This window comes from Teichococcus aestuarii, assembly GCF_042651065.1.
Classification (GTDB): domain Bacteria; phylum Pseudomonadota; class Alphaproteobacteria; order Acetobacterales; family Acetobacteraceae; genus Pseudoroseomonas; species Pseudoroseomonas aestuarii.
In genome coordinates this window covers 1-54,930 of sequence record NZ_JBHSCH010000002.1, presented here as the reverse complement: position 1 = coordinate 54,930, position 54,930 = coordinate 1, and the positions used below count along the sequence as shown (strand labels likewise).

The window sequence follows — 54,930 nt, the reverse complement described above, 5'->3', positions numbered from 1 at the left end:
TCGGCGCGCGGGGTGAAGCCCACCTTGTCCGCGCGCCCCGCCCACACCGCCTCGAAGGTGAGGATGGGGATGATGAGGTTCTCGGCCATGGTCTGCTCCATCACCGTCTCCAGCAGGGCGCGGCGCTGGCCTTCGTCGAGGGTGCGGCGGGCGCGCTGGATCAGCCCGTCCAGCGCCGGGTTGCCGATGCCGGAGTAGTTGATGGCGCCGAGGCCGAGTTCCTTGTTCGGGGTATGCACCTGGCTGGTGAGGAAGTAGCTGCTCTCGCCCGTCAGGCTGCCCCAGCCGGCGGCGTGCAGCGGCCACTCGCGTCGCGCGCGGGCGGGGAAGAAGGTGGCACGCGGCTGGGCGTTGAGATCGACGCGGATGCCGGCGCGCTGCAATTGCTGCGCGGCCGCCTCGCAGATCTTGCTGTCGTTGACGAAGCGGTCGTTCGGGCAGGCGAGGCTGGTCTGGAAGCCGTTGGGGTAGCCGGCCTCGCGCAGCAGGGCGCGGGCGCGCTCCAGGTCGAAGCGGGCGGGGGCGATCTTGCCCGAATGGCCGAAGAAGCTCTCCGGCACCGCCTGGTTGGCGACGCGCGCGCGCCCCTCCATCAGCCGCTCGACGATGGCCGTGCGGTTGAGGGCGAGGGAGACGGCTTCGCGCACCTTCGGGTCCTTCCACGGGTTCTTCGCCAGCGGCTGCCCCTGCGCGTCCCGCACGCCGGGCAGCGGCTCCTTCTCCAGCTCGGGGAACAGCATGTAGACATAGGCGGAGGGGCCGCTGAACACGCGCAGCCGCCGCGCGCCCTCGGTCTTCTCCAGCCGCGCCACGTCCTGCAGCGGCACGGCGTTGATGAAGTCCACATCGCCGGCCAGCAGGGCGCCGACGCGCGCGCCATCGCTCGGGATGGGGCGGAAGGTGACGCGCGACCAGGCGGGCGCCGTGCCGTGATAGGAGGCGTTGCGCTCCAGCACCAGCGGCTGCCCCGGCTGCCAGGAGGCCAGGCGATAGGGCCCGGTGCCGATCGCCGCCGCGCCGCTGTTGAACTCGCCCGTGCTGCGCACCCCCTTGGCCGAGGAGAGGATGAAGATGTTGGAGAGGTTGACCGGCAGCAGCGGCACCGGCCCGTCGGTGAGGAAGCGCACCGTGCGGGCATCGACCACCTGCACCTCGCGGATGCCCTGGATGTAGGTGGCGTAGCTGTTCGGGTTGCCCTGCACGCGCGTCACGCGCTCGATGGTGAAGCGCACATCCTCGGCGGTCAGCGTGCTGCCGTCGTGGAAGGTGACGCCCTCGCGCAGGCGGAACTCCCAGGTGGTGTCGTCCACCGCCTTCCAGGATTCCGCCAGCGACGGGCGGAGCTGGAGCGACGGATCGCGCGAGAGCAGCGTGTCGTAGATGTTGCGCAGCGCCGAGGTGTTGGTGCCGAGCAGGTTGAACTGCGGGTCCATCGTGCCCGGCTCGCCCTGCATGCCGATGGTCAGGCTCTGCGCCGCGCCCTGGGCCGCCGCTTCCTGGGTGGCGGCGAGGCCGAGCACGGCGGCGGCGGCGAGAAGGGCGGGCAGGGGACGGGGCGTGCGGGTGTGGCGCATGGGGCAGCCTTTGCGGCAGGGAAGGCCAATATCGGGCGCGCAACGCGGCGGCCTGTCAATCGGTGCGTAACCGTCTTGACGCGGCGCGCCATCCTGCGACCCTCCGCGCCATGCGCATCCATGTCCAGAACCCCGCCGACGAGACCGTCTTCCCCATCACGCCGCAGCAATGGGACGCGGCCATCGCGCGCGCGCCCGACATGGCGGATCTCCAGGTGAGCTTCGCCTCGGACGATGCCGGCTTCGCCGCCGCCATGGCCGATGCCGAGGCCATCGTCACCTGGACGAAGGTGGTGCACCAGCGCTTCCCGAAGGGTGCGCTGCCCGGCGTGGCGCCGAAGCTGCGCACCATCTTCTGCACCTCGGCCGGGCTGGACCGCCTCGCGCCCTTCGACTGGCTGCCGGAGCAGGTGACGCTGCTGAACAACCGCGGCACCCATGCCGCCAAGGCGGGCGAGTTCGGCATCATGGCGCTGCTGATGCTGGCCAACCATGTGCCGTGGTTCGCGCACGACGCGCGCCAGGGGCAGTGGGCGCCGCGCTTCGCCTCCGTCCTGGCGGGGCGCACCGTCTGCGTGGTGGGCCTCGGCTCGCTCGGCGGCGCGGTCGCCGCGCGGGCGAAGCAGTTCGGCATGCATGTCATCGGCGTGCGCAGCAGCGCCACCCCGCACGAGTCGTGCGACGAGGTGGTGGCGCAGAGCGATATCGATTCCGTGCTGCCGCGCGCCGAGTTCCTGCTGCTTGCCTGCCCGCTGACGCCGCAGACGCGCGGCATGATCGACGCCCGCCGCCTCGCCCTGCTGCCGCGCGGTGGCAAGGTGGTGAATATCGGCCGCGGCGCGCTGTGGGACCAGGACGCGGTGTGCGACCTGCTGGGGAGCGGCCATCTCGGCGGCGCCGTGACCGACGTGGCGGTGCCCGAGCCGCTGCCGCCCGAGAGCCGGCTGTGGCGCACGCCGGGCCTCTTCGTCACGCCGCACATGTCGTCCGACGACCCGGCCACCTACAACGACCGCAGCCTGGACATCTTCTTCGAGAATCTGCGGGCGGCGCGCGCCGGCCAGCCCATGCCCAACCGGGTGGTCCCGGACCGGGGCTACTGAGGGGCGGGTGGAACCGGGGCCCGCGCGCGGGCCCCGGGCTGGCGGTGGCCTATTTCGGCACCGCCGAGCGCGCGATGGGGGCGATGAACTGCGGCTCGGTGTCCCAGGGGAACAGGATCCAGGTGTCCTGGCTCACCTCGGTGATGTAGGTGTCCACCAGCGGGTTGCCCGCCGGCTTGGCATAGACGGTGGCGAAGTGGGCCTTGGGCAGCAGGCCGCGCACCACGCGCAGCGTGGTGCCGGTGTCCACCAGGTCGTCCAGCACCAGCCAGCCCTCGCCATCGCCGGCGGCGACGGGCGGCTTGGCCACCTGCGGCTCGCCGCGCACCTCCTCGTCATAGGTGATGATGGAGACGCTCTCGATCATCCGGCAGTCCAGCTCGCGCGCCACGATGGCGGCGGGGATCAGCCCGCCGCGCGTGATGGCGACGATGCCCTTCCACGGGCCCTTCTCGACCAGCCGCCAGGCCAGGGCCTTGCTGTCTCGGTGAAGCTGGTCCCAGCTGACGGTGTAGTAGCGCGGCGCCATGGTTCAGAACATCCTGCCGCCATTCGGGACGGCGAAATCGGGTCGGAGCAGCACCACCGCGCCCTCCGGGTCCGGCAGGCCCAGGGTCAGGACCTGGCTCTCGAACCCGGCGATGCGGCGGGGCGGGAAGTTCACCACGCAGAGCACCTGGCGGCCGATCAGCTTGTCCGGCGTGTAGTGCACGGTGATCTGCGCCGAGGAGCGGCGGATGCCGAGTTCCGGGCCCAGGTCGATCTCCAGCCGGAAGGCCGGCTTGCGCGCCCCCTCCAGGGGCTGCGCATCGACCACGGTGCCGACACGGATGTCGAGGCGGTCGAAATCTTCGATCGTCGCGGTGGCTTCCATCTCCATCCGATAGCGCAGCGGGGGCGGCGGTGGAAGTGGCCGCATTTACGCGGCGCGCCAGCCGTGCCAGCGTCAGCGCCCCGCGAGAGGCCGCCGAGGCCCGGCCGATGGAATGCTGCGCCGCAAAAGGCGCGCCGCCCATCCCCGGGCGCCGGCGGCCTCTCCCCCTGCCCATCGACGTTTTCGCTTCCGTAAGGACCATCATGCGCGACTTCCACGCCCCCGGCCGCAGCCCCGTCTTGGCCACGCATGGCATGGCCGCCACCTCCATGCCGGCGGCCACCCTCACCGCCATCGACATCCTGCGCCAGGGCGGCAACGCGCTGGACGCGGCCATCGCCGCCTGCGCCGTGCTGGCGGTGATCGAGCCGCAATCCACCGGCATCGGCGGCGACAATTTCTGCCTCTACGCGCCCGCCGGCACGGGGCAGGTGATCGCCATGAACGGCTCCGGCCGGGCGCCGGCCGGCGCCACGCCGGAGAAGCTGCGCGCCGATGGCCTCACCGCCATGTCCGCCACCTCGGCCCATTCGGTGACGGTGCCGGGCGCCATCTCGGCCTGGGAGAAGCTGAACAAGGCGCATGGCAAGCTCAGCCTGGCGCAGATCCTGGCGCCCGCCATCCGGATCGCCGAGGAAGGCCACCCCGTGCATGCCCGCGTGGCGAGCGACTGGGAATCGGCGGCGCCCAAGCTGGGCAAGCAGGCGGCCGCCGCGCGCCGCTTCCTGAAGGACGGCAAGCCCTACGCCATCGGCGACCGCTTCGCCCAGCCGGAGCTGGCCCGCACGCTGCGCGCCATCGGCGAGCGCGGCGCCAAGGCCTTCTATGAGGGCGAGATCGCGGCCGACATGGTGGCGACGCTGCGCGCCGCCGGCGGCACCCACACCGAGGCCGACTTCGCCGCCGGGCTGGACGTGGCCGAGTTCGTCACGCCGATCCAGACGCGCTGGAAGGGCCTCGACATCTTCCAGTGCCCGCCGAACGGCTCCGGACTGCTGGTGCTGCAGATGCTGGGCGTGCTCGGCCAGTGCGAGACGCCGGAGCAGGGGCCGCTCTCCACCGAGCGGCTGCACCGCCACATCGAGGCGGCGCGCCTCGCCTACCGCGACCGCGACGGCTTCCTGGCCGATCCCTCGCAGGTCGAGGTGCCGGTGGCGAAGCTCACCAGCGACGACTACACCCGCAAGCTGCGCGCCCTGATCCGCGACGACGCGGCGATGCCCGAGCTGCCGCCCGCCGGCATGGCCGAGATGCTGCCGAAGCACCGCGACACGGTGTATCTCTGCGTCGTCGACGCCGACGGCAACGCCTGCTCCTTCATCAACTCGCTGTTCGAGAGCTTCGGCTCCGGCCTGCTGGCCGAGAAGAGCGGCGTGATGCTGCACAACCGCGGCTTCGGCTTCCGCCTGGAGGAAGGCCACCCGAACTGCATCGCGCCGAACAAGCGGCCGATGCACACCATCATCCCCGGCATGGTGATGCAGGATGGCCGCGCCATCATGCCCTATGGCGTGATGGGCGGGCACTTCCAGCCGATGGGGCAGACGCTGTTCCTGTCCAACCATTTCGAGTTCGGCCTCGACGTGCAGGCGGCGCTCGATCTGCCGCGCCTCTTCCCCTACCAGGGCAAGGTGCAGGTGGAACGCGGCGTCCCGGCCGCGGTGATCGACCGGCTGAACCGGCTGGGCCACAGCTGCGAGCTGATCGACAAGCCGCATGGCGGCGGCCAGGCGATCCTGATCGACCATGCGCGCGGCGTGCTGATCGGCGGCTCCGACCCCCGCAAGGATGGCTGCGCGCTCGGCTATTGAGGGAATGGCTGCGCGGCGGGCCGCCGCGCAGCCCCTTGCCTGGACCGGATGAAAAGGAGCCTGCCGCGTGACTGAACCGTGTGACCTGCCCGCCGTGACCGCCCGCCGCCTGATCGGCGAGAAGAAGCTCTCGCCTGTTGAGCTGCTGGATTCCTGCCTCGCGCGCATCGGCGCCGTGAACCACGCCGTGAACGCCATGACGGCCATGGACGAGGAGCGCGCCCGCGCGGCCGCGAAGCAGGCCGAGCAGGCGGTGATGCAGGGCGCGGCGCTCGGCGCGCTGCACGGCCTGCCGCTCGGCATCAAGGACCTCGACGAGACGGAAGGGCTGCGCACCACCTTCGGCAGCCCGATCTTCAAGGATCACGTGCCCGCCAGGGATTCCTCCATGGTGGCCGACCTGCGCGAGGCGGGCGGCATCGTGCTTGGCAAGACCAACACGCCGGAATTCGGCGCCGGCGCCAACACGCGCAACGCCGTCTATGGCGCGACGGGCAATCCCTTCGACCCGACGCGCTCGGCGGCCGGCTCCTCGGGCGGCTCCGGCGTGGCGCTGGCCTGCTCGATGGTGCCGCTGGCCAGCGGCTCGGACACCGGCGGGTCCTTGCGCAACCCGGCGGCCTTCAACGGCATCGTCGGCTTCCGCCCCAGCCCCGGCCTGGTGCCGGCGGAGCGCCGCCTGCTCGGCTGGTCCAACCTGCCGGTGCTGGGCCCGATGGCGCGCGACATGGGCGACCTCGCCCTGATGCTCTCCGTCATGGCCGCCGACCACGCGCTCGACCCGCTGGCCTACACCCTGCCCGATATCGACGTACGCCGTGGCATGCCGCTGCACGAGGCGGTGGACCTCTCCACCCTGCACGTGGCCGCCACGCCGGATTTCGGCTTCGCGCCGACCGAGAAGCACATCCGCGCCGTCTTTGCCGAGCGGATGAAGGCGCTCTCGCCCTTCTTCGCCAGCGTCGAGGAGAAGACGCCGAACTGTGACGGCGCCGACGAGACCTTCGCCATCCTGCGCGCGCTGAACTTCCTGGCCGCGCATGAGGAGAAGGTGCGGGTGCGGCCGCAGGATGTCGGCCCCAATGTGCGCGCCAATGTCGAGGAGGGGCTGCGCTACAGCGCCAATGACGTGGCCCGTGCCTCGGTGGCGCAGACGAAGATGTACCGCGCGTGGCAGGGCTTCTTCGAGAGCGGCGTGGACGTCATCATCACCCCCGCCATCACCCTCTCGCCGCGCCCGTGGAGCGAGCTTTACCCGTCCGAGATCGACGGCCAGCCGACGAAGAACTACTTCCACTGGCTGGCCATGGCCTATGCGGTGACGCTGGTGGGCCACCCGGCCATCAGCATCCCGCTCGGCGTGGACCATGCGGGCATGCCCTTCGGCCTGCAGATCGTCGGCCCGCGCGGCGGCGACGCGCTGGTGATCGCGGTGGCCGCCGCCATCGAGGCGGCGACGGCGGGCGACGCGGCGCTCGCCCGCCCGGTGCCGGACCTCGCGAAGCTGAAGGCCGCGCGGCCGATCAGCGAGATGCCGGGCTTCCTCAGCTTCGACTGAGGCGGCGAAAGCCGGGGGAGGGCGGCCTCCCCCGGCGGCGCGTCAGCGCCCGTTCGCCTTCCGCCATTCGGCGAAGGCGGCGAGGTTGCTCTCGTCGGTCGGCGGGTAGAGGCCGAGGATGCTCTGGCCGCCGCGCACCTTCTCCGTGACGAAATCCTCGAAGGCCGTCATCTCGGTGGCCTCGGTGGCGATCTCGTCGGCGAGATGCGCGGGGATGACGATGACGCCGTCATTGTCGCCGACGATGACATCGCCCGGGAACACGGGCGCGTCGCCGCAGCCGATCGGCACATTGATGTCGATGGCCTGGTGCAGCGTCAGGTTGGTGGGCGCCGAGGGGCGGGCGTGGAAGGACGGCATGTCGAGCGTGGCGATCTCCGCGCTGTCGCGGAAGCCGCCATCGGTGACGACGCCGGCCACGCCGCGCTGCTGCAGCCGCGTCACCAGGATGCCGCCGGCCGAGGCGGCGCGCGGGTCCTTGCGGCTGTCCATCACCATCACCGCGCCGGGGGGGCATTCCTCCACCGCCTTGCGCTGCGGGTGGGCGCGGTCGCGGAACACGTCGAGCTTGTTGAGGTCCTCGCGCGCCGGCATGTAGCGCAGCGTGAAGGCCTCCCCCACCATGCTCTCCGCCATCGGGCGCAGCGGCTGCACGCCCTGGATCATCTGGCTGCGGAAGCCGCGCTTGAACAGCGCGGTGGCCAGGGTGGCGGTGCTGACCTGCTTCAGCTTGTCGCGGGTCTCGGGGCTCAGGGCCATGGGCGTTTCGCCTTCGCTCAGTAGATGACGGGTTCGGGGACGGGGGCGCCGAATTCGGTGCCCAGGAAGTCGAAGTCGCAGCCCTCGTCGGCCTGGCGGATGTGCTTGGTGAACATCCAGCCATAGCCGCGCTCGTAGCGCGCCGCGGGCTGCACCCAGGCGGCGCGCCGGCGCTCCAGCTCCGCCTCGGAGACCAGCATGTTGAGGCTGCGCGCCTGCACGTCCATCTCGATGATGTCGCCCGTCTGCAGCAGCGCCAGCGGGCCGCCGACGAAGCTCTCGGGCGAGACGTGCAGGATGCAGGCGCCGTAGCTGGTGCCGGACATGCGCGCATCCGACATGCGCAGCATGTCGCGCAGCCCCATCTTCAGCAGCTTCTTGGGCATCGGCAGCATGCCCCATTCCGGCATGCCGGGGCCGCCTTGCGGGCCGGCGTTGCGCAGCACCAGCACGCTGTCCGGCGTGAAGGGATAATCCTCGTCCTCCACGGCCTTCTTCATCGAGGGGTAGTCGTCGAACACCACGGCGGGGCCGGAGTGCTTCAGGAACTTCTGGTCCATGGCGGCGGGCTTGATGACGCAGCCGGAGGGGGCGAGGTTGCCCTTCAGCACCGCGAGCGACCCCTCGCCATAGATCGGGTTGGAGAGGGGGCGGATCACGTCGTCATTGTAGACCTTGGCGTCGGCGATGTTCTCGCCCATGGTCCGGCCGGTGACGGTGAGGCAGTCCAGGTGCAGGTGCTCGCGGATGTTGCCCATCAGCGCGCAGATGCCGCCGGCGTAGAAGAAATCCTCCATCAGGTAGGTGCTGCCCGAGGGGCGCACATTGCCGATGACGGGCACCTTGCGGCTGTAGCGCTCGAAATCGTCGAGGCCGATATCCTGCCCCGCGCGCCGCGCCATGGCGATGAGGTGGATGATGGCGTTGGTCGAGCAGCCCATGGCCATCGCCACGGCGATGGCGTTCTCGAAGGCCGGGCGCGTCTGGATCTTCTGCGGCGTCAGATCCTCCCACACCATCTCGACGATGCGGCGGCCGCAGGCGGAGGCCATGCGGATGTGGTTGGCATCCGCCGCCGGGATGGAGGAGGCACCGGGCAGGCACATGCCGGCCGCTTCCGCGATCGCCGTCATGGTGCTGGCCGTGCCCATGGTCATGCAGGTGCCGTAGCTGCGGGCGATACCCTGCTCGACGCCGAGCCAGTCCTTGTCGGTGATCTTGCCGGCGCGCAGCTCGTCCCAGTACTTCCAGGAATCCGAGCCGGAGCCGAGCACCTTGCCCGCCCAGTTGCCGCGCAGCATGGGGCCGGCGGGCAGGTAGATGGCCGGCACGTTGGCGCTGGTGGCGCCGAGCATCAGGCCCGGCGTCGTCTTGTCGCAGCCGCCCATCAGCACTACGCCATCGACGGGGTGGCTGCGGATCAGCTCCTCCGCCTCCATCGCCAGCAGGTTGCGGTAGAGCATGGAGGTGGGCTTGAGGTAGCTCTCGTCCAGCGAGATCGCCGGCAGTTCGACGGGGAAGCCGCCCGCCTGCAGCACGCCGCGCTTCACGTCATCGACGCGCTGCTTGAAGTGCGCGTGGCAGGGATTGAGGTCCGACCAGGTGTTGAGGATGGCGATGATCGGCTTGCCGGTCCATTCCTCCGGCGCGTAGCCCATCTGCATGGCGCGGGAGCGGTGGCCGAAGGAGCGGAGGTCGGCGGGGCCGAACCAGCGGCGGCTGCGCAGCTCCTCGGGCGACTTGACGCGGGGCAGGGGGGAACTGCTCGGGGATTCGCTCATGGCGGCAGGGCTTCCGGGTCAGACAGGGTCGAGGGGAGCGCGGCCGGCGGCGATGGCGGCCACGTTGTCGAGGGCGCGCAGGCCCATCGCGTCGCGCGTCTCCAGCGTGGCGCTGGCGACATGCGGCGTGAGGAACACGTTGGGCAGGGCGGCGAAGCGCGTGTCGTAGTCGGGCTCGCGGCGGAACACGTCGAGCCCGGCGGCGAAGAGATGGCCGGAGGTGAGCGCCGCAAGCAGCGCGTCCTCGTCCACCAGCGAGCCGCGCGCGGTGTTGACGAAGACGGCGCCGCGCGGCAGGGCGGCGAAGGCGGCCTCGTCCATCAGCACGCCATTCGCCGCGCCGCCCGGCAGGTGCAGCGAGAGGATCTGGCAGTGCGGCAGCATCTCGGGCACCGAGGCGAAGTATTCCGCGCCCTGCTCCAGATCGGGGGAGAGGCGGCTGCGGTTGTGGTAGAGGATGCGCATGCCGAAGCCGCGCGCGCGCTGCGCCACGGCCCGCCCGATGCGCCCCATGCCGACGATGCCGAGCACCTTGCCGGAGGGCCGCACGCCCAGCATGTCCGGCAGGCCGAGCCCCTTGCGCCAGCCCGCGCGCATCAGCGCCTCGTATTCATGCGCGCGGCGGCAGGCGGCGAGGATGAGCAGGAAGGCGAGGTCGGCGGTGCAGTCGGTCAGCACGTCCGGCGTGTTGGTCACCAGGATGCCGCGGGCGCGGGCAGCCTCGGCGTCCATGTGGTCGTAGCCGACGCTGCTGTTGGCGATCAGCTTCACATGGCCCGGCAGCCGGGCGATGGCGGCGGCATCCAGCTTCACCTTGGGGCCGATCAGGATGGCCTCTGCCCGGTGCGCGGCGGCGGCGTCGATCGCCTCCTCCGTGCTCATGTCGTGCTCCGCCAGCAGGGCGTCGAACTCGCGGCGGGCGCGGTCTGTGGCGGCCGGGGTCAGGCGGCGCGCCACCAGGAGGCGGGGCAAGGCTCGGGGCAAGGCTGGGGCCATGGAACGTTTCCCTGATCCGGCCGTCGCGACAGGGCGGCCTTGCCATCCTCGATACCGGACATCACCTTGTCCGGCAAGCAGCCGATATTTCGGATTTCGCGTGCCGGGCTTATAAGGTTCCCACCATGTCCGTCATCCAGCCGCCTGCCGCCCTTCCCCTGCAGCCCTTCGGCCGCCCTCCTTCGGCGGGCGCCTTCGCCTATGCCAGCCTGCGCGAGGCCATCCTGACCCTGGCGTTGCCGCCGGGGGCGGTGCTCTCCCGCGCGGCGCTGGCGGCGCAGCTCGGCCTCAGCCAGACGCCGGTGCGCGAGGCGCTGATGCGGCTGGAGGCGGAGGGGCTGGTGGAGGTGGTGCCGAGCGCCTCCACCCGCGTGGCGCCGATCGACCTGACCAGCGCGCGCCAGGCACAGTTCCTGCGGCGCGCCGTGGAGCTGGAGATGGTGCAGGCGCTCGCCGCCGCGCCCCCGGCCACGCTGGGCGAGGTGCTGGCCGGGCACCTCGCGCGGCAGGCGGAGCTGGTGGCGCGGGAGGATCATGCCGGCCTTACCGCCGCCGACGACGCCTTCCACGAGGCGCTCCACGAGGCGGCCGGCATCTCTCCGCTCTGGGCCATGGTGCGCAGCCGCAGCGGGCATCTCGACCGGCTGCGCCGCCTGCACCTGCCCGCGCCCGGCAAGGCCGAGACCATCCTGCGCGAGCATGAGGCGATCGCCGGCGCCATCCTGGCCGGGGACGGCGCCGGCGCCGCCATGGCGCTGCGGCGCCATCTGGCGGACACGCTGGGCCGGGTGGAGACGCTGCGCGCCGCCCAGCCCGGCCATTTCACCGGCGCCTGAGGCGCCGCCTCAGCCGAGAAAGGCCAGGGCCACGCCGCAGGCTTCCTCGGCCGGCACCAGGATGCGGCCCGGCTTCTCCAGCATCGGCACCCCGCCGGACTGGAGCGCCGCCCGCGCCGCGTCCAGCCCGGTTCCCCCCGTGCGGAAGCTCAGCGCCACCATGCGCTCGCCGCTGGCGGGCAGCTCCGGCAGGCCCTCGCCCCAGTGGCTGCGCGCGGCCTCGGGCAGCAGCACCAGCACGGCGCCCTGCGCCGCCTGGATGGCCAGCCCCCCCGCCACGGGCCGGATCGCCTCCTCGCCGAACAGCGCCTTGTAGGGCGCCAGCGCCCGCGCCGGGTCGTCGCTGACGATGCCGAACTCGGCGATGCCGGTGACGCCATTGGCATGGCGCTGCCATTCCGGCCGCCACACCAGCTCCGGCGTGAAGTGGTGGCAGAAGAAGACGCGCCCGCCGAAGGTGACCTCCGGCCCCAGATGCGTCACCCGGAAATGCGCCTCCGGGCTGGTGCCGTCCGGCAGCGCGACGGGGCGGACGAATTCGCGGGAATCCTGCACCGGCAGTCCGGCGGCGGCCACGCGGTCGCGGAAGCCGGCATCGGCCGGCGGCTTGAACACCAGCCCGCCCAGGCCGGCCGGCATGCTCAGCAGCTCCGGCCGCGCCGCCGCGCGGCCCGGCTCGAAGCCCAGCAGCTCCAGGTAGTCCGTGCCGAAGATGGCGAGGTTGTTGCTGGAACCCAGGGAGTGATGCCCGCGCTCGGTGAGCTGGAAGCCGAGCCGGGCATAGCGCCCGGCCGCGTCGTCCAGCCTGTCGCCGACATTGATCACCACATGGTCGATGGCGGGCTGCAGCACGGCGGTCATGGGCCAGATCCTTTCCTGCGGGTTCGGAGCCGCATCATGGGCCGTGCCGGGGGCTTTGCGAAGCCGGGTTGAGAACGCGGCGCATTCTCTCCAAGTGCCTGAAAAATCGGCGGAAACTGCGCCTGCCGGGTTGCCTCGCCCGGGCTCCGCGGCAACAATGCCGGGCAGGAGAGCCACCCGCATGAAACGCTTCCAGGACCTGACGGAGGCCGAGACCCTCGCCCTGGCGGTCGCCAATGAGGAGGAGGATGCCCGCATCTACCGCAGCTTCGCGCTGCGGCTGCGGGCCAGCTACCCCGCCTCCGCCGCGCTGTTCGACGCGATGGCGGCGGAGGAGGAGGAGCACCGCCACCGCCTGCTGACCCTCTACGAGGCGAAGTTCGGGCGGGAGATGCCCTACATCACCCGGCAGGATGTGCGCGGCTTCATGAAGCGCCGCCCGGTCTGGCTGATGCGGGATCTGCGGATCGAGACGGTGCGCGCCCAGGCGGCGCTGATGGAACGCGAGGCCGGCCAGTTCTATGCCCGTGCCGCCGAGCGCGCGCGTGACACCGAGGTGCGCCGCCTGCTCGGCGACCTCGCCGAGATCGAGCAGAAGCACGAGGACCGCGCCGCGGCGCTGGAGGCCGAGCTGCTGCCCGCCGACGCCCGCAGCGCCGAGGATGCCGAGGCGCGGCGGATGCTGCTGCTGCAGGTGGTGCAGCCGGGCCTGGCGGGGCTGATCGACGGCTCCGTCTCCACCCTGGCGCCGATCTTCGCCGCCGCCTTCGTCACGCAGAACTCGGGCGATGCCTTCGTCGTCGGCCTCGCCGCCTCCATCGGCGCCGGCATCAGCATGGGGCTGACGGAGGCACTCTCGGACGATGGCGAGATCACCGGGCGCGGCCATCCCTGGCTGCGCGGCGGCGTCTGCGGCGTGATGACGACGCTGGGCGGCCTCGGCCACACCCTGCCGTATCTGATCCCGGATTTCTGGACCGCCACGGCGGTGGCGGGGGTGATCGTGGCGCTGGAGCTGTTTGCCATCGCCTGGATCCGCTGGCGCTACATGGAGACGCCCTTCACCAGCGCCATCGTGCAGGTGGTGCTGGGCGGCGTGCTGGTGCTGCTGACGGGCATCTTCATCGGCAGCGCCTGAAGGGGCCGCGCCACCCCTTCAGGCGGGACCGATCCGCCCCTCCGAGAGGCGCAGCACCCGGTCGTGGTGGCGCACCACGGCGGGGCGGTGAGCGATGGAGAGGATGGCGGTCTCCGGCAGCTCGCGCCGCAGCGTGGCGTAGAGATGCTCCTCCGCCTCCGGGTCGAGGCTGGCCGTCGCCTCGTCGAGGAACAGCCAGCGCGGCTTCAGCAGCAGGGCGCGGGCCAGCGCCAGCCGCTGCTGCTCGCCGCCCGAGAGGCGGCGCTCCCAGGGCTCCACCGCGTCCAGCCGGTCGCGCAGCGCGCCGAGGCCGGCCTGTTCCAGCGCCGCCACCACGGCCGCCTCCGGATATTCCGCCGCATCGTGCGGATAGCAGATGGCGGCGCGCAGCGTGCCGAGCGGGATGTAGGGGCGCTGCGGCAGGAACAGCGCCTCGCCCGGCGGCAGCGCGATGCGCCCGGTGCCGAAGGGCCAGATGCCGGCGAGCGCCCGGAACAGGGTGGACTTGCCGCTGCCCGAGGCGCCGGTGATGACCACCGCCTCGCCCGGCGCCAGGTGCAGCGCGGCATCCTGTGCCAGGGCGCGGCCATCGGGCAGGGCGATGGAGAGCGCCTCCACCCGCAGCCCGTCGCCGCCGCCGGCGGTGAGGGAGGGGCCTTCGCCGGCCGCGTCCTGCGCCGCCCGCAGGGCGCGCTGGAAGCCGGTGAGGCGCTCCACCGTGGCGCGCCACTCGGTCAGCCGCGCGTAGTTGGTGACGATCCAGGAGAGCGAGCCCTGCACCTCGCCGAAGGCGGAGGAGGTCTGGATCAGCCCGCCGAGCTGGATGCGCCCGGCGAAGAAGGCGGGCGCCGCGACGACGATGGGGAAGATGACCGCGAGCTGCCCGTAGCCCGCGGTGAAGAAGGTGAGCTGCTTGGTGGCGCGCATGATGCCCCACCAGTTCTGGATGACGGCGCCGAAGCGGGCCAGCAGGCCGCGCTTCTCCTGCGCCTCGCCGCCATGCAGCGCCACGCCCTCCATGGTCTCGCGGAAGCGCACCAGGGCGTAGCGGAAATCCGCCTCCACCCGCTGCTGCAGGAAGTTCAGCCCGATCAGCTTGCGGCCGATCAGGTGCGCCAGCCAGGTGCCGAGCCCGGCATAGAGCAGCGCCACCCACACCATGTAGCCGGGGATGGAGAGGCCGAAGACCTCCATCGGCCCCGAGAGGCCCCACAGCACCACCACGAAGGAGGCCAGCGTCACCACCGCGTTCATCAGCCCGAGGCCGAGGACGAGGGTGCCGTCCACATAGAGGCGGGTGTCGTCGGCGATGCGCTGGTCGGGGTTGTCGGTGCCGGCATCGGTCAGCGCGACGCGGTAATAGGCGCGCTTCTCCAGCCAGCCGGAGAGCATCCGGTCGGTCAGCCAGCGGCGCCAGCGGATCTGCAGCGCCTGCTGGAGATACAGCGCATAGACGCCCACCAGGATGTAGGCCGCGGCGATGAGCGAGAAGCCGGGCATGAAGCCTTCCTCGCCGCCCTGGCCCCACAGGATCAGCCCGGTGAAGGCCGCGAAGTCCTTGGCCTCCAGCGCGTTGTAGAAGGCGCGCTGCCAGTAGGTGAGCAGCACGCCCATGCCCACCAGCGCCAGGTTCAGCAGCACGACCACGGCCAGCAGGCCACGCGCGCGCCAGCGTTCCTCGCTGTTCCAGTAGGGGCGCGCCAGCGCCCAGGCCTCGCCGAGGAAGGGAAGGATGCGCCGCATGGAAAAGCGACCTCGCAGGTGAAGGGAAGCGGCCCGCGCGTCAGGCCGCGCCGGCGGCGCGCAGGCGGATGACGCCGCGCACCTCCTCGGCCGGCACCGGCTTGCCCTTGCGCAGGATCTCGATGCGCCCTTCCTTCTGCAGCCGCAGCGCGGCGTGGCGGACCGGCGTCATCAGGCTGCGCCATTGCGGGTCCGGCATCAGGGCGCGCGCCACCTCGCTCGGGCAGATGGACTTGCCGGGGCCGCAGGCGGCGGTCTGGCGCAGGATCTCCTCCCCCAGCGCCTCGGGGGAGGGGTGTTTCGGCTCGGCGGACATGGGCGGCACTCCTGGCAGGGCGATCTCAGCGGATGCGGGGTGTGAGGCGTGTGAAGCTGATCAGCGCCGCGCCGGCGGCGATGGTGGCGGCGACGCCGAGCGCCGCCGTGGCGCCATTCTCCCCGGCCAGCCGCAAGGTCAAGGCCGCCATCGCCGCGCCGCTGGTCTGCCCCAGCAGGCGGGAGGTGGAGAGCATGCCACTGGCGCCGCCGCTGCGCTCGCGCGGGGCGGAGGAGAGGAGGGTGCGGTTGTTGGGGCTCTGGAACAGCCCGAAGCCGAGGCCGCACAGCGCCATGCGCCAGCCGATGTCGAGGGCGGTGGGCGCCTCGGGCAGCCAGGCCAGCAGCGCCAGCCCCGTGGCCATCAGCCCGAGGCCGAGGCCGCCCAGCAAACCGGCCGGCAGCTTGTCGGACGCACGCCCGGCCAGCGGCGAGACGATGATGAGCACCAGCGGCCAGGGTGTCATCAGCAGCCCCGTCTCCACCTGGCTGCGGCCGAGGCCGTGCTGCAGGAAGAAGGGCAGGGCCACGAAGGCCAGCATCTGCGCGGCGAAGGAGCAGATGGCGGTGGCGACCGACAGGGCGAAGATGGGGATGCGCAGCAGATCCACCGGCAGCAGCGGCGCCGGCCGCCCGGCCTGGCGCCGCACCAGGGCGATGCCGGCCGCCACGCCGCCGGCCAGGATCAACCCCGCCTGCCAGGGGGCGGCACCGCGGGCGAACTGCTCCAGCGCCGTCATCACCAGGCCGAAGGTGGCGGCGCTGAGCAGGGCGCTGGCCGCGTCGAAGCGGCGCCGGGCGCGCGGCGTGGCGGGCAGGAAGCGGATGGCGAGCAGCAACGCCAGCGCGCCCACCGGAATGTTTACGGCGAAGATCCAGGGCCAGTGCGCCACGCTCAGGATGCCTGCCGCCACCGTCGGCCCGAGCACGGAGGAGATGGCCACCACCAGCGCGTTGACACCCACGCCCTGCCCCAGCAGGCGCTGCGGGTAGATGAAGCGCACCAGCGCGGTGTTGACGCTCATCAGCCCGGCCGCGCCCAGCCCCTGCACGGCCCGCGCGGTGGCGAGGCCGGTGAGGGAATCGGCCATGGCGCAGAACAGCGAGGCGATGACGAACAGCGCCAGCCCCGTGCGATAGACCTTCTCATGCCCGATCAGCTCGCCCAGCGAGGCCAGCGGCAGCAGCGCCATCACCACGGCGATCTGGTAGGCGTTCACCACCAGGATGGCGTCGGAAGGCGGCACGCGCAGATCGGCCGCGATGGCGGGGAGGGCGACATTGGCGATGGAGGAATCCATGACCGCCATGGCGATGGAGACGGCGAGCGCCAGGATCGCCCAGAGCCGCTGCGGCTGCGGCAGGCCATCGTTTTCCTCTTGCATCCGGCGCCGTTTCCTCCTGTGGGGGCAGAGGCGCCGACCATGCGCCCGGGCACGCCCCGGCGCCAGAGGGCGGGGCCGGGGGACGGGGCTGCGGGGCGCGCAGGGCAGCGCGCCCGCCCTCAGGCGTAGGCGCGCTCCACCAGCGGGCCGGGCGGCGGATTGCTGGCGATCTCGCGGATGATCTTGCGCCGCACCGCGCCCTCGAAGGCCTGGAAGCCCTCCGCCACCATCAGGAAGGCGCCCGGGCCGCCGATCACCTCGTCCCGGTAGTAGTCGTCGAGCGGCGGGGTGAGGTTGGCGAACTGCGCGGGGGGCGGGGTGCGGTCCAGCACCGCCAGGCCGTTCAGGATGATGCCGCGTGACAGCGCGTCGGCGCGCGCCTGGGCCAGCGGCCGGCCGGAGTTGTTCACGCCGTCGCCGGAGATGTCCACCACCTGGCGCGTGCCCTCGTAGCCCTGGCCGAACAGCGTGGCCGCGTAGTCGATGGCGGCGGAGATCGAGGTGTAGAGGTGCGTGCGGCGCGGCGCGGCGTCGATGGCGGCGGCGAAGCGCTCGCCGCTCTCCCGCCCGTCGATGCGCGCCCAGGGCACCAGCAGCTCCTGCACGTTCCAGTCGGACCAGGTGAAGAAGCATACGGCGATGGAACCGATCGCCCCGCGCGCGATGCCGTCCAGCAGGCGCGGGTCCCGGAAGGCGGCGGCATAGCCGCGGAATTGCAGCTCCTGCTCCTCCGCGTCCACCGAGCGGCTGACATCCACTGCCAGCGCCAGCTCCACATCGACCGGCTCCACCGCCCTGGCCCGGCCCGCGGCCAGGAGGGCGGGCGCGGCCAGCAGCCCCGCCGAGGCATGGCGGACAAAATCCCTACGTCGCATCCGACTCTCCGTCAGTCGAGGCCGTGCACGGCTTTCCCTCAGCCTCAGACTAGGGGAGAATTTTTGTGCGCTGCAACATAAGAGATGTCATGGCTGTGCCTCACGCCATGCGGGGCGAATTCGGCGCCCGGGGCGGCAACCCATGGCCGCCCCGCCCGCTTCTATCCTTGAACAGGAGTGAGGGACCCCATGCGAGTCCAAGGCCTGCCAGACACCGGCATCCGGGCGCAGATCCCGATCCCGCCGACCGACCCGCCGGCGCCGATGCCGCCGCCCGGCGAGCCGCCGGGCCCGGACCTGCCGGAGCCGCCGATCGACGAGCCGCCGGGGCCGGACCAGCCGACGCCGGATGCGCCGGACATCCCGCCGCTCGGAGACCCGCCGGGCGACCCGCCCACGCGGATGAACTGAGGGATTACACCCACCCGGCCGGGCGGGGCGCCATGGCGCCCCGCCCTTTTTTCATGCCGCCGCCGCGCGGAGGGCGGCATGAAAAAAGGGGCGCCTCGCGGCGCCCCCCTCTCGTTCCGTGCGGAACCGGCCTGCGTGATCAGCGCAGGACGATCTCGACGCGGCGGTTCTGCGGCTCGCGCACGCCGTCGGCCGTCGGCACCAGCGGGCGGCTCTCGCCGAAGGCCTGCACGCCGATGGCGGAGCGGGCGACACCGAGGCGGACCAGCTCGGCGGCGACCGCATCGGCGCGGCGCTGCGAGAGGCGCTGGTTGTACTGCGGCGAGCCCGAGCGGTCGGCGTGGCCGGCGATCTCGATGCGGGTGGTCTGCACGCGGCTGCTGTTCTGGGCGGCCTCGGCGATGATCTGGCGGGCGCGGTCCGTCAGGTCGGCGCGGTCGAAGTCGAAGAACACCAGATAGGTGCGGGCCGGAGCCGGGGCAGCGGCGGGCGCGGGCGCCACGACCGGCACGGGCGCGGCCGGCACCGGCTGGTTGAAGGCGTAGCGCAGGCCCAGCATGGCGGAGTGGTTGTGCGCCTGGTCCACCTCGTAGCTGCCGCGCGAGACGACGCCGCCCGCCGGGTTGCGCACCGTGCCGTCGAACTTGGTCTGCAGCGCGCCCGTGTAGCGGTACTCGGCGGTGACCGAGAGGCCCGGCACGGCGGTGATCGGGAAGGCCAGGCCGGCGATGCCCTGATAGGCGAACTGGCCGGCGGAGTCATCGATGCGGACGCTGTTGGCGCCGGCCGGCAGGCGGGCGCCGCTGGCTTCCAGCTCCGTCCACATGTAGCCCACGCCACCGCCGATGTAGGGGACCACGGCCACCGGCATGTTCGGGAACCAGCGCGGCAGCTGGAAGTCGTAGAACACGTTCGCCATCACGGCGTACTGCTGCATGTCGCCGTCGATGTTGCGGAAGGCCACGCCCGGCGCGCCGCCGGCGCGGTTCTGGAAACCGCCCAGGCGGTCGACGTTGTTGTAGCGGTAGCTGCCCTCGATCTCGGTGCGGAAGCCGTTGCCAAAGCCGTAGCCGACCGAGAGGGCGCCCATGAAGCCCTCCTCGAAGCCGAGGTTGCCCTGACGGTTGCCCGAGGTGCCGTCGAAGTAGGCGGCGTTGCCGCCCTGGGCCGTCAGGCCACGCGCGTCGGAGTGGTTCCAGCCGGCGCCGGCGCCGATATAGACGCCCGAGACCGGCTCGGCCGCGGCGGTCGGCAGCCAGCCCATGGGCGAGTACCAGGGAGAGGAAGAGGTGCCCTGGGCAAGGGCAACGCCCGGCGTGGCGAGGACGGTGGCGGCGAGAAGCAGGCGACGAAGCGTCATGGTCATATTCCTTGGCAACCCAGTGGACGGGCGCAGGGAAAACCAGAGTTTCATCTCCAAGTTGCGGTACGGTTTTGCAATGAATGGGGCCTGTGGCGAAACTGTCACAGAGTTCGGTCCAGACTGGCTAAACTGCTGTTTTAGGCGGGAAATCGCCCTGCGATCTGGGGTGGGACAGCACACGATGCGGCGGCGGGGCGGTGCCGCCCACGCCGCGCCGCGGGGAAGGCCGGATTCGGCGCACGTTCTTGTGAATCGGGCGCGGCGAAACCGGCCCCGCCGCCGCGCCGGCCTTCAGAAGCCGGCGCCGGGCTGCGCGAGATAGGCGGCCTCGGCGGCGGTGTCCGCCCGCCCCAGCGCCGCGTTCCGGTGCGGGAAGCGGCCGAAGCGGCGGATTACGGCCCGGTGCCGCCAGGCATAGTCGATGACGCCGCCGGGCTGGCGGGACGGCGCGTGGTCCCGCAGGCCCTCGAACAGCGCGACGGAAAGCTCCTGGTCGGCCATCGCCTCGGAATGCTCGAAGGGCAGGTAGAGGAAGCTCCGCTGCACCGGGTGCAGCGCCAGGTCGTGCCGCCGCTCCAGCACCACCTGGCGGGCGGTGGCGCGGGCATGGGCATCGCTGGCGAAGGCCCGCGGCGTGCCGCGGAACAGGTTGCGGGGGAACTGGTCGAGCAGGATCATCAGCGCCAGGCCGCCCTCCGGCGTCTCCGCCCAGCCATCCAGCGTCCCCTCCCGCGCCGGGTCCACCGCCGCGCCGAAGCGGGCGCGGATGGCCTCGTCGAAGGCGTCGTCGCGCTGGAACCAGCGGGGGCGGAACACCGTGGCGTCGTCGCCGAACCAGAAGCCGAGGACATCCGGCGGGGAGAGGCTCATGCCGGGCGCGCCGCGCGGGCCAGCACCTGCACCGAGTGCAGCGCCTCGCGCCCCGCGAGGTCGCGGATCTGGTGGCGGCAGGAGGTGCCGTCCGCCACGATCAGGTCTTCCGGTGCCGCCGCGCGCACCGCCGGGATCAGGGAAAGCTCCGCCATCGCCTTGCTCGCCTCCAGGTTCTTCGCCTCGTAGCCGAAGCTGCCCGCCATGCCGCAGCAGGAGGAGGCGATGGGCGCCACCTCCAGCCCGGGGATGCGGCGCAGCGTCTTCACCGCCGCCGGGAAGGCGCCGAAGGCCTTCTGGTGGCAATGGCCGTGGATATGGGCGCGGGGGGCCTGGATGCCGTGCAGCGGCAGTAGCCCATCCTCCTTCGCCAGGAACTCGGTGGCGAGGAAGGCGCGCTCCGAGAGCTTCCGGCTCTCCTCCCCGGGGAGGAGGGAGAGGAACTCGTCGCGCAGGGTGGTGAGGCAGGAGGGCTCCAGCCCGATCACCGGCGCATCGGTTCCGGAGAGCGCCTCCAGCGTGCGCCGGGCCTCCTCCCGCGCGCGGTCCACCATGCCAGCGGCGAGGTAGGTGCGGCCGCAGCAGAGCGGGCGGCCCTCCGGCGCCCGGGCCGGGCGCACGCGGTAGCCGGCATGGCCCAGCACCGTCACCGCGTCGCGCAGCACCTCCGGCTCGTAGTAGCGGTTGAAGGTGTCGGCGAAGAGCAGCACCTCCCGCTTGGGGCCGCCCGTTACCGCCTCGCGGTCGCGGAACACGTCGCGGCGGAACTTCGGCAGGGTGCGGCCGGCGGCCAAGCCCAGCATCCGCTCGGAGAGGCCGGCGAGGCCGGGGATGGTGTCGCGCGCATTGGCCACCTCCGGCAGCCGCGCTGCCCAGGGCGCCCAGCGCGGCAGCTCGGCGATGATGCGGTCCTTCAGCTTGATGCCATGCTTCCGCGCCCTTGCGTGCTGCACCTCGATCTTCATCTTGGCCATGTCCACGCCGGTCGGGCATTCCCGCTTGCAGCCCTTGCAGGAGACGCAGAGCGAGAGTGCCTCGGCCACCTCGTCGCCGGCCAGCGCGTCCGGCCCGAGCTGGCCCGTCAGCGCCAGGCGCAGCGTGTTGGCGCGGCCGCGCGTCAGGTGCTGCTCCTCCCGCGTCACGCGGAAGGAGGGGCACATGACGTTGGCGTCGAACTTCCGGCAGGTGCCGTTGTTGTTGCACATCTCGACGGCGCCGAGGAAACCGCCCTGCGGCCCGGGCCAGGCGGACCAGTCCAGCGCCGGCTTCACCGTCTCGTCCGCGCGGTAGCCGGGCGGGTAGCGGAACAGGGAGCGGTCATCCATGCGCGGCGCGCGGACGACGCGGCCGGGGTTGAGCAGCCCCTCCGGGTCGAAGCCGTCCTTCACCGCCTCGAAGGCGCGGACGATGCGGGCGCCGAACATGCTCTCGTGGAACTCGGAACGGACGATGCCATCCCCGTGCTCGCCCGAATGGCTGCCCTTGTATTCGCGGACGAGGGCGAAGCACTCCTCGGCGATGGCGCGCATCTTCGCGACATCCGCGCCATCCTTCATGTTCAGCACGGGCCGCACATGCAGGCAGCCGACGCTGGCATGGGCGTACCAGGTGCCCTTGGTGCCGTGGCGCTCGAACACCGCGTTCAGCCGCTCGGTGTAGTCGGCGAGGTCGGGCAGGTCGACCGCCGTGTCCTCGATGAAAGAGACCGGCTTCCCGTCGCCCTTCATGCTCATCATGATGTTGAGCCCCGCCTCGCGCACCTCGGCGATGCTGGCCTGGAGGGCGGCGTCGGTGGCGCGCACCACGGCGCCGGGGTAGCCGAGATCGCCCATCATCTCGTCCAGCCGGTCGAGGTCGCGCAGCAGGGCCGCGTCGTCATCGCCGTGGAACTCGACGATGAGCAGGCTGTCCGGCTCGCCGCGCACGATCTGATCGATGGTGGCGCGGTAGATCGGGATGGAGCGGCCGAGGTCGATCATGGTGCGGTCCACCAGTTCGACCGCCTCGGGGTTCAGCGTGACGAGGTGCTGGCTGGCGGCCATGGCGGCGCGGAAGGTGGGAAACTGGCAGATGCCCAGCACCTTGCGCGGCTTGATCGGCCACAGCTTCAGGTCCAGCGAGGCGGAGAAGGCGAGCGTCCCCTCGCTGCCCACCAGCAGCCGCGCCAGGTTGCCGCGACCCTCGGCGCGCGCGGCGGGGGTCAGCGCCTCGATGTTGTAGCCGCCGACGCGGCGCAACTGCTTCGGGAAGCGCGCCGCGATCTCCTCCGCCTCGGCCGCCCCCAGGGCGCGCAGCGACTGCACCAGCGCGGCGACGCCAGCCGGCATCCCGGCCCCGAGATTGTCCGGCAGCTCGCCGAAGGTATGCCGCTCGCCGCTGGCCAGCAGCGCGTCGATGGCCAGCACGTTGTCGGCCATCAGCCCGTAGCGGATGGACTTGCTGCCACAGGAATTGTTGCCGGCCATGCCGCCGATGGTGCAGCGCGCCCAGGTGGAGGGATCGACGGGGAAGAACTTCTTGCGGGACTTCAGCGCGTCGTTCAGCGCGCCGAGGGCGATGCCAGGCTCGACGCGGGCGATGCCGGCCGCCTCGTCCACCTCCAGCACGCGGCGCAGATGCTTCGTGCAGTCGATCACCAGGGCGCGGTTGACGGTCTGGCCGCACTGGCTGGTGCCGCCGCCGCGCGGCAGCACGGGCACGCCGGCCTCGCGGCAGATGGCCAGCGCCGCCTGCACGTCCGCGATGGTCTTCGGCACCAGCACGCCGACCGGCTCCACCTGGTAGATGCTGGCATCGGTGGCATAGCGGCCGCGGTCGGCGGGGGCGAACTTCACCTCGCCCTCGGTCTCGCGCTTCAGCCGCGCCGCCAGGGCCGGGTCGCCGGGGCGGACCTTGGAGTGGTGGATGGCGTTCATCGGGCGTTCCCTGGGTGGCAGCCTGCGGGGCAGGAGAGTGCCTTCTCCCTAGCGCAGCCGGGCGCTCCTGTCCGATCTATAATGCTCATCAATCCCACGAGCCGAACTCATTGGCGCGGCACATGGACCGCCCGTAAGAGATCGGGCCATCAGCCCGTCCAGGGAAGGAAGCGATCCATGGCCTATTTCCAGTCCAAGCCCACCGCCGGCCGGCATTTCCTGCAGATCCCGGGGCCTTCCAACGTGCCGGACCGCGTGCTGCGCGCCATGGACAACCCGACCATGGACCATCGCGGCCCGGATTTCGGCCTGTTCGGCAAGCAGCTGCTGGAGAAGGTGAAGCAGGTCTTCAAGACCGAGCAGCCGGTGATCATCTACCCCGCCTCCGGCACGGGCGCGTGGGAGGCGGCGCTGGTCAACACCCTCTCCCCCGGCGACACGGTGCTGATGTGCGAGACGGGGCAGTTCGCCTTCCTCTGGCGCGAGATGGCCGAGCGGCTGGGGCTGAAGCCCGAGCTGATCCAGACCGACTGGCGCCGCGCCGCCGACGTGCCCGGCATCGAGGCCCGGCTGCGGGCGGATACGGCGCACGCCATCAAGGCCGTCTGCGTCGTGCACAACGAGACCAGCACGGGCTGCACCTCGCGCATCGCCGAGGTGCGGGCGGCGATGGACGCCACCGGCCACCCGGCGCTGCTGCTGGTGGACACCATCTCCTCGCTCGGCTCGATGGACTACCGGCATGACGAATGGGGCGTCGATGTCACCGTCTCGGGCAGCCAGAAGGGGCTGATGCTGCCGCCGGGCCTGTCCTTCAACGCTGTCTCCGAGAAGGCGCTGAAGGCCAGCGAGGGTGCGAAGCTGCCGCGCAGCTTCTGGGACTGGAAGCCGATGATCGCCTCCAACGCCACCGGCTACTTCCCCTACACCCCGGCCACCAACATGCTCTACGCGCTGGACACGGCGCTGGACCTGCTGCTGGCCGAGGGGCTGGAGAACGTCTTCGCCCGCCACGACCGCCACGCCGAGGCCACCCGCCGCGCCGTGCGCGCCTGGGGGCTGGAGGTGCAGTGCGAGGACCCGCGCCACTATTCCTCCGTGCTGACCGCCGTGCGGCTGCCGGAGGGCCACTCGGCCAACGCGCTGCGCGCCGCCATCCTGGAGAAGTTCAACATGTCGCTCGGCAATGGCCTCGGGCGGCTGAACGACCGGGTGTTCCGCATCGGCCACCTGGGCGACTTCAACGACCTGGCGCTGATGGGCACGCTCTCGGGCGTCGAGATGGGGCTGCGCATCGCCGGCGTGCCGCACAAGGAAGGCGGCGTGAAGGCCGCCATGGACTACCTCTCCGGCAACGCCTGAACGCCTGAACGCCAGCGGGGCGGCGACGCCCCGCCAGCAACCGGCATCGCGGCGGCGCGTTGATGGCATCATGCAACAGAGCATCACCATCAGCCGTCCCGCCGCCGAGGTCTTCGCCTATGTGGCGGACATCCGCCACTGGCGGGAATGGCTGCCCCACCTTCGGCGCGAGGAGACCGGCCCGCCGGAGGGCAAGCTCTCTGCGGACAAGGCCGCCCTCACGGTGCGCTGGCCGTTCGCTCCGAGCGGCGAGTGGCGGGTGGAGGGCGAGGGAAAGGTGGCCCGCCTTTTCCTGACGCTCGGCACCGACACCGCCCAGCCCAACGACCCCACGGAGCGGGAGACGCCCCAGGAGGCCCTGGCGCACGGCATGGAGGCGGCCCTGCAGAGCCTGAAATCGCACCTCGAGCGTGCCGAAGGCGGCGATCCCGTCCTCCACCCCCCTGGTGCCCCACTCCGCGCCTATGGGCGGGATGCGGGCGAGGATGTCGATCACACGGAGCAGAACCCCTGAGGCCTTCCTCCCGGAAGGCCGCAGGGGCGGCAAGGATCGGCGCCTGACGGTTCAGTGCGCCGCTTCGGGCTGCCGCACCAGCTCGCGGCAGATCTCGGCGGCGATGCTGAAGGAACGAAGCCGGGCCGTGTGATCGTAGATCTGCCCGGTCAGCATCAGCTCGTCCACGCCCGTCTTCTCCACGAATTCCCCGATCTGGCGCCGCACCGTCTCGGGTGACCCCACCGCCGAGCAGGAGAGGCTCTGGCCGACGCCGGCATAGCGGGCCTCGTGCTGCAGCGCCGCCACATCCTCGGCCGGCGGCGGCAGCTTGCCCGGCGTGCCGCGGCGCAGGTTCAGGAACTGCTGCTGCAGGGAGGTGAACAGGCGTTCGCCCTCCGCATCCGTGTCGGCAGCGAAGATGTTCATCGCCGCCATGCTGTAGGGGCGGTCGAGCTGGGCGGAGGGGCGGAAGCCCTCGCGATAGATTTCCAACGCCTGCATCATCGCCTGCGGCGCGAAATGCGAGGCGAAGGCGAAGGGCAGCCCCAGCGCCGCCGCCAGTTGCGCGCTGTAGAGGCTGGAGCCCAGCAGCCAGAGCGGCACCTCCATGCCGCCGCCCGGCACCGCCTGCACCGGCTGGCCGGGCTGCACCGGCGCGAACCAGGCGCGCAGCTCCACCACATCCTGCGGGAAGCTGTCCACGTCGCCGGAGAGGTTGCGCCGGAGCGCGCGGGCGGTCCGCATGTCGGTGCCCGGCGCGCGGCCGAGGCCGAGGTCGATGCGGCCAGGGAAGAGGGCGTTCAGCGTGCCGAACTGCTCGGCGATGACCAGCGGCGCGTGGTTGGGCAGCATCACCCCGCCCGAGCCCACGCGGATGGTGGAGGTGCCGGCCGCCACATGGCCGATCACCACCGCCGTGGCGGCGCTGGCGATGCCCGGCATGTTGTGGTGCTCGGCCAGCCAGAAGCGATGGTAGCCCAGGCGCTCGGCGTGCTGCGCCAGGTCCCGGGCGTTGTGGAAGGCGTGGCTGGCTTCCTCGCCCTGCTTGATGGGCGCGAGGTCGAGGACGGAGTAGCGGATCATGGATATGCCTCCCCAGGCGGGTTGCGGGGATGGAGAAGGACCCCGCGCGGGGCAGGGCAGTCCTCCCCGATATGGGGCACGGGGGGCCTCGCGTCAGGGGGGTGCCTTGGCAGGAGGGTGGTGCCGGCCCCACCTTGGGCGCTGAGCAAGGAGGCCCATGCCATGACCACCGAGATCGACCCCGCCACCCGCACCGAGCTGGAGGCCGCCGCCTTCCGCCGCCTCGTCGAGCACCTGCGGGAGCGGACGGATGTGCAGAACATCGACCTGATGAACCTCTCCGGCTTCTGCCGGAACTGCCTCAGCCGCTGGTACCGCGAGGCCGCCGAGGCGCGCGGCATCGCCCTGCCGGACCCGGAGGCGCGCGAGGCCATCTACGGCATGCCCTACAAGGAGTGGCAGGCGAAGCACCAGAAGGAGGCCTCGGCCGAGCAGAAGGCGAAGTTCGCGGCCAGCAATCCGGGGCACTGAACCGGGGTGCCGGGAAGCGGGAGAGGGGGGAGGGGCGCAGTCCCGATCCATTTGCCCGCCCTGGCCGGCGCCGCTATACCCGCGCCCCTCCGGCGCCGCCTTCCGGCGCCGGGTCTGGTCCGTTTCTGGAGACGATGATGAGCGATTTCGACGCGCAGGAGGCCCAGGCCAGCCGCGAGCGCCAGGAGGCCGATCCCGAGGCGGAAGTGGGCGGCATCGCCGCCGACCGCCTGCGCTCGATCATCGAGCGGGTGGAGCGGCTGGAGGAGGAGCGCAAGGCCCTCGCCGACGACATCAAGGACATCTTCGCCGAGGCCAAGTCGGCCGGCTTCGAGGTGAAGGTGATCAAGCAGATCCTGCGCATCCGCAAGCAGGAGCCGGCCGAGGTGGAGGAGCAGGAGACCCTGCTCGATCTCTACCGCCGCGCCCTCGGCATGTGATGCGCCCGCGCCCCGCGCCAGCCCGCAAGGGCGGCGTGGGGCGCGGCCGCCACCCCGCGCCGCCCCTTGGGGGCCGGTGCGCCGCGCGCCGCCATGCTGGCGGAATCGTAGCGGGCCGCCCTCCCACGGGGCCTCCCGGCCCCTTGCACGCCGCGGAGCCTTGCCGTGCCATCCTCCCTCGCCAGCACCCTGGCCACCGTCTTTGCCCTGCTGTTCGGCTACGCGCTGCTGCAGATGGGCAACACGCTGCAATCCTCCCTGCTGGCCGTGCGCGGCGGGCTGGAGGGATTCACCGCCACCGAGATCGGCCTGGTCGGCTCCGGCTTCTATGTCGGGCTGATGCTGGGCTCGCTGCGCGGCGGGCGGCTGGTGCGGATGGTGGGGCACACGCGGGCCTTCGCGGCGCTGGCCGCCATCGCCTCCATGGCGCCGCTGCTGCACCTGCTGGCGATGGACCCCTGGGTCTGGCCGGTGACGCGGGCGCTCACCGGCTTCTGCTTCGCCGGCCTGTTCATCGTGGTGGAAAGCTGGCTGAACGGCGCCGCCAACGCCTCCGTGCGCGGGCAGATCCTCAGCGTCTACGGCATGACCGGCATGATTGCCGGCGTGGCCGGGCAGATGCTGCTGACCATGGGTTCGCCGCGCGGCTTCGCGCTGTTCTGCGTCATCTCCATGATCATCTCCTTCGCCCTGGTGCCGGTGGTGCTCTCCCGCGCCCAGGCGCCGGCGCAGCCGGATGGCGACGCCGAGCTGAATCTCGGCCGTCTCTACGGGCAGTCGCCCTTCGGCGTGGTGGCGGCCTTCCTCAGCGGCATCAGCACCGGCGCCTATTACGCGCTCGGGCCGCTCTTCGCGCAGCGGCTGGGGCTGGAGGCGGCGGCGGTGGCGGTGTTCATGGCCTGCGGCTCGCTGGGCGGCTTCGCCGCCACCTGGCCGGTGGGCTGGCTGTCCGACCGCATCGACCGGCGCGGGCTGATCGTCGGCCTGTCCATCCTGTCCACGGCGGCGCTGCTGTGGATGGTGCTGCTGGTGCCCGAGGACCCGCCGCGCTGGATGGCCTACAGCCTGGTAGCGCTGTTCGGCGCCATGGTGATCCCCGGCTACAGCCTGATCCTGGCGCATGTGAACGACCACGTGCCGCCGGGCGAGTTCGCCGCCGCCTCGGGCGGGCTGCTGATCCTGTGGGGCGCCGGCTCGGCGCTGGGCCCGATCATCGGCGGCACGGCCATGACCACGCTGGGCAATCCGGGCCTCGGCTGGCTGATCCTGTCCGCCCAGCTGCTGATCGCGCTGTGGGGCCTCTACCGCATGCGCCAGCGCGCCGCGCCGGAGGCGAAGGAGGACTTCCTCGTCATGCCCGTGCAGCCGGTCAGCACCGAGCTGGTGGCCGTGGCGCAGGAGGCGGCGGTGGAGCGCGAAGAGGCCGCCGCGCAGGAGGCCCTGGCCGAGGCGGCGGCGCCGGAGCCGGAGCCGGGGCAGGAGCTGCCGCCGCCACGCTGAGGCCGCCGGAGGGCGGGGGCCGGAGAAAGAGCTTGCTTCAGAAAGAGCTTGCTTCGGGCGGCGCGGATCTCTAGATAGGCCTCTGACGGAAACCGCACGGCCATTAGCGCCTCACTGGTCATCCATGACCATATCGGTTTCTTCCCGGCCCAAGCACTTCAGGAATGGTCTGCAACCCTTTGAGGTTGGCGGCGTTCTGGCCTGCGGAACCCCGCAGGCCCTATGGCTTGGCCGGTTTTCACGACATGACACCAAGCCACGGCGGCCTTCGCTATGCCGCCCAAGAAGGATAGGACTACCTTGAATACGCATATCAACGAGCCGCGCCTGCAGACCATGCCGGAGGCCCACAAGACCTCCATGGTGGTGCAGGGCAGCGCCTCCACCGGCCTGTCGCAGGCCGAGATCCGCCGCCTCGTGATGGAAACCATCGGCTGAGGCAGCGGCCATGGCCGGGTTTCCCGGCCATGGGGGTCAGCCGTAGAGCTGATCGAGCTTCGCCGCGTGGTCCTTCAGCACCACCCGGCGCTTGATTTTCATGGTCGGCGTGAGCTGGCCATTCTCCACCGTGAAGGGCGCCACGGTGGCGAAGTGCCGGATGCGCTCCACCCCCGACAATTTGCCGTTCACCCGCCGCACCGCCTCGGCGAGCGCGGCCTCGGCCGTGCCCTCGGCGGGCACCAGCAGGGCGGCGATGCCGGGCCGGCCCTCGCCGGCCACCACCGCCTGGGTGATCGCCGGCTCGGCCATCAGCAGGCTCTCGATGCGGGCGGGGCTGACCATGTCGCCGCCCAGCGTCTTGATGAAGTCCCGCTTGCGGTCGGTGATGCGCAGCGCCGGGCCGACCATCTCGCCCACATCCCCGGTGTGCAGCCACACCTCGCCGCCCTCGGTGCGCAGGGCCTGGGCCGTGGCCTCCGGGTTGTTCCAGTAGCCATCCATCACCAGCGGGCCGCGGATGACCACCTCGCCATCCTCGGCGATGCGCAGCGTCACCCCCGGCAGCGGGCGGCCCACCGCGTGCCGGTTGTTCTCCCACGGCACGTTCACGCTGATCACCGGGCCGGCCTCGGTCTGGCCGTAGCCCTGCAGCACCGGCAGGCCCATGGCCATGAAGAAGCCGGACAGCTCCGGGTCCAGCCGCGCCCCGCCCGAGACCAGCGCCGCCAGCCGCCCGCCGAAGCGGGCCTGGATGCGCCGGCGCACCAGCCGCTCCAGCACCGCGTCCTCCAGCCGTTCCAGCGCGCCCAGCGGCGGGCCGTCCAGCCGGCGCAGGCCGAGCCGCAGGGCGCGCTCGAACAGGCGCCGCTGCCAGGGTTTCTGCTTCTCCACCAGCGCCAGGATGCGCGCCCGCAGCACCTCGAACAGCCGCGGCACGGCGGTGACGACCTGCGGGCGGATGTCGGTCAGCTCCGCCGCCAGCCGCTCGGCGCCGCGGCTGAAGACGATCTCCATGGCGAAGGAGCAGAGCAGGTAGCTCACCGTATGCTCATAGGCATGGGAGAGCGGCAGGAAGGAGAGGTAGCAGGCGTCCCGCGGCAGGCCGAGACGGCGGATGAAGCCGGCGATGCCCTGGCGCTTGGCCAGCATCGCCCGGTGCGGCAGCATCACGCCCTTGGGCGGGCCGCCGGTGCCCGAGGTGTAGATGAGGCAGGCCAGCCGCCCGGCGGGGATGTGCTCCACCTCGGCCACCAGCATCGCCAGGTCGCCCTGCACCGCCGTCAGCTCGGCCCAGGAGACGGTGCCGGCGCCATCCTCCATCGAGATCAGCAGGTCCAGCCCGCCGAGGCCGGCCGCCTCGGCCACCGCCTGGGCCAGCCGGGTGGTCGAGACGATGGCGCAGCGGGCGCCGGAATCGCGCAGCAGATGCGCGTGGTCGGCCACCGTGTTGGTGGTGTAGGCCGGCACCGAGACTGCGCCGATCGCCATGATGGCGGTATCGGCCACCAGGAATTCCGGCCGGTTCTCGGCCACCAGCATCACACGGTCGCCAGGGCAGACGCCGCGCGCCCGCAGCCCCGCCGCCACATCGGCCACCTGAAGCGCGAATTCGGCCCAGCTCAGGCTGCGCCAGCCGCCCCCGCGCCAGAAGCGCAGCATCGGCCGGTCGGGCCAGGAGCGGGCCAGGCCCAGCATCAGGGCGGGCAGGCTGTTCCAATTGTCCTCGGCGCGCATGGCGGGGGGCGTTTTCCTTGCTCTGAATAGGGGAAGGCGGCCGGACGCGGCCAGGCGGAGGCGGCACCCCGGCCGGTCTTGCCGCCGGCCCGGGGCCCGGCGCCGGCTTCCCCGGCGCCGATACATGGGGGGGAGGCGCTTGGCCTGCCCCGCCATGGGCTTATATCGGGAAGAGCGAACCCACAACCGCAAGGCCTCCCGTGCAGCTTTCCAACCTCCGCCCTCCGCATCGCGACACCGCCGGCCGTCCACAGGGGGGCAATGGTGGGAATGATGGCTCCGGGGCGCTCCCCGCCTGGGACCTGGCCGATCTCTACGCCGGCCCCGCCGACCCGGCCCTGGAATCCGACCTCGCCCGCGCCGACGGCGAGGCCCGCGCCTTCGCCGAGGCGCATTCCGGCAAGCTCGCCACCCTCTCCGGCGACAGGCTGGCCGAGGCCATCGCCACCTATGAGCGGATCGAGGAGGTGCTGGGGCGGGTCATGTCCTTCGCCTCGCTCACCTTCGCCGGCGATGCGCAGGACGCGGCCAATGGCCGCTTCTACCAGACCATGCAGGAGCGGGTGACGGCGATCTCCAGCCACACCCTGTTCTTCACGCTGGAGCTGAACAAGCTGGAGGAGGCGGCGCTGGAGAAGAAGCTCTCCGGCTCGAAGGCGCTCGCCCGCTACCGCCCCTTCCTGCGCGACCTTCGCGTGTTCCGCCCGCACCAGCTCTCCGACGAGGTGGAGCGCCTGCTGCACGAGAAGGAGGTGACCGGCCGCGCCGCCTGGAACCGCCTGTTCGACGAGACCATCGCCGCCATGGAGGTGAAGGTGGGGGAGGAGACGCTGAACGTCTCCGGCGCCCTCAACAAGCTCTCCGACGGCGACCGCAAGGTGCGCGAGGCGGCGGCGAAGGGCGTCTCCGCCGCCTTCGGCGAGAAGGCGCGGCTGTTCACGCTGATCACCAACACCCTGGCCAAGGACAAGGAGATCATCGACGGCTGGCGGCAGTATCCGCGCCCCGGCAGCAGCCGCAACCGCGCCAACATGGTTGAGGACGAGGTGGTGGACGCGCTGGTCAGCGCCGTCGTCGCCAGCTTCCCCAGCCTGTCGCACCGCTACTACGCGATGAAGGCGAAGTGGCTGGGCCTGCCGAAGCTGCAGCACTGGGACCGCAACGCGCCCCTGCCGGACGAGGATGACAGCGAGATCCCGTGGGAGGCGGCGCGGGAGCGGGTGCTGAAGGCCTATTCCGGCTTCAGCCCGGAGCTGGGCCGCATCGGCGCCCGCTTCTTCGACAAGCCCTGGATCGACGCCGCGCTGCGCCCCGGCAAGGCCTCCGGCGCCTTCGCCCACCCCACCGTGCCGAGCGCGCACCCCTATCTGCTGCTGAACTACCACGGCAAGTCGCGCGACGTGATGACGCTGGCGCATGAGCTGGGCCATGGCGTGCACCAGATCCTGGCGGCGGAGCAGGGCTACCTGATGTCCGGCACGCCGCTGACGCTGGCCGAGACCGCCTCGGTGTTCGGCGAGATGCTGACCTTCCGCGCCCTGCTGGATGCCGAGACCGACCCGAAGCGGCGCCGCGCCATGCTGGCCGGCAAGGTGGAGGACATGCTGAACACGGTGGTGCGGCAGATCGCCTTCTACCGCTTCGAGACGCTGCTGCACGACGCCCGCCGCAAGGGCGAGCTCTCCCGCGAGGAGATCGGCGCGCTGTGGATGCAGGTGCAGACCGAGAGCCTTGGCCCGGCCTTCGAGTTCACGCCGGACTACGAGATCTACTGGTCCTACATCCCGCACTTCGTGCACACGCCGTTCTACGTCTATGCCTACGCCTTCGGCGACTGCCTGGTGAACGCGCTCTACGGCGTGTTCCAGAACGGCGGCGTGCCCGGCTTCCAGGAGAAGTACCTGGAGTTGCTGCGCGCCGGCGGCACGCTGCGGCACAAGGAGCTGCTGGCCCCCTTCGGCCTCGACGCCTCGGACCCTGCCTTCTGGCACATGGGGCTGAACGTCATCTCCGGCTTCATCGACGAGCTGGAGCGCACCGATGGGCAATGACCGACCGAGGCGCGCCTGCATGCGCGACGAACTGGAGCACACGGATGGCTGAGGACCGCGAGGGCAGCACCCTCTTCGGCGAGATCCGCCGCATGGCGCGTACCTCGGGCGCGGTGGGCGGCATCGCCGCCCGCGTGGCCGGGGAGCGCTATCTCGGCATCAAGACCGACAAGACGGTGCACGCCAACGACCTCAAGGCCCTGCTCGGCGGGCTGAAGGGGCCGCTGATGAAGGTGGCGCAGTTCCTCACCACCGTGCCCAACGCCCTGCCGCCCGAATACGCCAAGGAGCTGGCCGCGCTGCAGGCCAATGCGCCGCCGATGGGCTGGGCCTTCGTCCGCCGCCGCATGTCCTCCGAGCTGGGGCCGGCCTGGCAGTCGCGCTTCGCCAGCTTCGGCCAGGAGGCCTCGGCCGCGGCAAGCCTCGGCCAGGTGCACCGCGCCACCCTGCCGGATGGGCGGGTGGTGGCCTGCAAGCTGCAATACCCCGACATGGCCAGCGTCGTGGAGGCCGACCTCCGGCAGCTGAAGATCGCCATGGGCCTGTTCGCCCGGATGGACGACGCCATCCAGCACGACGATGTCTATATCGAGCTGTGCGACCGGCTGCGCGAGGAGCTGGACTATGCCCGCGAGGCGGCGCAGATGCGGCTCTACAACCGCATGCTGGCCGACGAGCCCACCATCCGCACCCCGGTGCCGGTGGAGGCGTACAGCACCCGCCGGCTGCTCACCATGACCTGGCTGGAGGGCCGCCCGATCCTCGACCGCCTGGCCGAGGACCCTCCGCAGGAGGAGCGGGACGCCTATGCCCGCGCCCTGTTCCGCGCTTGGTACGTGCCCTTCTACCGCTATGGCGTGATCCACGGGGATCCGCACCTGGGTAACTACCAGGTGCGCCAGCCCACGGCGGAGAGCGAGGCGGGCATCAACCTGCTCGATTTCGGCGCCATCCGCGTCTTCCCGCCCACCTTCCTCACCGGCGTGATCATGCTCTACGAGGCGATCCGCGACGGCGATGACGACAAGGCGGCGGAGGCCTACCGCATCTGGGGCTTCACCGACCTCTCGCGCGAGAAGATGGCGGTGCTCGGCCTCTGGGCGAAGTTCCTGCACGAGCCGCTGCTGGACGACCGGGTGCGGCCGATCCAGGAGGTGGACGACCCGGATTTCGGCCGCAAGGTGGCGGCCGAGGTGCATGCCGGCCTCAAGCGCACCGGCGGCGTGAAGCCGCCGCGGGAGTTCGTGCTGGTGGACCGCGGCGCGGTCGGGCTGGGCAGCGCCTTCCTGCGGCTGGGGGCGCGGCTGAACTGGCACCGCCTCTTCAACGAGCTGATCGCCGACTACAGCGAGCAGGCGCTGGCCGCGCGGCAGGCCGAGGCCCTGGCTGCCGCCGGGGTGCCGCCGCCGGTGGCGCGCTGAGGCAGGCGGGGGCCCCGGCAGGGTGGCGGTGCCGCCCTGTCAGAGCAGCCCCGCCTGCCGGAAGGAGAAGTGCCGGCCATTGCCGATCACCAGATGGTCGTGCAGGGCGAGGCCGAGCGCGGCGGCGGCACGCTGCAGCTCGGCGGTCATGGCGCGGTCGGCCTCGCTGGGGGTGGGGTCGCCGCTCGGGTGGTTGTGCACCACGATCAGCGCCGTGGCGTGCAGCTCCAGGGCGCGCCGCATCACCTCGCGCGGATAGACGGGGGTGTGGTTCACCGTGCCGCGTGCCTGGGCCTCGTCGGCCAGCAGGCGGTTGCGGCTGTCGAGAAACAGCACGCGGGACTGCTCGACCCGCTCCCGCGCCAGGGCGGCGTTGAGGTAGCCGAGCAGCCGCTCCCAGTTGTCCAGCACCGGCTGGTCCCGCAGCTCGGCGCGCAGCAGGCGCAGGGCGGCGGCCTGGGCGGTCTTCAGCGCGGCCATGCCGGCCTCGCCCAGCCCCTCCACCTGCCGCAGCTCGGCGACCGGCGCGCTCAGCGCGGCACCGAGGCTGCCGAAGCGGGAGAGCAGGGCACGGGCGATCGGCTTGGTGTCGCGTCGCGGCAGGGCGAGGAACAGCAGCATCTCGACCAGCTCGTGGTCGAGCAGCGCATCGGGGCCGTGCGCCAGCAGCTTGGCCCGCATCCGGGCACGATGGCCTTCCGCGCTCATCGCCAGCGGGCGGGGCGCGGAGGTCAGGGAGGCCGGCAGGGCCGGCGGCAGGGGAAGGGCGGGGCCGGCCTCGCCCAGCCCGCGCGTCTTGCGCATGGGACCTCCGTTCTCGACCGGAGGTTGAACCGGGCAGGGTGCGCTTGTCCAGCGCCCGGATGCCACCGCCGGGCCGGCGGTGGCAGGGAACTCAGGCCTGGTAGGGGGGCTTGTGCAGCCCGGCGGGGGAGAAGGTGAACACCTCGCACCCTGTCTCGGTCACGCCCACCATGTGCTCGAACTGGGCGGAAAGGCTACGGTCGCGCGTCACGGCGGTCCAGCCATCGTCCAGCACCTTCACGTCGTGGCGGCCGGCATTCACCATCGGCTCGATGGTGAAGAACATGCCCGGCTTCAGCAGCGGCCCTTCGCCGGGGCGGCCGAAATGCAGGACGTTCGGCGCGGCGTGGAAGTGGCGGCCGATGCCGTGCCCGCAGAAATCCCGCACCACGCTGAAGCGGTGGCCCTCGACATAGCTCTGGATGGCGTGGCCGATGTCGCCGAGACGGGCGCCCGGCTTCACCGCGGCGATGCCGCGCAGCAGGCTCTCATGCGTCACGTCCATCAGCAGCCGCGCCTTGGTGCTGGGCTGGCCGGCGGCATACATGCGGCTGGTGTCGCCGTACCAGCCATCGAGGATGACGGTGACGTCGATGTTCAGGATGTCGCCATCGGCCAGCGTCTTCGTGCCCGGGATGCCGTGGCAGACGACGTGGTTGATGGAGATGCAGGAGGCGTGCTGGTAGCCCCGGTAGCCGATGGTGGCCGAGGTCCCGCCGTTCTCCTCGATGAACGCCAGGATGAGCGCGTCCAGCGCGCCCGTGGTGACCCCCGGGCGGACATGCTCGGTGATCATGTCCAGCGTCGCGGCGGCCAGCTGCCCCGCGCGGCGCATCCCTTCGAAATCTTCGGGCGCGTGCAGGATGATGCGCCGCGCCTCGGCACCGGATTGTTCCATGTCGCGCAAGATGCGCAAGACGCCCTTTGGTTGCAAGCGGCTGCCGCGCAGGGCAGGGGTGCCACCGTGGCAGGGAAGCGGGGGCGCTAGTGGCGCGGCGGGGGGCGCTCGCCGGCGGGCTGCTCCACCGTGCCCAGCGCGTCGGCCAGCCGGGCATTGGCGCTGCCGCGCGGCGCCGGCTTCGGCTGGTCCGGCCCCGGCGCCCAGCCGGTCAGCACCAGCATCTCCAGCGGCATCGGCAGCGTGCCCTCGGCATCCGGCCGCAGCGCGGCCAGCGCCATCGGGAACAGGGCGCGCGGCGGGATGCGCGGGTCGCGCGCCAGCACGGCGTTGCCTTCGCCCGCGGCACGCAAATCGTGCAGCAGGGCGAGCGGCGTGCGGTAGCGCAGCGGCAGCGTCTCGCGGTCGGCCACCGGCAGGGCGAAGCCGGCGCGTTGCAGCAGCGCGGCGCCGTCCCGCAGCTCGGGGAAGGGGGAGATGCGCGGGCTGAGCCCGTCGCGCAGCGCCGTCTCGGCCGCCGCCAGCGCCTCGCGCAGCGGCTGCAGGGTACCGAGGGCGGGCAGGCTGGCCAGGAACAGCCCATCCGGCGCCATGGCGCGGCGGATCTGCAGCAGGGCGCCCGGCAGGTCGTTCACCCAGTGCAGCGAGAGATTGGCCACCACCAGGTCGAAGCTGCCCGGGGCGAAGGGCAGCCATTCCTCGTCGGCTGCCAGGGGCAGGCCGCCGGCACCGCCGGCCATGCGCGCCGAGAGGTCCATCGAGACCACATGGCCCACACCGCGCGCCCGCAACGCCGGCGCCACCGCGCCGCGCCCGCCGATCTCCAGCGCGTGGCCGAACCGGCGGGTGGTGTCGTCCAGCCGGTCCAGCAGCCGCTCGGCGGCGGCCTCCAGCACGGGCGCCACCCCGGCCATGCGGGATGCCGCGCGGTCGCGCCGCCGCCGCACAAGGGTCCGGTCGAAAACCTGCATCGCATCCGCCATGCCAGGGAGATGCGCCGCCGCCGGCCGGTGCGCAAGCGTCCTTGCGGAGCCGGGGCGCGTTCCGCTAATTTCACGAAATCGTGAGCAATGTTTCCGGCCTGGACCGTCTGCGGCACGGCATGCGCCACCTGGGGCACGCGGTGCTGGACATGCTGCTGCCGCCCCGCTGCCTGGCCTGCGCCACCCCGGTGCTCGCCGAAGGCACGCTCTGCGGCGACTGCTTCCATGACATCCGGCTGATCGGCCCGCCGCTCTGCGAGTGCTGCGGCATTCCCTTCCTGCATGCGGGGCAGGGGGAGCCGGCGCTGGGCGGCGGCCTGCTTTGCCCGCGCTGCGCGGCCGAGCCACCGCCCTACCGGAGGGCCCGCGCCGCCTATCTCTACAATGCCGGGGCGAAGCGCCTGCTGCTGCCCTTCAAATATGCCGGGCGCACCGAGCTGGCCCTGCCGCTGGCGCGGCAGATGGCACGCGCCGGCCGCGCCTTGTTGGCCGAGGCCGAGCTGCTGCTGCCGGTGCCGCTGCACCGGCGCCGGCTGCTCTCGCGCGGCTACAACCAGGCCGGGTTGCTGGCGGGGCGCCTCTCCGGCCTCAGCGGCGTGCCCTGGGCGCCGGACCTGCTGCGCCGCGCCCGCCGCGCCGCCGCCCTGGCCGGGCTGGGCGTGGCCTGGCTGGCGCGGCGGCAGGTGGGTGGCCACACGGGCGACATCCTCGGCGCCTGCGCGGTGCTGGCCGAATGCGCCGCGCTCTCGGCGCTCAGCCTCGGGCGGTAGGCGCCGCATGACAGGCGCGGCGCGGGGCGATACAGCTTGCCCCGTGCACGAGCAGAACCCCCCGCTGCGCCGTGGCTGGACCACCGGCGCCTGCGCCACGGCGGCGGCCAAGGCCGCCTTCGCCGCGCTGCGGACCGGCGCCTTCCCCGACCCGGTGACCATCACCCTGCCACGTGGCGAGCGCCCCGCCTTCGCCCTGGCCGAACACGCCTTGCTGCCCGATGGCGGCGCGATGGCCGCCGTGGTGAAGGATGCCGGCGACGACCCGGACGTGACGCATGGCGCGCTGATCCGCGCCACGGTGCGCGCCCTGCCGCCCGGCTCCGGCGTGGTGTTCGCCGCCGGCGAGGGGGTTGGCACGGTCACGCTGCCCGGCCTGCCGCTGCCGCCGGGCGAGCCCGCCATCAACCCGATGCCGCGCGCCATGATCCGCGCCGTGCTCGCCGAGGTGGCGGGCGGCGAGGCGGATGCGCGGGTGGAGATCTCCATCCCCGGCGGCGCGGCGCTGGCGGAGCGGACGATGAACCCGCGCCTCGGCATCCTGGGCGGGCTGTCGGTGCTGGGCACCACGGGCATCGTCGTGCCCTATTCCTGCGCGGCCTGGATCCATTCCATCCATCGCGGCATCGACGTGGCGCGGGCGGCGGGGCTGACGCATGTGGCGGGCGCCACCGGCAGCACCAGCGAGGACGCCATCCGCCGCCACCACACCCTGCCCGAGCAGGCGCTGATCGACATGGGCGACTTCGTCGGCGGCATGCTGAAATACCTGCGGGCGCACCCGATCCCGCGCGTCACCATCGCGGGGGGCTTGGCCAAGCTCACCAAGCTGGCGCAGGGGCGGCTGGACCTGCATTCGCGGCGCGGCGCGGTGGACCTGCCGGCGCTGGCGGAACTGGCCCGCGCCGCGGGGGCGGGGGGGGCGCTGGCCGCGCGCATCGCCACGGCCAACACGGCGCTGGAGGCCTTCACCCTGGCTGGCGCCGAGGGCATCGGCCTGCCGCGCGCCGTGGCGGAGGAAGCCCGCCGGGTGGCGCAGCGCGTGGTGGAAGGGGCGCCCATCCGCGTCGATGTCGCGCTGTTCGGGCGGGATGGGGCGCTGCTGGCGGAGAGCGGCGAAGATTAGAAGCAAAAGACATTTCGCGTTTGGCGCCACGCCAAACTGGCAAAAGTTTTTTGGTTCTTTTTTCCAAAAAAGAACCCTTCCCTTTCTTCAATCATCCCGCCCGCGAAAGCGGCGCTGATAATCCGTGCTGTAGAGCGCGCTCTCGCGGAAGCCCTCCGGCGCCAGGGCGGGCCCGACCAGGATCAGCGCCGTCCGCTCGGCGGGTGCCTGCTCCATCTTCGCCGCGATATCGGCCAGGGTGCCGCGCACCACCCGCTCATCCGGCCAGGAGGCGCGCACCACCACCGCCACGGGGCAGTCGGCGCCGTAGAGCGGGGTGAGGGTCTCGACAATCCGCCCCAGCGCGTGGATGGCCAGGTGCAGCGCCAGCGTGGCGCCGGTGGCGCCGAAGGCCTCCAGCGTCTCGCGCGGCGGCATGGCGGAGGCGCGGCCGGAGATGCGCGTGAGCACCACGCTCTGCGCCAGCTCCGGCACCGTCAGCTCCCGCCCGAGGGCGGCGGCGGCGGCGGCGAAGGCGGGGACGCCCGGCGTCACGGTGTAGGGGATGCCGTGGCGCTCCAGCCGCCGCACCTGCTCCGCCATGGCCGACCACACGGAGAGATCGCCTGAATGCAGCCGCGCCACATCCTGCCCCGCCGCATGGGCGCGGAGGTATTCGGCCTCGATGGCGTCGAGGTCGAGCGGGGCGGTGTCCACCAGCCGGGCGCCGGGCGGGCAATGCGCCAGCAACGCCGGCGGCACGATGGAGCCGGCATAGAGGCAGACCGGGCAGGCCGCCAGCAGATCCCGCCCGCGCAGCGTGATGAGGTCCGCGGCGCCCGGTCCGGCGCCGATGAAATGCACGGTCATGGCCTTATTCCTCCAGCGAGAGGGCGCAGGTCACGCCCTCCCCCGTGATGCGCGGCAGCGCCAGGCGGCCACCCAGCGCCAGCGCGCAGCCCTCGGCGATGGCGGCGTAGCCGGTGGCGCGGCGCGCCGTCTCGGATGGGGTGGGGCATCGCGGCTGCACGGCGCCCAGCGCTTCCTCCTCGACCCAGTGCAGCGGCACGCCAAGCGTGGCCGCCGCCTCGGCCAGCGCCGCCACCTCGCGGCGGAACCAGGGGGCGGCCAGGGCGCCTACCCGCAGGCTGGAACGCTGCTCGGCCTCGCGCACCAGGGCCACCACGGCGGTGGCGGACACATTGGGGCGGGCGCCGAGGCCGGCCACGGCCAAGGGGACATTCGGGGGAGCATCCAGGGGAGGCGCCGCCTCCCCTGGACCCCTCCGCCGGGGAGACAGGGTCTCCCCGGACCCCGCCACCGATTTTTCCGCCACATATTGCATCACGGTCATCGCCGGGCGGAAGCCGTGCATCGTGCCCACCCGGTCCAGGCGCTCCACGCCGAGGCGCGCCAGCGTGCCGCCCCAGCGGGCATGGGCGGCGTAGAGCACGGCCTCGGTCTCGATGGTCACGGCATTCGCCACCAGCCGGCCGCCGGGGCGCAGCGCCTGCCAGGCCGCCTCCAGCACGCCGGGCTGCCCGCCGCCGCCGCCCACGAACCGGGCATCCGGCGCCGGCAGGCCGGCGAGGCCCTCCGGCGCGGCGGCGCGCACCAGGCGCAGCCCGGGCACGCCCAGCGCCAGCGCGTTGCGCGCCGCGCCCGCCGCCCGCTCCGGGCGCGGCTCCAGCCCGATGGCGCGGTTGGCCGGGTGGCGCAGCAGCCATTCGATCGCCACCGAGCCGCTGCCGCAGCCGATGTCCCACAGCAGTTCCCCCTGGCGCGGCGCCAGCATGGCCAACGTCACCGCGCGCACCTCGCGCTTGGTGATCTGCCCGTCCTGCTCGAAGAACGCTTCCGGCAGGCCGGGCGCCAAGGGCAGAACCCGCGCGGCGGGGCCCGCCACCACCTCCAGCGCCAGCATGTTCAGCGGGTCCGGCGCATGGGCGAAGGCTTCCGCCTTGGTCTCATGGCGGCGCTCGCGCGGGCCGCCCAGCGCCTCCAGCACCACCATCCGCGTCGGCCCGAAGCCGTGGCGGCAGAGCAGCGCGGCGACCTGCGCGGGGGTGGCGGCATCGGCCGAGAGGGCCAGCAGCCGCGCGCCCGGCTGCAGCAGCGGCAGCAGCCGCTCCAGCGGGCGGCCGCAGAAGGAGATCGTGGCGCAATCCTGCATCGCCCAGCCCAGCCGCGCGCAGGCGAGGGCGAAGGCCGAGGGCGCCGGCAGGCACAGGAACTCCCTGGGCCCCACATGCCGCGCCAGCGTGGCGCCGATGCCGAAGCAGAACGGGTCGCCTGAGGCCAGCACGGCGGTGGGCCGGCCGCGCCGGGCCAGCAGGGCGGGCAGCCCGGCCAGCATCGGGCTGGGCCAGGGATGGGCGGAGCCGCTCAGATGCCCCGCCGCCAGCGCCAGGTGCCGCGCGCCGCCGAACACCGCCTCCGCCCCCTCCAGCAGGGCGCGCGCGGCGGGGGAGAGGCCCTCGACGCCATCCTCGCCCAGCCCGATGATGGAGAGCCACGGTGTGCTGCTCATGACGGGGTGCGATGCGGGTTCTGCTGCTGGGAGGGACGACCGAGGCACGGGCGCTGGCGCGGGCGCTCGCCGGGGATGCGCGCTTCCGCGCCACCCTCTCGCTCGCCGGCACCACGCGGGCGCCGCTGCCGCAGCCGCTGCCGGCGCGGGTGGGCGGCTTCGGCGGCGTGGCCGGGCTGGTGGCCTACCTGCGCGCCGAAGGCATCGCGGCGCTGGTCGATGCCACCCACCCCTTCGCCGCGCAGATGACGCGCCATGCCGCCGCGGCCGCCGCCCTGGCCGGGGTGGCGCTGCTGCGGGTGGAGCGCCCCGCCTGGAGCCCCACGCCCGGCGACGACTGGCGGGAATTCCCCGACATGCCCGCCATCGCCGCCGCGCTGGGGGAAGCGCCGCGCCGCGTCTGGCTGACGGTGGGGCAGAAGGAGCTGGCCCCCTTCCGCGCCGCGCCCCAGCACGACTACCTGATCCGCAGCGTCGATCCGCCCGCGCCGGAGAGCCTGCCGCCGCGCGCCACCGTCATCGCCGCCACCGGCCCCTTCACGCTGGAGGGGGAGCGCGCCCTGCTGCGCGCCCACCGCATCGACGTGCTGGTGAGCAAGAATTCGGGCGGCACGGCCACCGAGGCCAAGCTGCGGGCGGCGCGCGAGGCCGGGCTGCCGGTGCTGCTGCTGGCCCGCCCGCCCGCGCCCGCGGGGCTGCGCGCCGTGCCGGATGCGGAGGCGGCGCTGGCCTGGCTTCACGGGCTGCGCGCCGAGCGGGGGGCGTAGAGCCAGGGGCGTTGCCCCGCGCCGCGCGGGACCAGCCGGCTCTGCGCCGTGCCGATCATCACCAGGGTCCGCATGTCGGCCCGCGCCGGGTCGGCTTCCGCGAGCGGCTGGATGGCGATCGCCTCCTCCGGCCGGCTGACGGCGGTGGCGAAGGCCACGGGCACGTCTCCCGGCAGCATCTCCCGCAGCATCGCGAAGGCGCGGCCCAGCTGCCAGGGACGCGCGCGCGAGATGGGGTTGTAGAGCGCGATGACGAAGCCCGCCCCCGCCGCCGCCCGCAGCCGCTGCTCGACCAGCGGCCAGGGCTTGAGGTTGTCGGAGAGGGAGAGGGCGCAGAAATCATGCCCCAACGGCGCGCCGAGCCGGGCGGCGGCGGCGAACATGGCCGAGAGGCCGGGCAGTACCGCGACATCCAGCGCGCGCCAGGCCGCGGGGCCGCCCTCCAGCGCCTCGAACACGGCGCTGGCCATGGCGAACACCCCCGCATCGCCCGAGGAGACGACCGCCACCCGCGCCCCCTCCGCCGCCAAAGCGAGGGCATGGTGGGCGCGCTCCAGCTCCTGCCGGTTGTCCGTCTCGTGGCGGCGCTGGCCGGGGGCGTGCGGCACACGGGCGACATAGGGGCCGTAGCCGATGATGTCGGTGGCCTCGGCCAGGGCCGCGCTGGCTTCGGGCGTGCGGAGGGAATCCGCGCCGGGGCCGAGGCCGATGATCTTCAGCCAGGACATGAAGCGCCTTCTTTTTCCGAAGAAAAAGAAGCAAAAAGACTTTTGTCAGTAGGGCACGGTCCCCCGTCGAAGCGGGACGCCAAACGAACAGAAGTTTTTTGGTTCTTTTTTTCAAAAAAGAACGTTGCTTTTCTTGTCATCGGGCCCCCTGCCGCCCTGGGACCAGCACCAGCGAGAAATAGGGCGCCGGGCTGTCATCCCGCTCGGCGAGCGGCAGGATCACCTCGCCCGGCATGGTGCCGCGCTCGGCATAGAGGGCGCGCGCCGTCAGGCCCAGCCTGTCCAGCACCGCGCGCAGCTTGGGCAGGTTGCGGCCGAGCTTCATCACCACCGCCGCGTCGCACCGCCTCAGCGCCGCCGCCAGTTCCTCCGCCGGCATGGTGGCGGGGAGAACCGAGAGGATGTCGTCGCCATGCACCATCGGCGCCAGGGCGCGGGACCAGCAGCCGGACATGGCGGTGATGCCCGGCGTCACCTCCACCGGGAAGCGCGGCCGCAGCCGGTCGAACAGGTACATGGCCGAGCCGTAGAGGAAGGGGTCGCCCTCGCAGAGCAGCGCCACATCCTCGCCCGCGCCGAGGCGCCCGGCCAGCGTGGCGGCGCAGTCCTCGTAGAAGGCGGCCATGCCCGCGGCGTAGCGGCCATCCTCCACGGAGATCTCGGTGGTGTAGGGGTATTCGAAGCGCAGCGCCGCGGCGGCCCGGTTCAGGTGCGGCGTGGCGATGGTGAAGGCGTGCCCCGGCCGGCCCCGCCTGGCGAAGAAGGCATAGGCCGGGGCGCGGGCCAGGATGCGCGCGGCGCGCAGCGTCACCAGCTCCGGGTCGCCGGGGCCGACGCCCAGGATGTGCAGCGTGCCGGAGGGGAGGGGTGTCATTCCCGCTCCGTCGCCAGCGCGTTGACGGCGGCGACCGCCATGGCGCTGCCGCCCTGCCGGCCTTCCACGATCATCCAGGGCACGCGGTTCCACGCCGCCAGCGCCGCCTTCGACTCGGCGGCGCCGACGAAGCCCACCGGCAGGCCGATGATGGCGGCGGGCGGCGGCGCGCCCGCGTCGAGCAGCTCCAGCAGGTGGAACAGCGCGGTGGGCGCGTTGCCGATGGCCACCACCGCGCCGCGCAGCGTCTCCCCCCAGAAATCCAGCGCGGCGGCGGAGCGGGTGTTGCCGATGGCGCGGGCATGCTCCGGCACGCGCGGGTCGTCCAGCAGGCAGAGGATCTCGTTGGCGGCGGGCAGGCGCGGGCGGGTGATGCCCTGCGCCACCATCTTGGCGTCGCACAGCACCGGCGCCCCGGCGCGCAGCGCGGCCTCGGCGGCGGCGGTGAAGCCGGGGGCGAAGCGGATGTGCCGCGCCACCTCCACCAGCCCGCAGGCATGGATGACGCGCACCGCCACCCGCGCCTCGGCGGCGGTGAAGCCGGCGAGGTCCGCCTCCGCCCGGATGGTGGCGAAGGATTTCTCGTAGATCGCCGCGCCGTCGCGGATGTAGTCGTAGCCGCTCATTCCTGTTCCAGTCCGGCTCGTTCCAGTTCGGCCGCAGCCTCCTGCAGGGTGAGGCCCGTGCGGAGCGGTGGATCCCCGGCGCGGGCCTGGCGCAGCAGGGCATAGCCATCGGGCGCCGCCACCAGCACCGCCGCCGCCGGCACGGGATGCGCGCAGCCTTTGGCGCAGCCCGAGAGATGCAGCAAGCCCTTCGCCGGCACCGCCCCGCGCGCCAGCAGGGCGCGGGCATCGGCGCGGGTGTCGGCTTGGCCGCTGGCACAGCCCGCCGCGCCGGGGCAGGCCACCACGCGGCGGCGCGGATCGGCCGGGTCCGTGATCCAGCCGGCGGCGGCCCGCGCCAGCGCGGCAGGGCGGCGGACGCCCGCCAGCAGCAGCGCGCGCCAGGGGGTGAGGCGCAGCGTGCCGTCGCCGAATTCTTCTGCCAGATCCGCCAGGGCGGCGAGGCCCGCCCCGTCCAGCACGCCGAATTCCGGGGCGAGGCCGAAGGCGCCGCGACCGGTGCCGGGATAGGGGTGGAAGCCCACCGGTTCCGGGGCCAGGGGCTCCGGCAGGGCGGGGAGGGGGGAGAGGCCGGTGCCCGCCAGCAGCGCGGCGGCGCCGTGCCCGGCCAACGCCGCGCGCATCCGCCTTGCGCCGGTGGCGCGGAAATTCTCCACCAGCCGGGCCAGGGCCTCGGGGGTGGCGCCGGCGAGGCGCAGGCCGCCGGGCAGGTGCAGCGCCGCCTCGCCCGTGGGCGCGAGGCGCAGCAGCAGATCGGCCGCCAACCCGGACAGCGGCAGCGCGCCGCCGCCATCCAGCGCCGCGCCGAACTTTCCCGGGAGGGACCCGGCCTCCGCGAGCAGGGCGGAGAGCGCCGCGTGCCATTCGGCCAGGCCCGGGGAAAGGGCTGGATCGTCCCCCATCAGCGGCGGGCCGATGAGGTTGCGCCGCGCCTCCCGCCCCGCATCGGGGTCGGCGAGGCCGGCTTCCACCACGGCGCGGGCCATGGCATCGGCCCGGGTGGGGGCGACGCCGCGCAGCTGCAAATTGCCGCGGTTGGTCAGCTCCACCGCGCCGGGGGCGAGGGCGGCCAGCCGCCGCGCCTGCGCCGCCGAGAGCCGGCTGCGGAAGGGCTTGACCCGCAGCAGCAGCCCGTCCCCTGTCTCCATCGGCGCGAAGAGGTGCGGGCACCAGCCCTTCACGGAGGGCGGGGCGGGGTCAGACATCGTTGCGCCGGGAATGCCACAGCCCCCGCTCCCGCGCCTCGTGGAAGCGCGCTTGCAGCGCCGCCAGCGCCTCCGGGTTGTGCTCGGCCATGAAGGCGGCCACGGCGTCGTCGCCCAGCGTGGCCGCGTGCAGCAGGTCGAACTGCCGGTCGAAGCGGTGGGGCAGGGTGGCGGCGAAGCCGTGCAGCGCCTCGATGGCGCGGGCGATGTGCGCGGCGCCCTGGTGGCCGTGGCGCATCATGCCGCCGATCCATTCCGGGTTGGCGGCGCGGCCGCGCAGCACGCGGGCCACTTCCTCGGGCAGGCCGCGCAGGCGGGGGGCGCCGGGGCGGGAGGTGTCGGCGTGGTAGAGGGCGGGGGTGGCGCCGAGCAGCGCGGCGGCGGCGGCGAAGCCCCCGGCATGGGAGGCCACCTCCGGGCTGTCCAGCAGGTCCGTCTCGGCATGGTCCTGGCTGTGCAGGAAGGCGTCGGCGAGCGCGATCCGGGCCTGCAGGGCCTCGGGCGCGGCGGTGCCGTCCAGCCCCTCGCCATAGGCGGCGGCGGCGCCGGCGATCCAGGCGCGGCCGAGATCCTCGCGACTCTCCCAGGCACCCTTGGCCAGCACCTCCTCCACCCCCGTGCCGTACTGGCCGGGGGCGGCGCCGAAGATGCGCGCCGTGGCCTGCCGCAGCGCAGCCCCTTCCAGCCCGCGCGCGGCGGCGGCGAGGGGGTTCCACTCCGGCGCCTCGTCGCGCGCCGCGATGGCGCGCACCGCCGCGTCGAACAGCGCGATCTGGCCTGGGAAGGCATCGCGGAACACGCCGGAGATGCGCAGCGTGACATCGACGCGCGGCCGGTCCAGCACCGCCAGCGGCGTGATCTCGATGCCGGTGACGCGGGCCGAGGTGTCATCCCACACCGGGCGGGCGCCGAGCAGCAGCAGGGCCAGCGCCAGGTCTTCGCCGCCGGTGCGCAGCGTGGCGCTGCCCCAGAGATCGAGCATCAGGTGGCGGGGCCAGTCTCCCTGCTCCTGGCGGTGGCGGCGCAGCAGCTCCTCGGCGGCCTTCTCGGCCAGGGCCAGGGCGGAGCGGGTGGGCACGCCGCGCGGGTCGATGCTGTAGAGATTTCTCCCCGTTGGCAGCACGTCGGCGCGGCCGCGGGTGGGGGCGCCGGCGGGGCCGGGGGGGATGAAGCGGCCATCGAGCGCGTCGAGCAGCGCCTGCCGCTCGGCGGGGGGGGAGGCATCGAGCCGGGCGGCGTCGAAGCCCGGCGTGGCGCGGGAGAGCGCCTCCAGCAGCAGGGCGCGGCGCTCCGGCGCGGGGGCGCGGCCGAAGACGTGCAGCCCGTCGCGGATCTGGAGTTCCTTCACGTCGCACAGCCAGGCGTCGAGGCGGGAGAGCGCCTCCTCCTCCGGGATGTCGCGCGGGATGTGGCCTTCCTCCAGCAGACCGGCCGCCTCGGCGCGCTCCAGGATGGCGCGGCGGAGCAGGGCGGTGCGGCGGCGGTCCAGCCCGTCGGCGGCGGCGTATTCGTCGATCAGCCGCTCGAGCTCGGCGGCGGCGCCGTGCTGGGTGGCGGATTTCAGCGGCGGCGTCAGGTGGCCGATCGTCACGGCGCCGAGGCGGCGGCGCGCCACGGCGGCCTCGCCCGGATTGTTGGCGATGAAGGGATAGACCACAGGCAGCCCGCCCAGCAGCGCGGCAGGGGCGCAAGCCTCGGAGAGCGCCACGGCCTTGCCCGGCAGCCATTCCAGCGTGCCATGGGTGCCGAGATGCACCAGCGCCTCCGCCCGGCCCCGCAGCGCGAGGTAGAAGGCGGCATAGGCGTGGCGCGGCGGCGTGTCCGGGTCGTGATAGGCGGCGGAACGGTCCAGCGCGCCGCCACGATCCGGCTGCACCGCCAGCAGGAGGTTGCCGAGGCGGAGATGGCGGAAGCGGAAGGCGCCCTCCCGGCAGGCGGGGTCCTCCGCCGGGTCGCCCCAGGCGGCGGTAATCTGTTCCGCCAGTTCGGCGGGCAGGGTGGCGAGGGCGGCGCGATACTCGGCCAGGGTGACGAGCGGGGCGGCCTCGCCGCGCGTCAGCGCCCGCGCCAGGGCTTCGGCATCGGGCCGTTCCTCGCCCAGCGTGTAGCCGGAGGCGGAAAGATCCTCGAGCAAAGCGGCGAGGCTGGCAAAGGAATCGAGCCCCACCGCGTGCCCCGCCTGCCCGCCCACCGCCGGATAGTCCGAGAGCAGCACCGCCACGCGGCGCGCCGCGCGCGGCGTGGCGGCGAGGCGCGCCCAGCCCAGGGCGCGCTCGGCGGCGAGGGCGATGCCCGCCGCGTCCGGCGCCAGCAGGGTGCGGGACTGCTCCAGTCCCGGCAAAGGCGGGGCCTCCGCCTTGAAGCCGATGGCGGCGGTGAGCAGGCGGCCATCCAGCTCCGGCAGCACCACCTGCATGGCGAGGTCGCTCTGCGACAGGCCGCGCGACGATGCGGCCCAGAGCTCGCGCGCGGCGCCGGAGAGGATGAGTTGCAGCACGGGCGCGCCGGCGGCTTCCAGCGGCGAGGCGCCATCCTGCCGGGCGGAGAAGGCGGTGGCGTTCAGCACCACGGCGGGGCGCCATGCCGCCAGGCGCTCCTGCACCAGCGCGGCGGAGGCGGGCTCTTTCAGGCTGGCGGCGTAGAGGCCGCGCACGCGCAGGCCACGTTCCCGCAAGGCGGCGGCGAGCGCCAGCATCGGCGCGATGTCGCCCGAGACGAGATGCGAGCGGTAGAAGACGATGACGGCCTGGGGGTCGTTCTCCTCCAGGCCGAGCGGGTGCTCGCCGGCCGGCGGCAGGGGAAGCGGGGCGGCGCCGTCATCCGCGCCGAGGCCCGCGGCATGGCCAGCGAGGCGCAGCGCGGCGGCCAGGTTCTCCGGCCCGCCGGCCAGCAGCAGCGCATCCAGCCGCGCATGGAGGGCGGGTGGCATGGTGGAGAGGGCGGCGAGCTTCGCGTCGTCCCGCCCGCAGCCGGGGAGGAGGGCGAGGGGGATGCCCTCGCGCCGGCAGAGGGCGGCGACTTCCTCGGCGCCGTAGCGCCAGTATTCCAGCCCGCCCAGCAGGCGGATGACGACGGCCCGCGAACGCGCTAGCGTCTCCTCCGCGTAGAGATCCACCGAGAGCGGATGGCGCAGCCGCCCGAGATTGGCCAGCCGCAGCGAGGGCCGCGGCTCCGCCAGCATCGACCAGCCCATGGCGGCGGCGCCGAGGTCGCTGTCGCTGAAGGAGAGCAGCACGAGGTCGGCCGGGGCGTGGCCGAGATCCTCGGCCTGCTCCGTCTCGTCCAGGCTGCGTGTCTCGCGGACCAGGAGGTGCATCAGTTCCGTTCTTTTTTGGAAAAAAGAACCAAAAAACTTTTGTCAGTTGGCGGCGCGCCAAACTCGAAAAGTCTTTTTGCTTCTTTTTCTTCAGAAAAAGAAGATTCTTACTTCAGGATGGCCTTGGCGATGGCCTCCTGATCCATCCCCGCCTGCCCGATGACAACGAGATGCCCGTCGCGGTCATCCTTCCAGGCCTGGTCGAAATGGTGACGGAAGCGGCGGCCGACACCCTGCACCGCCAGCCGCATCGGCTTGCCCTTCAGCCGCACGAAGCCCTTGATGCGCAGGATGTCGTGCCGCGCAGCGATCTCTGGAAGGCGGTGCAGAAGTTCGTCGGCCGAGTCGTATTCCGGCAGGACAAGAACAAAACTCTCGAAATCGTCGTGCTCATGCGCGCCATCCTCCGCGTCGTGGTGCGAGGGGCGGGCGGCGAGGTCGTCCTCGGCGGCGGCGTTGAGGCCGAGCAGAATGTCGGGCGGGAGCGCGCCCTCGCGGGCGGGCACCATCTTCACCGCGCGCGGCAGGTGCGGCGCGATCTCGGCGCGCAGCCGCGCCAGCGCCGCCTCGTCCAGCAGGTCGGCCTTGTTGAGCACGACGATGTCGGCGCTCGCGAGCTGGTCCTCGAATACTTCCGCGAGCGGGTTGTCGTGGTCGAGCGAGGGGTCGGCGGCACGCTGGGCGGCGACGGCCTCCGGGTCGTCGGCGAAGCGGCCCTCGGCGGCGGCGGGGCCGTCCACCACCGTCACCACGCCATCGACCGTGACGCGGGAGCGGATGGCAGGCCAGTTGAACGCCTTGATCAGCGGCTTGGGCAAAGCGAGGCCGGAGGTCTCGATCAGGATGTGCTCGGGCGGGTTGGCGCGGCCGAGCAGCGCCTCGATGGTGGGGATGAAATCGTCCGCCACGGTGCAGCAGAGGCAGCCATTGGCGAGCTCGACGATGTTCTCCGCCTCGCAGCCGGGGATGCCGCAATCCTTCAGCGTCTCGCCATCGACGCCGAGGCTGCCGAACTCGTTGACGATGATGGCGATGCGGCGCCCATCGGCGTGCTGCATCAGGTGGCGCAGCAGCGTGGTCTTTCCCGCGCCGAGGAAGCCGGTGACGATGGTGGCGGGCACTTTTTCCAGCGCGCTCATGCGGCGTTCTCCTTTGGGGTCTCGGTCAGCGAGGGGAGGCGGCCCAGCACCACGCTGCGCAGCGAATCCGGGCGGCGGGAGGGCAGCACGGCGCCGGTGGCGTGCGCCGCATAGGTCTCGCCATAGGCCAGCAGGTCGGCGGCCAGGGCGGGGGAGAGGCGGCCGAGCAGATAGCTCCACTTGCCCGGCTGCGTCATCGCGGCGGCGCAGCCCTGCTGGCAGACGGAGAGGCAGGTGACGGGGCGCAGTTCCACCGGCGGCGCCGGGTGGGCGGCCAGCGCCTGTTCCAGCGCCGCGAGCAGGTGGCGGCCGGGGGGCGTCTCGCCTTCCTCTAGCGTGCGCCCGGCGCGGCAGGTGGTGCAGACCAGCAGCACCGGCTTGGCGGGAAGGGGGGTATCCGGCATCCGTGACCTCAGCCCTGAACAGGTGGCACCCGGGGGTGCCTGGCGCGCATGAGGTGCCGACCGCCCGTGCCGTCTCCGGCGCCGGGTCGAGGCGCCCGGGGGTGGATGCCCGGGCACATCGCCGCCCGCCGGGGCACCCCGCCCGGTGGCACGATCCGATGGCGATGGCAGGTCTCCTGGCTCGCGGATCAGGCACGGAGCGCCGGCCTTCCCGGCGCCGCGTGGCGCCAGTGGCATGGTGGCGATCCGCTCTCCGCCTACAGTTGCGGGGGCAGCCGCGGCCTGGGGCGCTGCCGCCCGTCACCGCATTCCCTTTTCACCTTCCGCGGACGGAAGGACCATCGCCGGTTTGGTAGGCGGCGGCGGGGCCGGGAGTCAAACCCTCTCTCGCTCCCGCCGCAGCTTGCAGGCTACTTGCCGGGATGTTTTCGGTTCTTTGAACCATACCGATGGGCATGGTGAATACAATATGAGTCCGGGCTCGCATCGAAGGGAGCAATAGAAAGCGCGTTGTTTTATTTTCTCATGAAATATCCGTGCCTCCTGCCGGCATATTCTCGTGGCTCCCGGTCTCTTGATTGTTCCAGGGGAAGACCGCGGGCAGGATGATTTTGCCTTTGGGCTGGACAATTTCAGCCGGCTCGTTTAAAGCCTCTGCAACCTATGAGGCGGCGGCACAGCAATGTGTCTTTTTTGGGGCGGGCCGGATGGCCTTGGACCCCTTTCGGCCTGTTCGGGCTGCCGGTCCGTTCAGGCCCCGCCTTCCGACCCACCCCATGGAGGTGATGCCGACCGCCCGGCGGACGGCAGACCACGAGGACGCATGGAAACAGAAACCCCCACCCGGCCGGGCGACGACGCCCCGCCGCCGGTGAAGATCGCGCTTCGCAACGTCTTCAAGGTGTTCGGCGACCAGCCGGACGACGCCATCCGGATGGTCCGCGAGGGCCGCACGAAGGATGAGATCCACGCCGAGACCGGCTGCACGGTCGGCGTCAACGATGCCAGCTTCGACATCCATGCCGGCGAGATCTTCGTCATCATGGGCCTCTCGGGCTCCGGCAAGTCCACCCTGCTGCGGCTGATCAACCGGCTGATCGAGCCCTCCGCCGGCGCGATCCTGGTCGAGGGCCAGGACATCACCCGCATGTCGAAGCGCGAGCTGATCGAGCTGCGCCGGCGCGACATGAGCATGGTGTTCCAGTCCTTCGCCCTGCTGCCCAACCGCACCGTGCTGGACAACGCCGCCTTCGGCCTGGAAGTGGCCGGCGTGGCCGAGGCTGAGCGCCATGCCAAGGCGATGGCCGCGTTGCGCGGCGTGGGCCTCGACGCCTATGCGCAGAGCCGGCCGGACCAGCTCTCGGGCGGCATGAAGCAGCGCGTCGGCCTCGCCCGCGCCCTGGCGAGCGAGCCCACCGTGCTGCTGATGGACGAGGCCTTCTCCGCCCTCGACCCGCTGATCCGTACCGAGATGCAGGACGAGCTGCTGCGCCTGCAATCCGAGCAGAGCCGCACCATCATCTTCGTCAGCCACGACCTCGACGAGGCCATGCGCATCGGCGACCGCATCGCCATCATGCAGCACGGCGTGGTGGTGCAGGTGGGCACGCCGGACGAGATCGTGACGAAGCCGGCCAACGACTATGTCCGCTCCTTCTTCCGCAACGTCGATGTCAGCCAGGTGTTCCGCGCCGGCGACATCGCCCGCGAGACGCAGGTGACGCTGATCGAGCGCCGCGGCATGGCCATCCCCGCCGCGCTGGAGCGGATGCGCCGGCACGACCGGGACTTCGCCATCGTCGTCGGGCGGGACAAGAAGTACCACGGCATGGTCAGCGCCGAATCGCTCTCCCGCGCCGCGCGCAGCGGCGAGGCAGACCCCTACCACCGCGCCTTCCTGGCCGATGTGCAGCCGATCGACGCCGCCGACACCCTCTCCGACGTGATGGGCCGCGTGGCGCAGAGCCCGCACCCCGTGCCGGTGGTGGATGCCGAGCGCCGCTATGTCGGCTCGATCAGCAAGTCCGCCCTGCTGATGTCGCTCGACCGCTCCGGCAACTGAGGACCGCACCCCATGCAGGATCTCGACCTTGGCATCGGTGACGGCGCCGATGCCGTCGTCAACTATGTGCTCGACCATTTCACGCCGGCGCTGGACGGCATCGCCGCCGGCATCGGCTTCGTCACCGACGGCATCCGCGACGGGTTGACCGGCCTGCCGCTGCCGGTGGCCGTCATCGCCATCGCGCTGCTGGCGCTGTGGCGGGTGGGCTGGAAGTTCGCCCTCTTCGCCATCGCGGCCCTGCTGCTGATCGGCGGCATGGGGCTGTGGGAGCGGATGATGGAGACGCTCTCCCTCGTCCTCGCCGCCACGCTCATCGCCATCGCGCTCGGCGTGCCGCTCGGCATCGCCATGGCGCGCAGCAATGCGGTGCAGATGGTGGCGCGCCCGGCGCTCGACCTGATGCAGACCATGCCGGCCTTCGTCTACCTGATCCCGGCCGCCATGTTCTTCGGCCTCGGCGCCGTGCCGGGCACCATCGCCACCGTCATCTTCGCCATGCCGCCGGTGGTGCGGCTGACCAACCTCGGCATCCGCCAGGTGCATGCCGAGTTCATCGAGGCCGGGCTCGCCTTCGGCTGCACCCCCGCGCAGCTGCTGCTGAAGGTGCAGATCCCGAACGCCCTGCCCTCGATCATGGCCGGCATCAACCAGACCATCATGCTCTCCCTCTCCATGGTGGTCATCGCCTCGATGATCGGCGCGGGGGGGCTCGGCAACACCGTGCTCACCGGCATCCAGCGGCTCGATGTCGGCACCGGCTTCGAGGGCGGGCTCGCCGTCGTCGTCCTGGCCGTGCTGCTCGACCGGATCACGCAGAGCTTCGGGCAGGCCGGACACGGCTTCCGGTTCCGCCAGCTTTTCGCGGGGCGCGGGTGACAAGCCGTAGCCGGGGGAAGGAATTCCCCCGGGCCCCCTTCTTTTCCTTCTGCAAGTTCCCGGGCGGGCCTGCGGCCACGCCCCAACAACAGGAGACACGCATGCTTCTCAACAAGCGCACCTTCCTCGGCCTCTCCGCCGGCCTCCTCGCCGCTCCCCTGGCGTCTCCGGGCCTGCTGCGGGCGCAGCCGGCCGGCAGCATCAAGCTCGGCTTCGCCCCCTGGGCCGATGCCGAGTTCATCACCCGCCTCGCCGCCAAGCTGATCGAGGACCGGCTGGAGACCAAGGTCGAGCTGATCCAGACCGACGTGGCGCCGCTCTACCAGGGCCTGACCCGCGGCGACGTGGACGCCATGCTGATGTGCTGGCTGCCGCAGACCCATGCCGACTACTGGAAGCGCGTGGAAGGCAAGGTCGAGCGCCTCGGCACGCTCTACAGCGGCGCCAAGCTGGGCTGGGTGGTGCCGTCCTACGTGCCGGAGGCGGAGGTCGCCTCGATCGCCGACCTGGCCAAGCCGGGGGTGCAGGAGAAGTTCCGCGGCCGCATCCAGGGCATCGAGCCCGGCGCCGGCCTGACCCGCCTCTCCAAGGAGGCCGTCGGCACCTACGGGCTGAAGGACTACACCCTGCAGGAGGCCAGCGAGGCGGCCATGCTCAGCGTGGTGGACCGCGCCATGCGCAGCGAGCGCTGGGTGGTGGCCACCGCCTGGAGCCCGCACTGGATGTTCGGCAAGTACGACCTGCGCTACCTGGCCGACCCGAAGGGCGCGCTGGGCGCCGCCGAGGAGGTGCTGGCGCTGGGCCGCCAGGGCCTGCGCGAGGCCAACCCGAAGGTGGCCGGCTTCCTCTCCCGCCTCAACATGCCGCTCGACGAGCTGGAGAGCGCCATGCTGGTGGCGCAGGAGAAGTCCTACGACCAGGCGGTGGCCTCCTACATCGAGACCAATGCCGAGCGCGTGGACGACTGGCTGGAGGCAGCCTGACGGCAAGGCCGGCCGGGGTATCGCCCGGCCGGCCTGCTCCCGGCGCCAGAAATGCCGGGAAAACGCCAAGCCTGTGTTTATTCAGTATTTCTTTACTCCATCACGTACCCGTGAGACAAAGCGGTGGTCACAACGAAGTGATCTGCTATGTCTCACAGTGTCAGCTTCCAGGAGGGTGAGGCGCAGGGCGCGGCCTTCACGGGTTCCGGGGCCGCTCCGGCCCAGAGCGGATCGCGCGCGGCCACCTCCTGGAATGTCGGGCGCCTTCTGCGGATAGGCCTCGGCGCGCTGATCCTGGGCACTGCCCTGCTCTTCCTGTGGGACCGCTTCTTCACCTTCTCCAGCACCCGGGCCGTGCTCAGCGCCGCGCCCTTCGCCCTGCGCGCGCCCGTCGAGGGTATCCTGCAGGCCGAGCCGCGGCTGCCGGGCAGCCTGCTGGAGCGGGGGGCGCGCTTCGGCCAGATCCAGAACGAGCGGATCGACGATGGCCGGCTGACGGAGCTCGGGGCGGGGGTGCGGGTGCTGGAGGCGGAGATCGCCGCCATCGAGCGCCGCCTGCGTGGCACCGCGGCGCGGGCCGGCGCGGCGGGCGAGGCGGCCGGCGCCTTCCGCCAGACCCGGCTGGAGCAGATCGCGGCGCGCCGGGCCGAGGCCGAGGCGCAGCTTTCCGCCGCTGCGGCGGAAAGCTGC

General features: G+C 72.4%; 49 protein-coding genes, 1 pseudogene and 1 riboswitch (1 of these 51 only partly in view). Of the genes and pseudogenes, 21 read left to right on the top strand and 29 right to left on the bottom strand.

All coding sequences use genetic code 11. The features are described from left to right. Positions 1-1,574 carry the 5' portion of an ABC transporter substrate-binding protein gene (locus ACFOY6_RS01495; RefSeq protein WP_379648524.1) on the bottom strand. It extends 40 nt beyond the left edge of the window, so only the first 1,574 of its 1,614 coding nucleotides appear in the window; the start codon lies at positions 1,572-1,574; the stop codon falls past the left edge of the window. A 110-nt stretch (positions 1,575-1,684) separates the two neighbouring features. On the opposite strand from ACFOY6_RS01495, the gene ACFOY6_RS01490 reads away from it, so the two are divergent. After that, the gene (locus tag ACFOY6_RS01490) at positions 1,685-2,677 is read left to right on the top strand and encodes a D-2-hydroxyacid dehydrogenase (RefSeq protein WP_379633801.1); all 993 of its coding nucleotides are present in this window, start codon (positions 1,685-1,687) and stop codon (positions 2,675-2,677) included. A 49-nt stretch (positions 2,678-2,726) separates the two neighbouring features. Here ACFOY6_RS01490 and gpt read toward each other — a convergent pair whose 3' ends face one another. Next, on the bottom strand, positions 2,727-3,206 hold the full coding sequence (gpt, locus tag ACFOY6_RS01485; RefSeq protein ID WP_109518535.1) for a xanthine phosphoribosyltransferase: 480 nt from the start codon (positions 3,204-3,206) through the stop codon (positions 2,727-2,729). A gap of 3 nt (positions 3,207-3,209) precedes the next feature. Continuing rightward, positions 3,210-3,551, bottom strand: coding sequence for a tRNA-binding protein (locus ACFOY6_RS01480; RefSeq protein WP_109518577.1), 342 nt, complete (start codon positions 3,549-3,551; stop codon positions 3,210-3,212). Between the two features lie 203 nt (positions 3,552-3,754). Here ACFOY6_RS01480 and ggt point away from each other — a divergent pair, with 203 nt between their 5' ends. Together ggt and ACFOY6_RS01470 are read left to right on the top strand one after the other, a co-directional pair. Continuing rightward, entirely contained in the window at positions 3,755-5,362 is a 1,608-nt protein-coding gene (gene ggt, locus ACFOY6_RS01475) for a gamma-glutamyltransferase (protein WP_379648521.1), read from the top strand. Between the two features lie 67 nt (positions 5,363-5,429). After that, positions 5,430-6,920 (top strand): amidase, encoded by a 1,491-nt coding sequence (locus tag ACFOY6_RS01470; protein WP_109518537.1) that lies wholly within the window; start codon positions 5,430-5,432, stop codon positions 6,918-6,920. 42 nt (positions 6,921-6,962) lie between these two features. Here the strand turns inward: ACFOY6_RS01470 and ACFOY6_RS01465 are convergent, their stop codons facing one another. The 3 genes from ACFOY6_RS01465 to ACFOY6_RS01455 are packed head-to-tail and all read right to left on the bottom strand — an operon-like array spanning position 6,963 to position 10,456. Continuing rightward, entirely contained in the window at positions 6,963-7,679 is a 717-nt protein-coding gene (locus ACFOY6_RS01465; RefSeq protein WP_109518538.1) for a ribonuclease activity regulator RraA, read from the bottom strand. 17 nt (positions 7,680-7,696) lie between these two features. After that, positions 7,697-9,460, bottom strand: coding sequence for an L-arabinonate dehydratase (gene araD, locus ACFOY6_RS01460; RefSeq protein WP_379648519.1), 1,764 nt, complete (start codon positions 9,458-9,460; stop codon positions 7,697-7,699). An 18-nt stretch (positions 9,461-9,478) separates the two neighbouring features. Next, positions 9,479-10,456, bottom strand: a complete 978-nt coding sequence (locus tag ACFOY6_RS01455) for a 2-hydroxyacid dehydrogenase (RefSeq protein ID WP_379633805.1) — start codon at positions 10,454-10,456, stop codon at positions 9,479-9,481. A gap of 125 nt (positions 10,457-10,581) precedes the next feature. Between ACFOY6_RS01455 and ACFOY6_RS01450 the strand changes: the two genes are divergently transcribed. Further along, positions 10,582-11,292, top strand: coding sequence for a GntR family transcriptional regulator (locus tag ACFOY6_RS01450; protein ID WP_379648517.1), 711 nt, complete (start codon positions 10,582-10,584; stop codon positions 11,290-11,292). A 9-nt stretch (positions 11,293-11,301) separates the two neighbouring features. Here ACFOY6_RS01450 and ACFOY6_RS01445 read toward each other — a convergent pair whose 3' ends face one another. Next, positions 11,302-12,153, bottom strand: coding sequence for a VOC family protein (locus tag ACFOY6_RS01445; protein WP_379648515.1), 852 nt, complete (start codon positions 12,151-12,153; stop codon positions 11,302-11,304). A gap of 181 nt (positions 12,154-12,334) precedes the next feature. On the opposite strand from ACFOY6_RS01445, the gene mbfA reads away from it, so the two are divergent. Further along, the gene (mbfA, locus tag ACFOY6_RS01440; protein WP_109518542.1) at positions 12,335-13,291 is read left to right on the top strand and encodes an iron exporter MbfA; all 957 of its coding nucleotides are present in this window, start codon (positions 12,335-12,337) and stop codon (positions 13,289-13,291) included. An 18-nt stretch (positions 13,292-13,309) separates the two neighbouring features. Here mbfA and ACFOY6_RS01435 read toward each other — a convergent pair whose 3' ends face one another. From ACFOY6_RS01435 to ACFOY6_RS01420, 4 genes are all read right to left on the bottom strand, one after another. Continuing rightward, positions 13,310-15,034 (bottom strand): ABC transporter ATP-binding protein/permease, encoded by a 1,725-nt coding sequence (locus ACFOY6_RS01435; RefSeq protein ID WP_379648512.1) that lies wholly within the window; start codon positions 15,032-15,034, stop codon positions 13,310-13,312. A 40-nt stretch (positions 15,035-15,074) separates the two neighbouring features. Beyond that, on the bottom strand, positions 15,075-15,350 hold the full coding sequence (locus ACFOY6_RS01430) for a DUF3253 domain-containing protein (RefSeq protein ID WP_379633813.1): 276 nt from the start codon (positions 15,348-15,350) through the stop codon (positions 15,075-15,077). Between the two features lie 25 nt (positions 15,351-15,375). Next, entirely contained in the window at positions 15,376-16,734 is a 1,359-nt protein-coding gene (locus ACFOY6_RS01425; protein WP_379648510.1) for an MFS transporter, read from the bottom strand. A gap of 119 nt (positions 16,735-16,853) precedes the next feature. Beyond that, complete coding sequence (locus ACFOY6_RS01420) at positions 16,854-17,609, bottom strand: DUF1194 domain-containing protein (RefSeq protein WP_379648508.1); 756 nt, start codon at positions 17,607-17,609, stop codon at positions 16,854-16,856. Between the two features lie 189 nt (positions 17,610-17,798). Here ACFOY6_RS01420 and ACFOY6_RS01415 point away from each other — a divergent pair, with 189 nt between their 5' ends. Continuing rightward, the gene (locus ACFOY6_RS01415; protein ID WP_109518547.1) at positions 17,799-18,020 is read left to right on the top strand and encodes a hypothetical protein; all 222 of its coding nucleotides are present in this window, start codon (positions 17,799-17,801) and stop codon (positions 18,018-18,020) included. Positions 18,021-18,159: 139 nt separating this feature from the next. On the opposite strand, the gene ACFOY6_RS01410 is transcribed toward ACFOY6_RS01415, so the two are convergent. From ACFOY6_RS01410 to ACFOY6_RS01400, 3 genes are all read right to left on the bottom strand, one after another. Continuing rightward, positions 18,160-19,380: an OmpA family protein gene (locus ACFOY6_RS01410; protein WP_109518548.1), complete on the bottom strand. Its 1,221-nt coding sequence runs from the start codon at positions 19,378-19,380 to the stop codon at positions 18,160-18,162. Between the two features lie 294 nt (positions 19,381-19,674). Beyond that, the gene (locus ACFOY6_RS01405; RefSeq protein WP_379648506.1) at positions 19,675-20,253 is read right to left on the bottom strand and encodes a DUF924 family protein; all 579 of its coding nucleotides are present in this window, start codon (positions 20,251-20,253) and stop codon (positions 19,675-19,677) included. Further along, complete coding sequence (locus ACFOY6_RS01400; protein WP_379648504.1) at positions 20,250-23,168, bottom strand: FAD-binding and (Fe-S)-binding domain-containing protein; 2,919 nt, start codon at positions 23,166-23,168, stop codon at positions 20,250-20,252. Before ACFOY6_RS01400 ends, ACFOY6_RS01405 begins: the two co-directional genes overlap by 4 nt. Positions 23,169-23,345: 177 nt before the next feature. On the opposite strand from ACFOY6_RS01400, the gene ACFOY6_RS01395 reads away from it, so the two are divergent. After that, entirely contained in the window at positions 23,346-24,530 is a 1,185-nt protein-coding gene (locus ACFOY6_RS01395) for a pyridoxal-phosphate-dependent aminotransferase family protein (RefSeq protein WP_109518551.1), read from the top strand. Between the two features lie 70 nt (positions 24,531-24,600). Further along, positions 24,601-25,044: an SRPBCC family protein gene (locus ACFOY6_RS01390; RefSeq protein ID WP_109518552.1), complete on the top strand. Its 444-nt coding sequence runs from the start codon at positions 24,601-24,603 to the stop codon at positions 25,042-25,044. Positions 25,045-25,095: 51 nt separating this feature from the next. Here the strand turns inward: ACFOY6_RS01390 and ACFOY6_RS01385 are convergent, their stop codons facing one another. Continuing rightward, positions 25,096-26,109 carry an LLM class flavin-dependent oxidoreductase gene (locus tag ACFOY6_RS01385; RefSeq protein WP_109518553.1) on the bottom strand — a complete coding sequence of 338 codons (1,014 nt, stop codon included), beginning with the start codon at positions 26,107-26,109 and terminating at the stop codon, positions 25,096-25,098. A gap of 162 nt (positions 26,110-26,271) precedes the next feature. On the opposite strand from ACFOY6_RS01385, the gene ACFOY6_RS01380 reads away from it, so the two are divergent. The 4 genes from ACFOY6_RS01380 to ACFOY6_RS01365 all read left to right on the top strand — a co-directional run bounded on the left by ACFOY6_RS01380 (position 26,272) and on the right by ACFOY6_RS01365 (position 28,958). After that, positions 26,272-26,580 (top strand): DUF1244 domain-containing protein, encoded by a 309-nt coding sequence (locus ACFOY6_RS01380; protein ID WP_109518554.1) that lies wholly within the window; start codon positions 26,272-26,274, stop codon positions 26,578-26,580. Positions 26,581-26,717: 137 nt separating this feature from the next. Continuing rightward, positions 26,718-27,020 carry a DUF2312 domain-containing protein gene (locus ACFOY6_RS01375; RefSeq protein ID WP_109518555.1) on the top strand — a complete coding sequence of 101 codons (303 nt, stop codon included), beginning with the start codon at positions 26,718-26,720 and terminating at the stop codon, positions 27,018-27,020. Between the two features lie 165 nt (positions 27,021-27,185). Beyond that, positions 27,186-28,520, top strand: a complete 1,335-nt coding sequence (locus ACFOY6_RS01370) for an MFS transporter (RefSeq protein WP_379648501.1) — start codon at positions 27,186-27,188, stop codon at positions 28,518-28,520. A 300-nt stretch (positions 28,521-28,820) separates the two neighbouring features. After that, complete coding sequence (locus tag ACFOY6_RS01365) at positions 28,821-28,958, top strand: hypothetical protein (RefSeq protein ID WP_181378244.1); 138 nt, start codon at positions 28,821-28,823, stop codon at positions 28,956-28,958. A 36-nt stretch (positions 28,959-28,994) separates the two neighbouring features. Here the strand turns inward: ACFOY6_RS01365 and ACFOY6_RS01360 are convergent, their stop codons facing one another. After that, positions 28,995-30,695 carry an AMP-dependent synthetase/ligase gene (locus ACFOY6_RS01360; protein ID WP_379648499.1) on the bottom strand — a complete coding sequence of 567 codons (1,701 nt, stop codon included), beginning with the start codon at positions 30,693-30,695 and terminating at the stop codon, positions 28,995-28,997. Positions 30,696-30,895: 200 nt separating this feature from the next. Between ACFOY6_RS01360 and ACFOY6_RS01355 the strand changes: the two genes are divergently transcribed. Both ACFOY6_RS01355 and ACFOY6_RS01350 read left to right on the top strand, forming a co-directional pair. Further along, the gene (locus tag ACFOY6_RS01355; RefSeq protein WP_379648497.1) at positions 30,896-32,746 is read left to right on the top strand and encodes a M3 family oligoendopeptidase; all 1,851 of its coding nucleotides are present in this window, start codon (positions 30,896-30,898) and stop codon (positions 32,744-32,746) included. A 44-nt stretch (positions 32,747-32,790) separates the two neighbouring features. Next, a complete protein-coding gene (locus ACFOY6_RS01350) occupies positions 32,791-34,167 on the top strand; it encodes an ABC1 kinase family protein (RefSeq protein WP_379648495.1) in 1,377 nt (458 codons plus the stop codon). Between the two features lie 39 nt (positions 34,168-34,206). On the opposite strand, the gene radC is transcribed toward ACFOY6_RS01350, so the two are convergent. From radC to ACFOY6_RS01335, 3 genes are all read right to left on the bottom strand, one after another. After that, positions 34,207-34,971, bottom strand: a complete 765-nt coding sequence (gene radC / locus ACFOY6_RS01345; protein ID WP_379636027.1) for a RadC family protein — start codon at positions 34,969-34,971, stop codon at positions 34,207-34,209. 91 nt (positions 34,972-35,062) lie between these two features. Then, the gene (gene map / locus ACFOY6_RS01340; protein ID WP_109518580.1) at positions 35,063-35,869 is read right to left on the bottom strand and encodes a type I methionyl aminopeptidase; all 807 of its coding nucleotides are present in this window, start codon (positions 35,867-35,869) and stop codon (positions 35,063-35,065) included. 86 nt (positions 35,870-35,955) lie between these two features. After that, positions 35,956-36,852: a methyltransferase domain-containing protein gene (locus tag ACFOY6_RS01335; RefSeq protein WP_379648493.1), complete on the bottom strand. Its 897-nt coding sequence runs from the start codon at positions 36,850-36,852 to the stop codon at positions 35,956-35,958. Between the two features lie 80 nt (positions 36,853-36,932). Between ACFOY6_RS01335 and ACFOY6_RS01330 the strand changes: the two genes are divergently transcribed. Together ACFOY6_RS01330 and ACFOY6_RS01325 are read left to right on the top strand one after the other, a co-directional pair. After that, positions 36,933-37,622, top strand: a complete 690-nt coding sequence (locus tag ACFOY6_RS01330; protein WP_379648491.1) for an adenosylcobinamide-GDP ribazoletransferase — start codon at positions 36,933-36,935, stop codon at positions 37,620-37,622. A gap of 7 nt (positions 37,623-37,629) precedes the next feature. After that, positions 37,630-38,748: a cobalt-precorrin-5B (C(1))-methyltransferase gene (locus ACFOY6_RS01325; RefSeq protein WP_379648489.1), complete on the top strand. Its 1,119-nt coding sequence runs from the start codon at positions 37,630-37,632 to the stop codon at positions 38,746-38,748. A gap of 87 nt (positions 38,749-38,835) precedes the next feature. On the opposite strand, the gene cobM is transcribed toward ACFOY6_RS01325, so the two are convergent. The 3 genes and pseudogenes from cobM to cbiE form a co-directional block, all read right to left on the bottom strand. Continuing rightward, positions 38,836-39,597, bottom strand: coding sequence for a precorrin-4 C(11)-methyltransferase (gene cobM, locus ACFOY6_RS01320; RefSeq protein WP_379632150.1), 762 nt, complete (start codon positions 39,595-39,597; stop codon positions 38,836-38,838). A 4-nt stretch (positions 39,598-39,601) separates the two neighbouring features. Next, positions 39,602-39,955, bottom strand: coding sequence for a cobalamin biosynthesis protein (locus tag ACFOY6_RS01315; RefSeq protein ID WP_456316925.1), 354 nt, complete (start codon positions 39,953-39,955; stop codon positions 39,602-39,604). Between the two features lie 84 nt (positions 39,956-40,039). After that, positions 40,040-41,257, bottom strand: a pseudogene (gene cbiE / locus ACFOY6_RS01310) (precorrin-6y C5,15-methyltransferase (decarboxylating) subunit CbiE); the annotation flags it as partial. An 11-nt stretch (positions 41,258-41,268) separates the two neighbouring features. Between cbiE and ACFOY6_RS01305 the strand changes: the two are divergent. Then, positions 41,269-42,024 (top strand): cobalt-precorrin-6A reductase, encoded by a 756-nt coding sequence (locus ACFOY6_RS01305; RefSeq protein ID WP_379648487.1) that lies wholly within the window; start codon positions 41,269-41,271, stop codon positions 42,022-42,024. On the opposite strand, the gene cobJ is transcribed toward ACFOY6_RS01305, so the two are convergent. The 7 genes from cobJ to ACFOY6_RS01270 all read right to left on the bottom strand — a co-directional run bounded on the left by cobJ (position 41,994) and on the right by ACFOY6_RS01270 (position 50,316). Continuing rightward, on the bottom strand, positions 41,994-42,752 hold the full coding sequence (gene cobJ, locus ACFOY6_RS01300) for a precorrin-3B C(17)-methyltransferase (RefSeq protein WP_379648485.1): 759 nt from the start codon (positions 42,750-42,752) through the stop codon (positions 41,994-41,996). The two genes, ACFOY6_RS01305 and cobJ, sit on opposite strands and share 31 nt — an antisense overlap. A gap of 136 nt (positions 42,753-42,888) precedes the next feature. Continuing rightward, complete coding sequence (locus ACFOY6_RS01295; protein ID WP_379648483.1) at positions 42,889-43,626, bottom strand: precorrin-2 C(20)-methyltransferase; 738 nt, start codon at positions 43,624-43,626, stop codon at positions 42,889-42,891. Next, positions 43,623-44,252, bottom strand: coding sequence for a precorrin-8X methylmutase (locus ACFOY6_RS01290; protein WP_379648481.1), 630 nt, complete (start codon positions 44,250-44,252; stop codon positions 43,623-43,625). Before ACFOY6_RS01290 ends, ACFOY6_RS01295 begins: the two co-directional genes overlap by 4 nt. Beyond that, on the bottom strand, positions 44,249-45,457 hold the full coding sequence (gene cobG, locus ACFOY6_RS01285; protein ID WP_379648479.1) for a precorrin-3B synthase: 1,209 nt from the start codon (positions 45,455-45,457) through the stop codon (positions 44,249-44,251). Before cobG ends, ACFOY6_RS01290 begins: the two co-directional genes overlap by 4 nt. Further along, positions 45,450-48,773 (bottom strand): cobaltochelatase subunit CobN, encoded by a 3,324-nt coding sequence (gene cobN / locus ACFOY6_RS01280; protein ID WP_379648477.1) that lies wholly within the window; start codon positions 48,771-48,773, stop codon positions 45,450-45,452. Before cobN ends, cobG begins: the two co-directional genes overlap by 8 nt. Before the next feature lie 107 nt (positions 48,774-48,880). After that, positions 48,881-49,912, bottom strand: a complete 1,032-nt coding sequence (gene cobW, locus ACFOY6_RS01275) for a cobalamin biosynthesis protein CobW (protein WP_379632156.1) — start codon at positions 49,910-49,912, stop codon at positions 48,881-48,883. Continuing rightward, a complete protein-coding gene (locus ACFOY6_RS01270; RefSeq protein WP_379648475.1) occupies positions 49,909-50,316 on the bottom strand; it encodes a DUF1636 family protein in 408 nt (135 codons plus the stop codon). Before ACFOY6_RS01270 ends, cobW begins: the two co-directional genes overlap by 4 nt. A 149-nt stretch (positions 50,317-50,465) precedes the next feature. Then, positions 50,466-50,674, bottom strand: a riboswitch (cobalamin riboswitch). Positions 50,675-51,139: 465 nt separating this feature from the next. Here ACFOY6_RS01270 and proV point away from each other — a divergent pair. The 4 genes from proV to ACFOY6_RS01250 form a co-directional block, all read left to right on the top strand. After that, the gene (gene proV / locus ACFOY6_RS01265; protein ID WP_379632158.1) at positions 51,140-52,378 is read left to right on the top strand and encodes a glycine betaine/L-proline ABC transporter ATP-binding protein ProV; all 1,239 of its coding nucleotides are present in this window, start codon (positions 51,140-51,142) and stop codon (positions 52,376-52,378) included. A gap of 12 nt (positions 52,379-52,390) precedes the next feature. Continuing rightward, a complete protein-coding gene (locus ACFOY6_RS01260; RefSeq protein WP_379648473.1) occupies positions 52,391-53,257 on the top strand; it encodes an ABC transporter permease in 867 nt (288 codons plus the stop codon). Positions 53,258-53,358: 101 nt separating this feature from the next. Continuing rightward, positions 53,359-54,240, top strand: a complete 882-nt coding sequence (locus ACFOY6_RS01255; RefSeq protein WP_109515563.1) for a glycine betaine ABC transporter substrate-binding protein — start codon at positions 53,359-53,361, stop codon at positions 54,238-54,240. Positions 54,241-54,387: 147 nt separating this feature from the next. Further along, a partial coding sequence (locus ACFOY6_RS01250) for a hypothetical protein (RefSeq protein WP_379648471.1) occupies positions 54,388-54,930 on the top strand: 543 nt, incomplete at its 3' end.

Excerpts from the sequence above, each read along its gene's own strand:
- ACFOY6_RS01490 (WP_379633801.1), top strand. The coding sequence starts at position 1,685 with ATGCGCATCCATGTCCAGAACCCCGCCGACGAGACCGTCTTCCCCATC.
- gpt (WP_109518535.1), bottom strand. The coding sequence starts at position 3,206 with ATGGCGCCGCGCTACTACACCGTCAGCTGGGACCAGCTTCACCGAGAC.
- ACFOY6_RS01480 (WP_109518577.1), bottom strand. The coding sequence starts at position 3,551 with ATGGAAGCCACCGCGACGATCGAAGATTTCGACCGCCTCGACATCCGT.
- ggt (WP_379648521.1), top strand. The coding sequence starts at position 3,755 with ATGCGCGACTTCCACGCCCCCGGCCGCAGCCCCGTCTTGGCCACGCAT.
- ACFOY6_RS01465 (WP_109518538.1), bottom strand. The coding sequence starts at position 7,679 with ATGGCCCTGAGCCCCGAGACCCGCGACAAGCTGAAGCAGGTCAGCACC.
- araD (WP_379648519.1), bottom strand. The coding sequence starts at position 9,460 with ATGAGCGAATCCCCGAGCAGTTCCCCCCTGCCCCGCGTCAAGTCGCCC.
- ACFOY6_RS01455 (WP_379633805.1), bottom strand. The coding sequence starts at position 10,456 with ATGGCCCCAGCCTTGCCCCGAGCCTTGCCCCGCCTCCTGGTGGCGCGC.
- ACFOY6_RS01450 (WP_379648517.1), top strand. The coding sequence starts at position 10,582 with ATGTCCGTCATCCAGCCGCCTGCCGCCCTTCCCCTGCAGCCCTTCGGC.
- ACFOY6_RS01445 (WP_379648515.1), bottom strand. The coding sequence starts at position 12,153 with ATGACCGCCGTGCTGCAGCCCGCCATCGACCATGTGGTGATCAATGTC.
- mbfA (WP_109518542.1), top strand. The coding sequence starts at position 12,335 with ATGAAACGCTTCCAGGACCTGACGGAGGCCGAGACCCTCGCCCTGGCG.
- ACFOY6_RS01435 (WP_379648512.1), bottom strand. The coding sequence starts at position 15,034 with ATGCGGCGCATCCTTCCCTTCCTCGGCGAGGCCTGGGCGCTGGCGCGC.
- ACFOY6_RS01430 (WP_379633813.1), bottom strand. The coding sequence starts at position 15,350 with ATGTCCGCCGAGCCGAAACACCCCTCCCCCGAGGCGCTGGGGGAGGAG.
- ACFOY6_RS01425 (WP_379648510.1), bottom strand. The coding sequence starts at position 16,734 with ATGCAAGAGGAAAACGATGGCCTGCCGCAGCCGCAGCGGCTCTGGGCG.
- ACFOY6_RS01420 (WP_379648508.1), bottom strand. The coding sequence starts at position 17,609 with ATGCGACGTAGGGATTTTGTCCGCCATGCCTCGGCGGGGCTGCTGGCC.
- ACFOY6_RS01415 (WP_109518547.1), top strand. The coding sequence starts at position 17,799 with ATGCGAGTCCAAGGCCTGCCAGACACCGGCATCCGGGCGCAGATCCCG.
- ACFOY6_RS01410 (WP_109518548.1), bottom strand. The coding sequence starts at position 19,380 with ATGACGCTTCGTCGCCTGCTTCTCGCCGCCACCGTCCTCGCCACGCCG.
- ACFOY6_RS01405 (WP_379648506.1), bottom strand. The coding sequence starts at position 20,253 with ATGAGCCTCTCCCCGCCGGATGTCCTCGGCTTCTGGTTCGGCGACGAC.
- ACFOY6_RS01400 (WP_379648504.1), bottom strand. The coding sequence starts at position 23,168 with ATGAACGCCATCCACCACTCCAAGGTCCGCCCCGGCGACCCGGCCCTG.
- ACFOY6_RS01395 (WP_109518551.1), top strand. The coding sequence starts at position 23,346 with ATGGCCTATTTCCAGTCCAAGCCCACCGCCGGCCGGCATTTCCTGCAG.
- ACFOY6_RS01390 (WP_109518552.1), top strand. The coding sequence starts at position 24,601 with ATGCAACAGAGCATCACCATCAGCCGTCCCGCCGCCGAGGTCTTCGCC.
- ACFOY6_RS01385 (WP_109518553.1), bottom strand. The coding sequence starts at position 26,109 with ATGATCCGCTACTCCGTCCTCGACCTCGCGCCCATCAAGCAGGGCGAG.
- ACFOY6_RS01380 (WP_109518554.1), top strand. The coding sequence starts at position 26,272 with ATGACCACCGAGATCGACCCCGCCACCCGCACCGAGCTGGAGGCCGCC.
- ACFOY6_RS01375 (WP_109518555.1), top strand. The coding sequence starts at position 26,718 with ATGAGCGATTTCGACGCGCAGGAGGCCCAGGCCAGCCGCGAGCGCCAG.
- ACFOY6_RS01360 (WP_379648499.1), bottom strand. The coding sequence starts at position 30,695 with ATGCGCGCCGAGGACAATTGGAACAGCCTGCCCGCCCTGATGCTGGGC.
- ACFOY6_RS01350 (WP_379648495.1), top strand. The coding sequence starts at position 32,791 with ATGGCTGAGGACCGCGAGGGCAGCACCCTCTTCGGCGAGATCCGCCGC.
- radC (WP_379636027.1), bottom strand. The coding sequence starts at position 34,971 with ATGCGCAAGACGCGCGGGCTGGGCGAGGCCGGCCCCGCCCTTCCCCTG.
- map (WP_109518580.1), bottom strand. The coding sequence starts at position 35,869 with ATGGAACAATCCGGTGCCGAGGCGCGGCGCATCATCCTGCACGCGCCC.
- ACFOY6_RS01335 (WP_379648493.1), bottom strand. The coding sequence starts at position 36,852 with ATGGCGGATGCGATGCAGGTTTTCGACCGGACCCTTGTGCGGCGGCGG.
- ACFOY6_RS01325 (WP_379648489.1), top strand. The coding sequence starts at position 37,630 with ATGACAGGCGCGGCGCGGGGCGATACAGCTTGCCCCGTGCACGAGCAG.
- cobM (WP_379632150.1), bottom strand. The coding sequence starts at position 39,597 with ATGACCGTGCATTTCATCGGCGCCGGACCGGGCGCCGCGGACCTCATC.
- ACFOY6_RS01305 (WP_379648487.1), top strand. The coding sequence starts at position 41,269 with ATGCGGGTTCTGCTGCTGGGAGGGACGACCGAGGCACGGGCGCTGGCG.
- cobJ (WP_379648485.1), bottom strand. The coding sequence starts at position 42,752 with ATGTCCTGGCTGAAGATCATCGGCCTCGGCCCCGGCGCGGATTCCCTC.
- ACFOY6_RS01295 (WP_379648483.1), bottom strand. The coding sequence starts at position 43,626 with ATGACACCCCTCCCCTCCGGCACGCTGCACATCCTGGGCGTCGGCCCC.
- ACFOY6_RS01290 (WP_379648481.1), bottom strand. The coding sequence starts at position 44,252 with ATGAGCGGCTACGACTACATCCGCGACGGCGCGGCGATCTACGAGAAA.
- cobG (WP_379648479.1), bottom strand. The coding sequence starts at position 45,457 with ATGTCTGACCCCGCCCCGCCCTCCGTGAAGGGCTGGTGCCCGCACCTC.
- cobN (WP_379648477.1), bottom strand. The coding sequence starts at position 48,773 with ATGCACCTCCTGGTCCGCGAGACACGCAGCCTGGACGAGACGGAGCAG.
- cobW (WP_379632156.1), bottom strand. The coding sequence starts at position 49,912 with ATGAGCGCGCTGGAAAAAGTGCCCGCCACCATCGTCACCGGCTTCCTC.
- ACFOY6_RS01270 (WP_379648475.1), bottom strand. The coding sequence starts at position 50,316 with ATGCCGGATACCCCCCTTCCCGCCAAGCCGGTGCTGCTGGTCTGCACC.
- proV (WP_379632158.1), top strand. The coding sequence starts at position 51,140 with ATGGAAACAGAAACCCCCACCCGGCCGGGCGACGACGCCCCGCCGCCG.
- ACFOY6_RS01260 (WP_379648473.1), top strand. The coding sequence starts at position 52,391 with ATGCAGGATCTCGACCTTGGCATCGGTGACGGCGCCGATGCCGTCGTC.
- ACFOY6_RS01255 (WP_109515563.1), top strand. The coding sequence starts at position 53,359 with ATGCTTCTCAACAAGCGCACCTTCCTCGGCCTCTCCGCCGGCCTCCTC.